This is a genomic window from Streptomyces sp. NPDC101237 (genome assembly GCF_044767465.1).
Classification (GTDB): domain Bacteria; phylum Actinomycetota; class Actinomycetes; order Streptomycetales; family Streptomycetaceae; genus Streptomyces; species Streptomyces gramineus.
In genome coordinates, this window is record NZ_JBIWNY010000009.1 from 111,509 (window position 1) to 166,469 (window position 54,961).

A 54,961-nucleotide genomic window follows, 5' to 3' on the forward strand; every position below is an offset into this window, starting at 1 on the left:
CTTCGACGAGGAGGACCGCTTCCTGCTCGTCGACCCCACCTACAAGGCCGGCTGGGAGTTCCCCGGCGGCGTCGTCGAGCCCGGCGAGGCTCCCGCGCAGGCGGGCGTGCGCGAGGTCGCGGAGGAGACCGGGATACGGCTGGAGACGGTACCGGGACTCCTCGTCGTCGACTGGGAGCGGCCCGTACCGCCCCGCTACGGCGGCCTGCGGCTGCTCTTCGACGGAGGCAGGCTGGACTCCGCCGAGGCCGGGAGGCTGGTGCTGCCGGGGCCCGAACTGCGCGGCTGGCGCTTCGTCACCGAGCAGGAGGCCGCCGAACTCCTGCCCCCGGTCCGCTACGAACGGCTGCGGTGGGCCCTGCGGGCCCGCGAGCGCGGTGCGGCGCTCTACCTGGAAGCCGGCGTCCCGGTGGGCTGACACCCGCCCAGCGGCCCGTGCTCACCTCGCGCGAACCGGCCCGGCCGGCTCGTCGCCGCCCGGCGAGGCAGGAGCCCGCGGACCGGTGCGGCCGGTGCCGCAGCGCACGGGTGCCCGGCCATGGCGCCCGCTCACCGCGCCGATTCCTGGCCGTCCACGCAGGCCCGTAGCGCCCGTGACGCATGCCAGGTCACCGGATCACCGTGGCCGAAGCAGGCGACCTCCGAGTCCAGCCCGGCCAGCCGCCGCAGGGACGCGATCGTCCGAACCCGGTCGAGGTTGAACACCCCGGGCATCACCGCGCCCGTCCCCGGCGCCGCCGCCACCGTGTCCCCGGTGAACAGCACACCGTGCGAGGGCAGATGGAGAGCGATGCTGCCATGGGTGTGCCCGGGGACGTGCACCACGCGGGCGCCCCCGCCGAAGTCCAGCACGTCCCCGTCGGAGAGCTCCGCCACCTCGGCCGGAGCGACCGGCCCGCCGGCGGGCAGCAACGCGGCCGCCGCGGCGTGGACGGGCAGCTCCCAGTCCTCGAACACCGGTGGCGCCCCCGGCAGTTCGCCGCGGATCACCGGAGCGTCCAGGCGGTGGGCCAGCACCTCGGCGCCGCTCAGCGCGGCGAGCTCGGCGGCACCGCCGACATGGTCCTCGTGGAAGTGGGTGAGGACGATCCGCCGTACCGCCGACGGCGACCGGCCCAGTGCCGTGAGCGCGTCGGCGATCGGCCGGCCCGAACCGGGCGGGCCCGTGTCCACCAGCGTGCAGTCTCCGGTGTCCGGGTCGCGCCACAGGTAGGCCTGGCCCACGGGGAAGCGCAACAGGTGCAGGCACGGGAGGAGTTCGACGACGTCCATGTCCCGACGGTAGGCAGCGGCCCCGTCCTGGGGCGAGGGATGTCTGCCGACAGCAGAGAACCGCCTCGGCGCCGCCCCGGAGGGCCCGTGTCAGCCGACGTCGATCACGATCTTGCCCTGGGCGGTGCCGCTCTCCACGGCGGCGTGCGCGTCGGTGACGTCGGCGAGCGTGAAGCGGCGGGGGTCGAGCAGCGGCCGGAGCATCCCGGTGTCGGCGAGCGCCGCGGCCTCGCGCATGATCTCCCCGTGGTGCTCCCGCCCGCGCCCGGTCAGCAGCGGCAGCAGGGTGAAGATCCCGGAGTAGCTCGCCCCGCGGAAGCTGAGCGGCGCGAGACTGTGGGTGCCCCAGCCCAGGGCGCTCACCACGTGCCCCGTACCGGTGCGGACCGCGGTGAAGGACGCGTCGAGCACCGCGCCGCCGACGGTGTCGAAGACGACGTCGAAGCCCTCGCCACCGGTGTGCTCGGCGACGTACTCGTCCACGGTCGTGGTGGTGCGGTCGATGGCCGTGGCGCCCAACCGCCCGAGGACGTCCAGCCGCGAGGTGGACGCGGTGGCGAAGACCTCGGCGCCGCGGGCACGGGCGATCTGCACGGCCACATGACCGATCCCGCCCGCTCCGCCGTGCACGAGGACCCGCTGCCCGGCGCTGACACGCGCCCGGTCGACCAGCCCTTCCCAGGCCGTGATGAAGACCAGGGGCAGGGCGGCGGCCTCGCGCATGCCGAGCGCGGACGGCTTGCGGGCGAGCAGCCGGGCGTCGACCGCCGCGTACTCGGCGAGGGAGCCCGGCAGGTCGCCGACGCCGCCCGTCATGCCGAACACCTCGTCCCCGGGTGCGAGGCCCTCGACGCCGGCGCCGATCTCCGCGACCACTCCGGCCAGGTCCAGGCCGAGGATCGCCGGAAGCGTCCGCCGGGCGTGATCGGCGCGCCCGGCCCGGATCTTGGCGTCCAGCGGGTTCACACCGCTGGCTTTCACCTTGACCAGTACCTGGCCCGGGCCCGCCACGGGCTGGTCGACGTCTCTGAGGACCAGCGGAGAGCCGAACTCCTCCAGGACCGCTGCGCGCATGGCTGCGCCTCTTTCTGCCTGCTGTGGGGAACGGAAGAAGACCGGCGCGGGCCGGTCCGGTGGGAGGCGGTCGCGGTCAGACGTGACCGGCCACGAGCGCGCGCGCCGCCGACTTCGCCGCGCTCACGACGGCGCGGTCCTGGAGGAGGCGGCCGGAGGCCAGAGCGCCGTCCACGAGGAGCCCGATCCCGCGCGCCAGCCCGTCCGGATCACCGGCGCCGGCCTGACGGCAAAGCTCGGTCAGCCACTCCTGGCGGCGCCGGGTGTGCTCGACGGTGACGGCCCGGGCCTCGGAGTCCGGATCGGCCTCGACCGCCGCGCTGACGAACGGGCACCCGAGGAAACCGTGCCGGTCGAAGGCGTCCGTCAACGCGTCGAACAGCCCGACGAGCTGCTCCGCTGGATCGTCACCGACGCGTTCCGCCGCCGCCCGCAACTGCGCCCTCCAGGAGCCGTCGGTACGGCGCAGGTACGCCGTGACCAGCTCTTCCTTGGTGCGGAAGTGCGCGTAGAGCGTCGACTTCGACACGCCCGACGCCACGATGACCTGATCCACGCCCACGCCGCGGAGCCCGTTCGCGTAGAACAGCTCGGCCGCCGCGGTGAGGATCCGCTCCTCGGACTTCGTCTTCCTGAACTGCGTCGCCATCACCTCGCCTCCTTAATCGAACAGACTAGTTCGTTCGATTAAGGTCGGCAAGGCGCGGCCGGAGCACCCCGAACCCGGAGCGACCCGCCGCACGGAACACCCGAAACGGCTGCCGCGAGCCCGCCGGAAACGACGGACGGGCCCCGGCCGGCCGCCGGAGCCCGTCACAGGCCCTGCAAGGAGAATCCGCCCCGCCGGGCGCTTGTACCGCCGGGGCGAGAGGTCAGCCCGCCGCGTAGTTCCGCAGGAACAGCGCCTCCGCCACCGACAGGCGCTCCAGCTCCTGCGGCGACACGCTCTCGTCGACCGCGTGGATCTGCGCCTCCGGCTCGCTCAGCCCGATCAGCAGGATCTCGGCGTCCGGGTAGAGGCTCGCCAGCGTGTTGCACAGCGGGATGGAGCCGCCCTGACCCGCGTACTGCATCGTCTCGCCCGGGTAGGCGGCCGTCATCGCGTCGGCCATCGCCTGGTACGCCGGGCTGCTGGTGTCGGCACGGAACGGCTGCCCCTGACCGACCGACTCGGTCCGCACCCGGGCCCCCCACGGCGTGTGCGCCTCCAGGTGGGCCTGGAGCAGCTTGCTCGCCTCGGCCGCGTCCACGCCCGGCGGCACCCGGAGGCTGACCAGGGCACGGGCGCTCGCCTGCACCGACGGCGTGGCGCCGACCACGGGCGGGCAGTCGATGCCGAGCACCGTGACCGCAGGACGCGCCCAGATGCGGTCGGCGACCGAGCCGCCGCCGATCAGGCCGACGCCGTCCAGCACCTTCGCGTCCGTGCGGAACTGCTCCTCGCCGTACTCCAGCCCCTCCCAGCCCGACGCCGGCGCGAGCCCGTCGACACGCGTCGAACCGTCCTCGTCGCGCAGCGAGTCCAGCACGCGGATCAGCGCCGCCAGCGCGTCCGGGGCGGCACCGCCGAACTGCCCGGAGTGCAGATTGCCCTGGAGCGTGTCGATCTGGACCCGGAGCATGGTCATGCCGCGCAGGGTCGTGGTCACCGTCGGCAGGCCGAGGCGGAAGTTGCCGGCGTCGCCGATGACGATCGTGTCCGCCGTCAGCAGGTCGGGGTGCTGCTCGGCGTACCGCTCCAGACCGCCGGTGCCCATCTCCTCCGAGCCCTCGGCGATCACCTTGACGTGGACCGGGACGCCGCCGTTCGCCTTCAGCGCGCGCAGCGCCAGCAGGTGCATGAGGACACCGCCCTTGCAGTCCGCGGCGCCGCGGCCGTACCAGCGGCCGTCCCGCTCGGTGAGCTCGAACGGCGGGCTGGTCCAGGCGGCCTCGTCCAGCGGCGGCTGCACGTCGTAGTGCGCGTACAGCAGGACGGTCTTGGCACCCTCGGGGCCCGGCAGGTAGCCGTACACCGACTGCGTGCCGTCCGGGGTGTCCAGCACGGCGACGTCCACGAAGTCCTCGGCGCGCAGCGCGTCGGCGACCCAGTTCGCGGCGCCCTCGCTCTCGCTCCTGGGGAACTGGGCGAAGTCCGCCACCGACTTGAAGGCCACCAGCTCGGCGAGCTCCGCCTTGGCCCTGGGCATCAGGGCGGCGACGGTCTCGGCGACCGGATTGGACGACATGGGCACGCTCCTCGTGGGTGCGACGTTGAACTGGGTGAGTGCACCGATCCTCCCACAGCGGCCTGCGGTGATCGCCGCCGTAGGATGCGGGGGGACAGGTGGTAGGTGCCCGGCTGCGGACGGACAGGGTTCGACCCCGACCCACGGGTCGTACGGCATCTATGGCTTGATAGGGCATACGGCACTTACGGCTTCTACGGCTTGATCGGAGCAGCGGACCATCGTGAGCGGTGAGAATTCTTCGGCGGACGACATGCAGCGGGTGTGGGACGTCGTCGTGGTGGGCGCGGGGCCCGCGGGTGCGTCGGCGGCCTACGCGGCGGCGGTCGCTGGACGGCGCGTGCTGCTGCTGGAGAAAGCCGAGCTGCCCCGCTACAAGACGTGCGGCGGCGGCATCATCGGGCCCTCGCGCGACGCGCTCCCGCCCGGCTTCGAGCTTCCCTTCAAGGACCGGGTGCACGCGGTCACCTTCTCCAACAACGGCCGCTTCACCCGCACCCGCCGTTCCAAGCAGATGATGTTCGGGCTGATCAACCGGCCCGAGTTCGACCAGCAGCTGGTCGAGCACGCCCAGAAGGCGGGCGCCGAACTGCGCACCGGGGCCACCGTCACGCGCGTCGAGCAGCACGGCTCGGCCGTCCCGGACCGGCGCACGGTCGCCGTGGTGCTCCAGGGCGGCGAGACCCTGCTGGCCCGTGCCGTGGTCGGCGCCGACGGCAGTGCCAGCCGGATAGGCGCCCACGTCGGGGTCAAGGTCGACCAGGTGGACCTCGGCCTGGAGGCGGAGATCCCGGTACCCGAGACGGTCGCCGAGGACTGGAAGGGCCGGGTGCTCATCGACTGGGGCCCGATGCCCGGCAGTTACGGCTGGGTCTTCCCCAAGGGCGACACGCTGACCGTCGGCGTGATCTCGGCGCGCGGCGAAGGCGCGGCCACCAAGCGGTACCTGGAGGACTTCATCGCCCGGCTCGGCCTCGCCGGCTTCGAACCCAGCATCTCCTCCGGCCACTTGACCCGCTGCCGCGCCGACGACTCGCCGCTGTCGCGGGGCCGGGTGCTCGTGTGCGGTGACGCGGCCGGCCTCCTGGAGCCGTGGACCCGCGAGGGCATCTCCTTCGCGCTGCGCTCGGGACGGCTCGCGGGGGAGTGGGCGGTGCGGATCGCCGAGGCCCACGACGCCGTGGACGCCCGCCGTCAGGCGCTGAACTACGCGTTCGCCGTCAAGGCGGGCCTCGGTGTCGAGATGAGCGTCGGCAAGCGGATGCTCGCGGTGTTCGAGCGCAGGCCCGGCCTGTTCCACGCGGCCCTGACCGGCTTCCGTCCCGCCTGGCGCGCGTTCAAGGAGATCACCCAGGGCCGGACCTCCCTCGGCGAACTCGTCCGTTCCCACCCGCTGGCCCAGCGCGCCCTCACCACCTTCGCCCCGGAGCCCGCGGCCCAGGCGAAGCCTGACGAGGCCGACGCGGACGAGCGGGACGAGCGGGACGAGACGGACTCGCAGGGGTCGGTCACTTCGTGACGGCGATCCGGAAGACCGGGTGGTCGGGGGCGATACGTCGCAGGTCGGCGTCGGGAGAATCGGCGCCGACCCCGTTGAAGAAGACCCCGACCTCGGCCTTCCAGCGCTTCAGGTAGGCCCGCAGCAGCTCGACCTTGTCGTCGTCGGCGACCTCGGTTGCGGTGAAGACGTCCACGTTCTTGCCGAGCCGCAGTTCGCCGCCGCCGGCCGCGCGCATGTTGTGGGTCCACTGGACGTGGCCGCGCGGTGCGAGCAGGTACCGCTCCCCGTTCACCGTCAGCAGGTTCACGGGGGTGGTCCGCCACTCCCCGCTCTTGCGTCCGCGGACGGCGAGGACGCGGGAGCCCCAGATGCTGATGCCGCGTCCGGTGAGCCAGCCCACGGCCTGGTTGAGGATCTTGACGGTGAACCAGCCGGGCTTCTGGACGTATGTCGACATGATGACCCCCACGGTTTGAGAGAGCGGTGCTCTCGGTTGGCTTCAGTGTGGGGGAGATCGGCGCTCTAAAGCAAGAGCGGTGCTCTCTTTTTTGTGCGGTGCACTGGTTTGTGTGCGGTGCGCTTGGGTGGGGGAGGGGTGGCAGTCCGCAGGCGGCGGCCCCGCAACGTGTGCGCCGCTCCGTAACGAGTGCACCGCTCCAGAACGCGTGCACCGCTCCGGAACGTGTGCACTGCTCCGGATGCATGACAGACTGCTCCGCATGACCACCACACAGGGCGCCCGCGCGCGAGCCAGGATGGAAGTCACCGCGGCCATCAAGGACGAGGCGCGCAGACAGCTCGCCGCCGAAGGCGCTCCCAAGCTGTCGCTGCGCGCCGTCGCGCGCGAACTCGGCATGGTCTCCTCGGCGCTCTACCGCTACTTCCCGAGCCGGGACGACCTGCTCACCGCGCTGATCATCGACGCCTACGACTCCCTCGGCGAGGCCGCCGAGACCGCGCACGCCGCCGACGTCGACGCCGGTGCCGCGCCCGCGCAGCGCTGGGTCACCGTGTGCGAGGCGGTGCGCCGCTGGGCGCTGGCGCACCCCCACGAGTACGCGCTGATCTACGGCTCCCCGGTGCCCGGCTACTCGGCCCCGGACACCACCATCCAGCCGGCCGCCCGGGTCGCCCTCGTGCTGATCGGTATCCTGCACGACGCGTTCGGGCGGCGCGGTCTGGCCCGTACCCCCGTGCCGGCCGAACTCGCGCCCGAGGCCCGCCGGATGGCCGACGAGCTGATGCCGGGCCTGCCTCCGGAGGTGGCCGTGGCCATGGCGGCGGCCTGGGCGCAGCTGTTCGGGCTGGTCGGATTCGAACTGTTCGGCCAGTTCAAGGGGGTCGTGGAGGACCGTGACCGGTTCTTCCGGCACGCGGCCGCACAGCTCGCCCACGGAGTGGGTCTGGTCTTCCCGTAGCTGGGAGGTCAGGGCGCCGGGGTGGCCGTCGTGCCCGCGCCGTCCTCCGGGACGAGCACGATCTTGCCCGCGACCGTCCCGGACTCGGCGAGCCGCAGGGCCTCTGCGGCCCGGGTCAGGGGCAGCAGGGCGGCGATGCGGGCGGTGACCTCGCCGCGCCGGAAGGACTCGAACACCTGGGTGAGGTCGGCGTTCAGCCGGGCCCGGAACCGGTCCTTGGCGAGGGCGCTGCCCTCCCAGACGTTGAAGAAGCACGCGTGCCGGCCGTTGGGCAGCGCGTTCCACAGCCACACCCGGCCCAGGATCTTCAGCACCGGCAACTGCTTGGAACCCGAGTCGTCCCGCGTGGTGGCGCTCCCGTAGGCGACGAGGGTGCCGCCCGGGGCGAGCAGGTTCCAGGAGTCGACGACGCTGCGGCCGCCGAGGTGGTCGAAGACGGCGTCGACGCCGCCGGGAGCCAGTTCGCGGACGCGTGCCGGGACGTCCTCGGCCCGGTAGTCGACCGGGGTGACGCCCATCTCGCGCAGCGCGTCGTGGTGACGGGCCGAGGCCGTGCCGATCACGCGCAGGTCCGCGGCGCGCGCGAGCTGGACGAGGACCGTGCCGACCCCGCCGTTGGCGCCGTGCACCAGGATCGTGCCGCCGGGCCGCACCCTGGCCTTGCGGTGCAGCATCTGCCAGGCCGTGATCCCGTTGACGACCAGTGTCTCGGCCTCCGCCGCGCCTATGCCGGCCGGTACCTCCACGGCGTCGGCCGCGTCGAGCACGACGTGACTGGCCCAGCCGCCCACCTTGACCAGGGACGCCACCCGCCTGCCGACGAGTCCGGGCGTGACGCCCTCACCGGCCGTGAGCACCGTGCCGACCAGGTCGTAGCCGGGGACGAAGGGGAACGGCGGCTGGTCGTAGTACCGGCCGCGGCGCATCTGCTGCTCCGCGAAGGAGACGCCGGTCGCCTCCATGCGGACGACGATCTGACCGGCGCCCGGAACGGGGACCTCCCCGTGCCGGATCCGCAGACCCTCGGGTTCCACGACACCCGGCAGGACCACCTCGACCAGCCCGGTGCCGCTGCCGGTGCCCTTGCCCTTGCCGGTGGTGGGGGTGGAGCTCTGGGGTGCGGTGTTTCCTGCGAAATCCATGACGACCTCCATGACGGTCTCCCTGTGGTACAGCTGCGTAGATGCAGTCGCGGACTGGAGAGGTACTCGCTTGCGTTAGAAGCTATAACTAAAATGACGGCCACTAGTGATGGTGTCAAGCCGTAGCTTCGCGCGGCGTCGGAACTTTCCGTTAGATGCCATCTCGGAAGTGATAGGTTGAAACGGACGGAATGGCCCTTACGAGGTACGAGTCAGGCGTCAGCTGCGCAAGCGAAAGGAGCGTGCAGGTCATGGCGGCAGAAGCAGTGACCCCCCGCGAGCGGTACCGGAGCCAGGTGCGGGCCGACATCAAGGCGCGCGCCTGGGGGCAGATCGCCAAGTCCGGCGCGTCGGGCCTGTCCCTGAACGCGATCGCCAAGGAACTGGGCATGAGCGGCCCGGCCCTCTACCGGTACTTCGGCAGCCGGGACGAGCTGATCACCGAGCTGATCAGGGACGCCTACCGAGGCCTGGCCGACACCTTCCGCACCGCTGCCGAGGCACGGGCCGGCGTCGAAGGCCTCGCGCGGGCCCTGCGCCGTTGGGCGCTCGACGATCCCCAGCGGTACTTCCTCGTCTACGGCACCCCGGTGCCCGGATATCACGCGCCCGACGACATCACCGCCATCGCCCAGGAGATCATGGGCGCGCTGCTCGACGTGTGCGCGACGGCCGAGCCCGAGGCGCCTGCCTCCCCTGGCTTCACCGCGCACCTCGCCCAGCACCGCGAATGGGCGGGCGACCACCCCGCCTCGCCCGATGTCCTGCGCCGGGCGCTGGCGTTCTGGACACGGGTGCACGGCGTGCTCTCCCTGGAACTCGCCGGCCAGTTCACGGGCATGGGCTTCGACCCCGAGCGGCTCTTCGACGCCGAGGTCGCGGAACTGGCCTCCGGCCGCTGACCGGCCGCACCGCACGCCCCCGCCAACGCAGCGCACGCCACCGCCAACGCACCCCACGCCACCGCACGGCACCCTTCCGCACGAAACCGGCCCGCTCCACCCCGCCCGGCGGCCTACTCCGCCGGGAGTACGTGTGATCACCCCGCCTGGCCGACGCTCGTGCGGGCCGGTGCCGTCTAGCGTGGCGGACATGGACGAGCAGCGGGAACGGGAGCGCGGCCCCGCGCGGTGGTGGCGGTACGGACCACCATGGCCGCACGGCGACGACGACCGCACGGGCGAGCCGCCGCGCGGCAGGCTGCCGTGGGGCACCACCGTCGCCCTCACCGTGCTGGTGCTGGCGGGCTCGAACTTCGCCGCCCACGCGCAGCCCCACCGCGAGCCGCTCGACGTCTACGGCCGCCTGCTGCTCCTGGCCGCCTGCGCGCTGCTGCTGTGGCGGCACCGGCACCCGGTGCCGGTGGTGTTCGGCACGTCGGCGCTCGCCCTCGGCTACCTCGCGGCCGGCTACCCGTACGGTCCGGTCTTCGCGGCCGTCGCGGTGGCCTGCTTCGGCGCGGTCGTCGCGGGGCGCCGCCGGGCCGCGTGGGCGGCCGTAGGGATGCTGTGGGGCGGCCACCTGCTGATCTCGCTCTGGCTGTACCGCGTGCTGCCTCCGCCGGGCGACTCGGGGGCGAACGCGGGCCAGGAGTTGATCGCCGCCACCTGGGTGTTGATCATCGTCTCGGTGGCGGAGCTGGTCCGGCTGCGCCGTGAGCAGTGGGCGCGGGAGCGGGCCGACCGGGCGCAGGCGGCCAGACGGCGGGCGGACGCCGAGCGGCTGCGGATCGCCCGCGAACTGCACGACGTGCTCGCGCACAGCATCTCCGTGATCAACGTCCAGGCGGGGGTGGGCCTGGCGCTGCTGGACGCGGACCCCGAGCAGGCCCGGACCGCGCTCACCACCATCAAGGCGGCGAGCAAGGAGGCGCTGGGCGAGGTGCGCCAGGTCCTCGACACCCTGCGCGCACCCGGAGACGTGCCCCGCGCGCCCGCCCCCGGCCTCGGGCGGCTGCCCGAACTGGTCGAACAGGCGGCGAGCGCGGGACTGACGGTGGCCGTGGAGGGAGAGCCGCCGTCGCTGCCGCCGGGCGCCGACCTGGCCGCCTTCCGGATCGTGCAGGAGGCGCTGACCAATGTCGTACGGCACTCGGGGTCCCGGCACGCGCGCGTGCGGCTCGAACACGGCGGCGGGGAGCTGCGGTTGCGGATCGACGACGACGGTCCGGCGACCCACGCGGACGCGGGCGGCAGCGGGAACGGGCTGGCCGGGATGCGGGAACGGGCGGCCGCGCTGGGCGGCACGATCGAGGCGGGCCCGCGCGCCGACGGCGGCTTCCGGGTGCTCGCCGTCCTGCCCCTGACCGCAGCGGAACCCCTGGCGGCCCGACCGGGCCGGACCCCGTACGCAACCGGTCCGACCTCGACCGACCGGGAGGAACGATGATCCGGGTACTGCTCGCCGACGACCAGTCGCTGGTGCGGGCCGGCTTCCGGGCGTTGCTCGACGCGCAGCCGGACGTGGAGGTCGCCGGAGAGGCGGCGGACGGCGAGGAGGCGCTGCGCAAGGTGCGCGAACTCCGTCCCGACGTCGTCCTGATGGACATCCGCATGCCGCGGCTCGACGGCCTGGCCGCGACCCGCCGGATCACCGGCGCGCAGGAGCTGAGGGACGTCAGGGTCGTCATGCTGACGACGTTCGAGCTGGACGAGTACGTCTTCGAGGCGATCCGCTCCGGCGCCTCGGGGTTCCTGGTGAAGGACACCGAGCCGGAGGAACTCGTGCGCGCGGTCCGGGCGGTGGTGGGCGGTGACGCGCTGCTGTCGCCGGGGGTGACGCGGCGGCTGATCGCCGAGTTCGCGGCCCGTTCCAAGGAGCCGGCCGCAGCCGACGCCCTCGCCCGGCTCACCGACCGCGAGAGGGAGGTGATGGCCCTGGTCGGCATCGGCCTGTCCAACGAGGAGATCGCCCGGCGCCTGGTGGTCAGCCCGCTTACCGCCAAGACCCACGTGAGTCGCGCCATGGTCAAGCTGGGCGCCCGGGACCGCGCCCAACTGGTCGTGCTGGCCTACGAGTCGGGTTTGGTCAGGCCGGGCTGGCTGGGCTGAGACCTCCGGAAGCGGACCAGTACGGCGACGACCCGGGCGAAGAACACCACCGTGGCCAGTGCCGCGCCCGCCGGTGGCAGCGCACGTTCGAGGAGACCGGGGAGATCGAAGAGCAGGGCCGGCCCGGCCACCGCCCCGAAAACCACGACCGCCGCGAACATCGCGCTGCACAGCGCGTATCCGATCTCGACGGTGATCGCGTCCCGCTCCGCCTGACCGCGCCGTCCGCCGTGGCTCGTCATCTCCGCAGTGTCCCGGAGGTGTGCCCGGCGGAGCAAGCGGCTCCGCCGGGCACACGGGGGAGGCGTCCCCCTGAGCCGCGCGTCAGTCGCGCACGGACACGCGCTCCGCCTCCAGGGAGGTGGACCTGGCGATCACCACGCTCTGTCCGGAGCGCCTGGTGCGCAGCCCGGTCAGCGTGATCAGGAGTCCGGCGAGGGCGACGCCGGCGACCACCATGAAGCCGGGGCGGTAGCTGTCGAGCACGGCCTGCGGAGTCGCGTGCGCCGGGGCGCCCGCGGTGACGACGGCCGTCACGACGGCCAGGAAGATCGCGCCGCCCACCTGCACGGAGGTGTTCAGGAGCCCGGAGACCATGCCCTGCTCGTGGTCGTCGACCCCGTTGGTGGCCTGGATGTTGAGCGAGGGGAAGACCAGCGCGCAGGCCGCGCCGATCAGCAGCATCGACGGCAGGATCACCGCGGCGTAGGACGGGTCGAGGTCGACGCGCAGGAACAGGGCGTAGCCGATGACCATGAACGTGAAGCCCGCCGCGATCAGCCGCGGGGTGCCGAAGCGGTCGACGATCGCGCCGACCTTGGTCGAGGACACGGCCACGAGCGCGCCCGCGGGCAGGAAGGCCAGCGCGGTGTGCAGGGCCGACCAGCCGAGCAGCGACTGCATGTACAGCGTGGTCAGGAACTGGAAACCGACGTAGGAACCGAAGAAGGCGACGGCGCCGAGCTGGGCGCGGACCTGGCTGCCGGAGCGGAGCACGCCGAGCCGGACGAGGGGGCCGGGGGAGCGGCGTTCGACGCGGACGAAGACGGTCAGCAGGACGGCGACCGCGAGGAAGGACAGCAGGGTGCGGGCCGAGGCCCAGCCCACCTGCGGGGCCTCCACGACGGTGAACACCAGCAGCAGCATGGAGGCGGTGCCGAGGATCGCGCCGGGGATGTCGTAGCCGTTGTGGTCGCGTTCGCGTGTGCTGCGCGGCAGCAGCCGCAGGCCGGCGACCAGCGCGATCAGGGCGATGGGAGCGGGCAGCAGCATGGTGAGGCGCCAGCTGGCCTCGGTGAGCAGGCCGGACAGCACCAGGCCCATGGAGAAGCCGGTGGCGGCGCACGTGGTGTAGATGGCGAGGGCGCGGTTGCGCAGCGGGCCCTCGGGGAACGTGGTCGTGATGATCGAGAGGCCGGCCGGGGCGGTGAAGGCCGCGCTGAGCCCCTTGATGAAACGGCTGGCGATCAGCAGCGGCCCCGAGTCGACGAGGCCGCCGAGCAGGGACGCGAGGGCGAAGACGCCGAGGGCCACGAGGAACACCTGACGGCGGCCGAGCAGGTCGGCGGTCCGGCCGCCGAGGAGCAGGAGACCGCCGTAGCCGAGGATGTAGCCGCTGACGATCCACTGCAGCGTGGAGGTCGACAGCTGCAGGTCGGAGCCGATCGAGGGAAGGGCGACGCCGACCATCGAGACGTCCAGGGCGTCCAGGAACATGGCGGCGCAGAGCACCAGCAGGGTGCCCCAGAGGCGGGGAGTCCAGCGTCCCTCGGGGGCAGGAGCGGTGAGCGGAGAGGTCATGCCCACAGACACTACATGCACATGCATCGAATGCAAGAGCATTTAATTACGGTGCAACAATTGCGCTTCTCTGCTACGGTGCCGGAATGTCGGCGAACACGCCCGAGCGGGCACTCGCGGAGCAGTGGCGGGACATCCTCGCCCTGCACGCCCGCACCCAGTGCGAACTCGACCGCGCCCTGCACGGCCACGGCCTGTGCGCCAGCGACTTCGAGGTCCTCGACCTGCTCTCCGACGGCGCGGCGGAGGACGGCGGCTGCAGTTACCGCGTCCAGGAGATCGCCGAGCGGGTGCACCTGAGCCAGAGCGCGCTGTCCCGGCTGGTCGCCCGGCTGGAGAAGGACGGCCTGGTCGAGCGGACCATGTGCCCGGAGGACCGGCGGGGCGTGCGGGTGGCGCTCACCGGGAAGGGGCGCGCGCTGCACGGCGAGGTACTGCCCGTGCAGCGCGCGGTGCTCACCCGGATGCTGGCGGGCTGAGGAGTACGGCGGCGGTCAGATGCCGGACCTGGTCCGCCACAGGTCGGCCAGTTCCTGGTCGCCGGTCACCTTCGGCACCGGAATCCGGTTCCACAGCGCCAGGTACAACTCGTCGGCGGGGCCGGAGAGTTCGGTCATCGCGCCGGGGAGTGCGCCGACCTCCGTGACCGGCGGTTCCGATGACAGCCGTACCGTCCAGGCGTGGTCCCGGTCGGCGGCGCGCACCTGGAGCACCCTCGGGTACTCGGAACGGACCCGGCTGCGGGGGCGGGCGTGGAAGCCGCGCAGCAGTTCGTCGATACCGTCGACCGCGAAGTCCGTGGCGACGGGGGAGACCGGACCGCCCCGGGCGGCCTCGGCGTCGTACCGGTGCACGGTCGTCTCGTGGGCCTGGCGGCGCATCCAGAAGGCGAGGGGCGAGGGGACGGGTGCCGGGTGGAAGGTCCAGCACGTCACGTCCCGCGGCGCATCGGCCAGGGTCTCGACGAGAACGCGGTGGCCGTCCCGGAACCAGGTGGTCAGGTCGGTGCCGTCGAGGTCCGGCGGATCCGGGATCGGCCGGGGTCCGGACTCGGCGTCGGCGACGAAACCGGTGGCCCACCGGTGGATGGTCCCCGTGTGCCGCAGCAGGTCGCGCACCCGCCAGTGGGGGCAGGCCGGCACGTCGGCGTCGAGGCCGGCCGCCTCGGCGGCGGCGGCCAGTGACCGGCCCTCCCGGTCAAGGATCTGAAGATACTCGGCAGTCTCCATGCGGCGAGTCTGCCCGATCCGGCACCCGCCGGTGCGCCGGGCTCCGCCACGGACCGCGCCGTCGGCCTCCGCGCTCCGACGTTCGTGATCAATACACCTAGCGCAGCAGGAATCCCACCGTGTAACCCAGTGCGTTGACCGCCCAGTGCAGGGTCATCGGTGCCAGCAGGGAGCCGCTGCGGTCGCGCAGCCAGCACAGCAGGCAGCCCGCGACGGCGGTGAACAGGACCGCCCCGACGTCCACGAGGACGGTGCCGAGGACCGAGTGCCCGAAGACCGAACCCAGCGTCGGTTTGTCCTCGTCGAGGTTCAGTGACGGCAGGATGTGCCAGAGGCCGAACAGCACGGAGGACAGGACGGCGGCCGTCGTCGCCGTGCGCAGCCGTCGCAGCAGCGCGAACAGCACTCCACGGAAGGCGATCTCCTCCAGCAGTACGGTTCCCACCGGCACCGCGACCAGCGCCTTGAAGGCGACCTGCGGCCCGCTCAGCGCATCGGTCCGCTGGTCCGCGAACAGCCCGCGGGTGACCGGCAGCAGGGCCCCGCACAGATAGACCGCCGCGACGATCCCGGTCAGCGCGACCGCCCAACGCAGCCCGTCCGCGCAGGTGTTCCGGCCGAGTCCCAGCTCGGCCCGGTCGCCTCCGGCCCAGAACAGCAGTGCCACCAGGGCCGCCGAGGCGACGACCGCGGTGAGCAGGGTCCAGGACCTGGCGAAGCGGTTGTCCAGCAGGTTGACCGCCACCAGCACGGCGACCACCAGGACGAGGGCGGCCCGCGTGGGGAGCCGCGGCATCGGCACGGCCGCGTCCGGCGGCGTCAGAACTCGACCGGGTCGCGCAGCGGCGGGCAGGTCATGCAGTGCCCGCCGCCGCGCCCCCGGCCCAGTTCGGCGCCGACGATGGTGATGACCTCGACGCCCGCCTTGCGCAGCAGCGTGCTGGTCCGGGTGTTGCGGTCGTAGGTGACGACCACGCCCGGCTCCAGGGCGACCGCGTTGTTGCCGCTGTCCCACTGCTGGCGCTCCGAGGCGTAGACGTCGCCGCCGGTCTCGACCACGCGCAGCTCCGGCAGACCCGGCGCCTTGGCCACCACGTCGACGAACGTGCCGGTGCCCTCGTCGGTCAGCTCGATGCCGGGCGCCCGGTCGGCGGGCCGCAGCGAGAAGGCGTGCACCCCGTCCACGATGGCCGGACAGAGGGTCACCAGGTCCCGGTCGGCGAAGGTGAACACCGTGTCGAGGCGCATCGCGGACCGCAGCCGGGGCATCCCGGCGACGACCACGTGCCGGGCCGCCCCCCGCCAGCACGTGGTGTCGCGCGTCATCGAACCGACCACCATCGCGGTCAGCGTGGGCAGCGTCAGCTCGGCCGCAGACGGCGAGGAACGCGGACTCTCGGTCGTCTGGGCCTGGGCCATGCCCACCACGATGGGACATCCCGTACCGCCCCGCACCTCGTGCCGTCCGCGGCGAGGGGCCCGGCGGCCCTCCGGATGCGGTCGCGCGCACGGTGGCCGATCGTGGTCCCGAGGTGGCCACGTGGGTGTTGTGGGCAAGGCTATGAATCGTACGAGGGACTGGCCCCGTCGGGTGACGGAGTGGATGCGCCGCCATACGGCGGGCTCCGGCCGGGTGATCCGGCGGCGGCCGTGCTGGTGCGGGGTCGTCGTCGCGGTCCTGTGCTACTGCCTGTCCCTCACGCCCTCCCTGCTGCCGCGCGCCTGGTGGCTCCAGGGGTTCGTCGCCGGTGTCTCGGCGGTCGTCGGCTACGCGGTCGGCGCCGTCCTGGAGACGCTCGCCCGCTTCCTGCTGCGCTGGGCCGGGTTCCGGGTCCGGCCGCGGGTCCGCAGGATCCTCCGGGCGGCCCTCGGGGTGCTCGGGGCGGCCGCGGTGGTCGCCGTGACGGCCTGGAGCGTCCGCTGGGAGGGCGAGGTGCGCCGCGCGGTGAGCCTGCCTCCCCAGGTGGTCTGGTGGCAGTGGGCGCTGGTCCCGTTCGTCGCCGCCCTCGTCGCCGCGCTGCTGCTCCTGACCGGCCGTGCGGTACGGCTCGGCACCCGCCTCGTGGCCCGCCCGCTCGGCGCGCAGATCCCGCGCCCGCTCGCCCGCGCCGTCGGGGTCGCCGTCGCCGCGTTCGTGATCGTCGGCGTCGTCCAGGGCTTCCTGCTGCGCGGGGCGCTGGACGCGATCGAGAGCGCGGCCTCCCTGGCCGACCAGGGCACCGCCGTGGGCGTCCACCAGCCCGGCCTGTCCACCCTGTCCGGGAGCCCGCGGTCCGCCGCGCCCTGGGACACCCTCGGCGCCCGGGGCCGCGACTTCGTCGGTACGGCCACCACCCGCGCCGACATCAGCGCCTTCACCGGCCGCCCGGCCCAGGACCCGGTGCGCGTCTACGTCGGACTGCGCACCGCCGGCACCGTCGGCGAGCGCGCCGATCTCGCCGTACGCGAACTCGAACGCACCGGCGGCTTCTCCCGGAAGGTCCTCGCCGTGATGGGCACCACCGGCACCGGCTGGATCAACGACCAGGGCAGCAAACCCCTGGAGTACATGTGGGGCGGTGACACCGCCGAGGTCGCCCTGCAGTACTCCTACCTGCCCAGCTGGGTCTCCGCGCTCACCGAGGACGAGGCCGCCGCCACCGGACGCGCCCTGTTCACCGCCGTCTACGACAAGTGGCGCACCCTCCCGGCCGATTCCCGGCCCCGGCTGGTCGTCTACGGCGAGAGCCTCGGCTCCTTCTCCATGGAGTCCGCCGTCGACGGCTCCCTGGCCCGGCTCACCTCGGAGACCGGGGGCGCGCTGTTCGTCGGCCCGACCTACGACAACCCGCTGTGGAAGAGGATCACCGCTCAGCGGCAGCCAGGCAGCCCCGAGTGGCGCCCGGTGGTCGGCGACGGCGCGCAGGTGCGCTTCGCGCAGGTACCGGCGGACTACGGCATCCCTCCCGCGCCCTGGGGCGAGCCCCGCGCGGTCTATCTCCAGAACGGCTCCGACCCCGTCGTCTGGTGGTCACCCGCCCTCGCCCTGAACGAGCCGGACTGGCTGGAGCGGCCCCGCGCCCGGGACGTCTCCCCGGCGATGCGCTGGTACCCGCTGCTGACGTTCTGGCAAGTGGCGTGCGACCTGGCCGGCGCGGACAGCGTGCCGGACGGGTACGGCCACCGGTACGGCACGATGCCGACGAGCGCCTGGGCCGAGATCACCCGGCCGCCGGACTGGACGGCGGCCGACACGGCCCGGCTGGCCGCCCTGCTGGAATCGGTGCGCGAACCGGGGCTGCTGGACTGACGGACGCCGTCACCTCCCGTCGCGCCGTGCCTTGGGCCCATCACCCGGTCGTGACGCCTATGACGGTGGCCACGGCGGCCAGGACCGCGACACTCGTCAGGGCCGTCGGCAGCGACGTCCACTCCGCCAGGAAGCCGATCGCCGGCGGGCCAAGCAGCATCCCGCCGTAGCCGAACGTGGACGCCGTGGCCACGCCGGACGGACCCGCCAGGGCGCCCGCCCGGTCCACGGCCACGGGGAAGAGGTTGGCCAGGCCCAGTCCCGTGACGGCGAAGCCGATCAGTGTCGCCCACACCGAGGGCGCGAGTGAGCCGAGAAGCATGCCGATCGCCGCCGTGCCACCGCCGAAGACCACCGTCCGGGACCGGCCGAGCCGTTCCAGCAGCCGTGTCCCGCTCGCCCGGCCCGCCGTCATGGCCAGGGCGAAACACGTGTAACCGGCTGCCGCGACACCCGGCGAGGCGTCCAGGTCCTGGCGCAGGTGCAGCGCGCCCCAGTCGGCCATCGCGCCCTCGCCGTACGCCGTGCACAGCGCGATCAGGCCGAAGACGGCGACCATGCGGCGCGTGCGGGTGTCCAGTCGGCGCGGCGCGGTGTCGGAAGGCTGTTCGGCGGCCGGGACCGGCACCTCGCAGCGCAGCAGGGCACGGCCCGCGACGGCGGTGACCAGCAGGCCGATCAGGGTGAGACCGAGGAGGTGCCGGGTGGGCGAGAGACTTCCGGCGACCAGGCCGCCCAGGCCCGCGCCGGTCATGCCGCCCAGGCTGAAGGCCGCGTGGAAGCTCGGCATGATCGGGCGGCGCAGCGCGGCGATCAGGTCCACCGCCGCGCTGTTGAAGGCCACGTTCAGCCCTCCGTAGGCCGCACCGAAGAGCAGCAGCACCAGGCCCAGGGAGAGTGCGGAGTGGGTCAGCGGCGGCAGGGCCACGCTCAGCGACAGCAGCACGCTGCACACCACGGTGACCGGATGGCTCCCGTAGCGGCGGCAGAGGCGACCGGTGAGCATCATCGTGACGACGGCCCCGGCGGAGACGCCGAGGAGGGCCAGGCCGAGGGTGCCGGCGGAGGCGCCGGTCTGCTGCTTGATGGCGGGGATGCGGACGACCCAGCCCGCGAAGACGAAGCCGTCGAGGGCGAAGAAGGCGGTGAGGGTGATCCGGAGGCGGCGCAGACGGTCGTCGGTGCCCGGCACGTCGTTGTGCGTTCGGGATTTGTTTATTTGCGGCACAAATTCAGGCTAGGCCGGGTACCGCGCCGGGGCAAGGCCGTCGGAGAGCGGGAGACCCGGCTGTGCTCGCCGTCGCCGGACCTGCCGCTCGACCGGCTCGCGGGACGGACGCGCGGACGGTGACGGGCGGACTCGGAGACGGCACCAGCGGTGGGCCGCCGTCGACCGGCCCGCGATCCTGGCTCGCGCCTGCCTCCACGGGGCACCGCCGTCCGTCGCGCATGCCCGTGTGTTCCTGTGCGACTTGTCCGGGAACGTGCTGAACTCCGGTCCGCCCCAGGCCGGTTGGCCCGTCTCCGGTGCGCCGGGCCGTCGGCGCGTACTCCCGCGCACGGCTCGGCGTGCACGTCACCCTTGGCGCAGGTGTCCTGGAAGCTTTCGCCGCACGGGCTCATCTCCGCACCACCGGAGGGGAGTTGGGTCGGGACCGGGATCGCGCCGGGCGTCCCGTCCCGCGGCGGGAGGCCTGGTCCGGCGGCCCCGCGGGGAACCACTCGACATGTCAGACGCGCGTAGAACGTGACGTTCGCCACTCCCGTCCCAGACGTCCGAGACGCACCTTCCGTCCCCCGAACCGCGGAAACCCTGCGGGAATTCACTCACCTCGGGTGCCCGGGTCCACGCGAAGTCCGGCAACAGCTCGGTTAATAACTGCTCGCCGGTTGGTTACCGGAGAGTGAGCGGTCCATGATGGCCCCATGACGTTGGCCTCGCGCGCTCTGGCGCAACTGGCGACCTGGCCCGACCTGACCCAGGCGGTACCGAGCTGCGGCCTGGGGCAGGCAGTGAGTTCGACGCACGGAGAGATCGCGCACTTCCACTCGGAGCGCGACGTGGACCTGCGTCTGACCACCCACGCCATCCGGCACTTCGCCAAGAACCTCAAGAGCACCGGCGCCATCCGCATCGTCCCCGGTTCCCAGTGGGTGACCATCCGGCTCGACGCCGCCAGCGACGTCGATCTGCTGCTGACCCTGGTGAGCGTCGCCCTCCAGGCCCACCAGAGCTGGCCCGACCCCGTCGACCGGCCGCTGTTCGGCTGCAACGACCAGCGGGGCGCGGGCTTCGTCAGCGCGGACACCAGCGGTATGTGACCGGGGGAGCGGGCGCCCGCGGTGTCCGGGTCACACGGTCATGACCCGGACCCCCGCCTCCTCGAACGCGCGCACCGCCTCCGGCTCCGCGGCCGCGTCGGTGACGAGCGTGTCCACCAGCTCCGCCGCGCAGATCCGGGCGAACGCCCGCCCGCCCAGCTTGCTGGAGTCGGCGGCGACGACCACGCGGGCGGCACGCTCGCACAGCAGCCGGTTGATCGCGGCCTCCGCCTCGTCGTGGGCCGCGGCGCCGTGCCCTGCGTCGAAGGCGACCACTCCGAGCACCGCCACGTCCAGGGTGATCTGACCGAGCACGCCGTCGGCGAGCGGCCCGACGAGCTCGTACGACTGCGGGCGGGCCACCCCGCCCGTCACCACGATCTTGAACTGGGGCCGGACGGCCAGCTCGTTGGCGATGTTCAGCGCGTTCGTGACGACGGTCAGCGCGGGTGAACCGGTGGCGAGGTCGGTGCGCACGGCCAGGGCGCGGGCCACCTCCGTGGTGGTCGTCCCGCCGGTCAGCCCCACCGCCTCGCCCGGCGCGACGAGTTCGGCCACCGCCCGCGCGATCCGCTCCTTCTCCGTGGCCCGCCGGGCGGTCTTGTAGCGCAACGGCAGTTCGTAGGACACCCCGTGCATCACCGCTCCGCCCCGGGTGCGCACCAGCATCTGCTGCTCGGCGAGCTGGTCGAGGTCCCGGCGGATCGTCGCCGCGGAGACCGCCAGCTCCGCCGCCGCGTCCTCGACGTCCAGGCGGCCGCGCTCGACGAGCAGTTCAAGCAGTGCCTTCCAGCGGGCGTCGCGCGACATCCGCCCCCTCCGTTCCTCGGCCTTCCGGCGACCCTAACCCACCCCGCCACCGCCCGACTGCTCGGTCATGCTCGAAGACCGGCGCCACCGCGCAGGAACAATCAGCGCGCGCAAGGGGTCGGAGCCGGTGGCGACGAGGACGGCGCACGGCCACCCGGGCGGCCGTGCGGATCACCGGCGTCCGCGGGACTACCCGCGCTTGACCGCCTTGAGGACCACGAACTTCGGGTCGCTCGCCACCAGCAGGCTGTTGCCGAACAGCCTGCGCAGCTTCACGTGGTAGCCGAGGTGCCGGTTGCCCACCACCCACAGCTCGCCGCCCGGCCGCAGCGCCCGCGCCGCCCCGGTGAACATCCGCCACGCCGTCGCGTCGGTGGTCGCCTGGTGGGAGTGGAACGGCGGGTTGTTCAGCACCACGTCCACGCTGCCGGCCGCGACCCCGGCCAGCCCGTCCCCGACCCGGAACTCGGCATGTCCGGGCACTCCGTTGGCCTTGTAGGTGGCCTCCGCCGAGGCCACCGCCTGGAACGACTCGTCCACGAACAGCACCTCGGCCGTGGGATCGGCCAGCGCCACCGCCGTACCGACCACGCCGTTGCCGCACCCGAGGTCCACCACCCGGTTTCCGCCCGACGGCAGATGATCCAGGAAGAACCGGGTGCCGATGTCGAGCCGGTCCGCGCAGAAGACCCCCGCGTGGTTGACGACCGTGTGCCCGGAGACCGCGCCGATCCCGTCCGGCAGTTCGTAGCTGTACGGCCACGGGTTGACCGGCCGCCGCAGCGACGGGTCCGGGGAGCAGTGGATCAGCCGGGCCTTCTGCTCGGCCAGGGAGGTGCGGGTCGGGCCGAGGATCCGCTCGAACAGCCGCAGTGTCGAGGTGTGGATCTCCTTCACCATGCCGGTGCCGATCACCACCGTGTCCGCGTGCACGGCGGGCGCCAGCCTGAGCAACTGGTCCTCCAGCAGCGCCAGGCTCTTCGGCACCCGCACCAGCAGCACGTCCACCCGCTCCGGCGGTGGATCCTGCGTGGTGAGCAGCCGCACCGCACCCGGCTCGACGCCCGCCCGCGCCAGGTTCGCCCGGGTCGCCTCCTGGCTCAGGTACGAGTCGGTGATCTGCGTCGGCCGGTGCCCGGCCAGCGCCGTGACCAGCGCTCCCCAGCGGTCACCGAGGACCACCACCGAGCCCGAGAGCCCGGTCCCCTCCGCGGCCAGGTACCTCAGCAGGTACGCGTCGGAGGCGTCCCAGGCACGCAGCCGGTCGCCCGGATCCTCGGGGAAACGGGACAGCTCGTACTCGCCCCACGCAGTCGTCATACGGTCGCTCATCGTGCGTCCAGGCTAGCGGAGCCCCAGCTCAGGCCCGGTCGGGCAGGATGGGGGCATGGAGGACGAACTGTTCCCGAGGGCGTGCGCCCAGGTCGCGCCGGGCGCCGTGCACGTCCCCGGCTGGCTGAGCGCGCCGCGCCAGCGCGAGCTGCTGGACGCCTGCCGTCGGTGGGCCCGGCCGCCCGCCGGACTGCGCACGGTCCGTACACCGCACGGCGGCACCATGACCGCCCGGCAGGTCTGCCTGGGCTGGCACTGGTACCCGTACGCGTACGCCCGCACCGTCGTCGACGGCGACCAGAGCCCTGTCAAGCCGTTCCCGGCGTGGCTCGGCGAACTCGGCCGGCGCGCGGTGGCCGACACGCTCGGCCCGGAGGCCGCGAGCGGATTGTCGTACGACATCGCGCTGATCAACTTCTACGACGCCGACGCCCGGATGGGCATGCACCGCGACGCCGACGAGCGCTCGGACGCACCGGTGGTGTCACTGAGCCTCGGCGACACCTGCGTGTTCCGCTTCGGGAACACCGAGACCAGGACGAAGCCCTACACGGACGTGGAGCTGCGCTCGGGCGACCTGTTCGTGTTCGGGGGCGCCGGCAGGCTCGCCTACCACGGGGTGCCGCGGGTACGGCCGGGGACGGGACCGGCGGAACTGGGGCTGACCGGCCGCCTGAACATCACGCTGAGAGTCAGCGGATGGTGACCTCGCCCGGCCCGGGCGCTCGGTCGGAGGAGGGGCGCCGGGACGGGTGTGCGGGCGCCGCCGCGGGGGCGCGACCAGCCACGACGGACCGGCGGCGTCGCTGACTAAGGATCATGGCAGACTCCCCTTCATGAGCGGCAAGGCGGCCCCCGGCCCGACGGGGCAAGGGAACTCGAGGACGAGACTGGACCGAGGGCGCGGTGCACTGGGCCCCGCGCTGGAACTCGTGCACACCGGCCGCGCCCCCACCCGCGCCGTGCTCACCGCCGAACTCGGCGTCACCCGGGCCACCGCGGGCGCCGTCGCCGCCGAACTGGAGGCGCTCGGCCTGATCAGGGTCGACGCCCATCCCGGCGCGGCGGCCGGCTCGCAGGGCCGCCCCTCGCACCGCCTGGAGGTCGCCGAGCACGGCCCCGTCGCGCTCGCCGCGCAGGTCCACGCCGACGGCTTCCGCGCCGCGCTGGTCGGGCTCGGCGGCCGGATCGTCGCCACCGCACCCGGCTGCGAGCCCGTCGACGCCGACCCGGCCAAGGTGCTCGGCTCGGTGGTGGAGGCCGGCGCCGGCCTGCTCCGGGCCACCGGCCTGCGCTGTGTCGGCGCCGGTCTCGCCGTGCCGTCCGCGGTCGCGGAACCGGAGGGTCTCGCCCTCAACCCCCTGCATCTGGCCTGGCCCGTGGGCGCGCCGGTGCGGCGGATCTTCGCGGAGTGCGTGCGCGCGGCCGGAATCACCGGCCCGGCCTTCGCCGGCAACGACGTGAACCTGGCCGCGCTCGCCGAACACCGGCACGGCGCGGGCCGGGGCGCCCGCGACCTGCTGTGCGTCGCCACCGGGCACCGTGGTGTCGGCGGCGCGCTCGTCCTCGACGGCCGTCTGCACACGGGAAGTTCCGGACTGGCCCTGGAGGTCGGCCACCTCACCGTCAACCCCGAGGGCCGGCCGTGTCACTGCGGCAGCCGGGGCTGCCTGGACGTCGAGGCCGACCCGCTGGCGCTGCTCATCGAGGCGGGCCGCGATCCCGGCCCGGAGGTGTCGCTGCTCCGGCAGGCCGAGGACCTGGTCCGCGACCACTACGGCGACCCGACCGTGCGCCGGGCCGCCGAGGCCCTGATCGACCGTCTGGGCCTCGGCCTGGCCGGGTTGGTCAACATCCTGAACCCGGACCGCATCATCCTCGGCGGCCTGCACCGCACCCTGCTGGACGCCGACCCCGAGCGGCTGCGCGCCGTCGTCGCCGACCGCAGCCTGTGGGGCCAGAGCGGGGGCGTACCGATCCTGCCGTGCACGCTGAGCCACAACAGCCTGGTGGGCGCCGCCGAGTTGGCGTGGCAGCCGGTCCTTGACGACCCGCTGGGCGCGTTGCGCTGACGGCCTCGGGCATCCATCAGTCGGTGGCGTGGTTCGCGCGGGACGGCCCGTCGAAGGCCGGCCGGCAGCCGGCGGCCTGCCGCTGCACGACAAGGTCAGAGGACCGGTTGAGATGACCGAGGATCACCCGGCCGCCGGGGACGCCCGACCCGCCGCACAGCAGGTCCAGCACGTCCAGCGCGGCGGTACCCATCTCCAGGTGCACGACGCTCGCCCCGCCCGCGCGCCCCCGCCCGCGCGTCGTCCGGCTCCTGGCCGGTAGCCGGGGACTGCGCAGGAAGAGGTGGTCGTGCGCGTCGCACACGCCGAACTCCGCGGGTGTACAGGTCGCCGAGGTCCGTACGGACGGCGCTCACCACTGCCGCCCGCGTCGCAGCCGGTCCCGGCCCGGCGCCGACAGGTGCAGGACCTCGAAGACGTCCCCCTCGTCCTTCGGGGCGGCGTGCGCCCGCAGCGAGAAGTGGACCAGCTCCCAGCGGGCGGTGTCCACGGCCGCCGCGGCCAGCACCACGCCGTCCCCGGCGGCGACTTGCCGCGTCTCGCGCACCGCGTCCGCCATCAGGCCGGACAGCTCGGCCCCCTCCGGTACCGGGTCCCGGCGCCGGACCGCGAACTCCGCACGCGCGCCCGCCGCCCGGCCCTCCTCGAAGGCCAGCCCCGACCACTGCCGGGCCTCGGGCCGCCCGAAGTCGTTCACCAGCCCCTGGAAGGCGCCGCCCCACAGGAAGCGGTTCATACCCTCCATGGTGTTCCACAGGTAGAAGGGCGCGTACTGGTTGACCGGCGATCCGTGCGTGCCGCGCTCGCGCACCAGGTACGTCTTGAACCCGAGCCCGTCCCAGTCGTCGAGCAGATGCCCGACCCGGGCCACCCGGTCCCGGACGATCCCCATGTCGTAGTCCGCGGGCAGGGTCACTTCGTACTGGAGGGCGTGCACGGCGGAAGCCTCTCTCTCGGGCGCCAGGGCGCTCGGGCAGTGGTGGCGGCGGGGCGGGCGCCGGGGTACGTCAGCTCCTCAGCAGCGACAGCAGTCCGCGCACACCCGCGTCGAACGCGGCGGGTGAGCCGCAGGCGCGGGCGAGGACGTACCCTCCCTGCACGGTCGCCAGGACCGTCGCGGCGATCTCCTCACCGTCCACCCACGGCCCGAACTGCCCCTGTTCCTTGCCCTCCTCGACGATCCCGGCGATCAACTTGCGGATCCGGTCGAGGGTCTCGTCGACGGGCGCCCGCAGCGCGTCGCTCGCGACGACGTCCGGGTCCATGGTCAGCCGGCCGACCGGGCAGCCGCGCAGCACGTCGCGCTCGCGCCGCAGGTACGCCTCGATCCGCTCGTACGGTGTTCCCGGGCCGGTGAGCACCGCCTCCGCGCCGGTCAGCAACTCGCCCGCGGTACGCCGGATCGCGGCCAGGGCCAGGTCCTGCTTGCCCGTGAAGTGGTGGTACATGCTGCCCTGTCCCGCCCCGGCGCGTTCCAGGATCGCCTTCGGGCTCGTGCCGACGTAACCGCGCTCCCAGAGCAGCTCGCGGGTGGACTCGATCAGACGTTCCGAGGTGCTCATGAAGACAGTGTACATACCAGTAGGTACAGGGCGGTCGGCCGGTGGAAGCAGTCCGGTTGGCGCTGTGTACTCCCCTGGAGGTACGGCGACCGCCGCCGGGCGCACGACGACCCGGACCCCTCGGGGGAGCCAGTCTCGACATGGCACACCGAGACGTTCTGGCAAAGGAGTTGAGCCGAGATGGAGACCCTCGCGATCGGGGACGGCGGGCCCGGCCCGTGGATCCTGTTCTTCCCGCTGATCTGGGCGGCCGTGGTGATCGGCGCCGTCACCGTCCTGCGCCGCACGGCGTGGCGCGGGCGCGGCGGCCCGTGGCGCCCGGCGGACGCCCGCCGCCCGGCCGGCGACTCACCGCTCGCCGTCCTCGGCCGCCGGTTCGCCTCGGGCGAGATCGACGAGGACGAGTACTGGCGGCGTCTGTCGGTCCTGGAGGAGCACTTCGGCCGCATCGGCACGGGTGGCGCGGCCTGACCGCGACGGCGGTGGTGGTGCGGGACCCGCCCATTGCGCCGCGCGGACGCGGGGCGGTGCCGGCGCGGCCGGGCGTCCTCGCCCCGGGTGCCCGGCCGGCGTGCGGCGGCGTCCGGGAGGGTGTCTCACCGCCCGCTCAACTGGCGACAGCCGAGCGGGCGGGAGCATGTGCGGTGTCAGGTGCACCGGAGGTCGCCGGTACGGCGGCCGGGGGACCCGCGGTCGCGGGCACGGCGCCGCCGCCGGCCAGCTGCGCGGCGGCCGGGGCACCGGCACCGACCTGCGCGGCGGCGGCCGTCGCGTGTCCGCCCGTCGGTGCTCCGGCTCCCGCCGCCACGACACGCTGGGGTGTCGGTTCGGGCGTCAGGCGGTGCGGGCGGGCCGGCTGCGCCGCGGCGTCCGGCGCGGGCAGGGTGAACCACACGACCTTGCCGTCGTCGTGCGGCCGCACTCCCCAGCTCTCGCTGACCGCGGCCACCATCGCCAGGCCCCGTCCGCAGGTGGCCATGGGCGCGACGTCGGTCCCGTCCTCGGCCACCGGGAGCCGCGGATCATGGTCGCGGACGGACACCGTGAGCCGGTCGAGCTGAAGCTCGATCTCCACGGTGCAGTTCTTGTCGGGCTGGGCGTGACGGTGGACGTTGGTCAGCAACTCCGTCACACCGAGCGCGGCCCGGTCGATCAACGGATCAAGGCGCCAGTAGCGCAACTGCGCAGATACGATTCTGCGGACTTGGCCGATCCGCGAGGGAAGGGCCTGGAGCTCCACCGAGCAGTGTCTGCTTGGGTGTTCGATCACGACTGCGACTCCCCGACGTGAGGTCCGGAAGAACACGGAGAACGGATCCAGCAGGGTGCCGCCGTCCATGGGGCCGCCTGCTGTCGTGGCCGGCGGGCTGGTTCGCAGCGTTATCGCCGGTAAACCCAGAGTGACGTGAGACAAGCGTGACCCAGCGCGCACGGTCCCGCAACTCGCCGTGATCAGTGGTCGCGCCCGGCGGCCCGCCGTACCGCCTCGATGAAGCGGCGCGCCGCGGGCGGGCCGGGCTCGCCCGGTGCCGGATCGTGCTCACCCAGAGTGAGCGAGTACCGCTGGCCGTTGAGGTCCGCCAGGGCCCGGTCCTCCGACGCGAACCACGGCTTGGAGGCCCGTACCGCCTGCACGGGCGCGCTGTCGATCTCGCTGCCGTAGCTGGTCAGCAACTGCAGCCTGCCCTCGCTTATCCGGACCTGCCCGGCCCGGGTGAGCGAACGCAGCCGCTTGTCGATCCGCACGCCCTTCGCCGTGAACTCCGGCTCCGCCATCCTGCCCCGCCCCTTTTCGACTGCCTCGGCCACCGGCCCGCGGGCTCGTGGCCCCGACCGGCGCACTCCGGCACGTGTGGTGATCCAGTGTGCGCCCCCGTTCGGGACGTTCGTCCCGTCCGGTGGCAGTCTGCCCGCCCGCGACGAGGAGCACCAGTACGCACGGGGCGCCGGGCGGGGGGCGCTCGGAGCACTCGCGGCAATGCGCCCCCGGCGGGATCGAGCCACTGTTGCGCAGGAGGCCTTTGAGGCGCTCAAAGATGCGTTTATGCAGGTGAGAAGCGCTGCGAAAGGTGCTTATGATCGGTGCGCCGGCCGCGTTCGGAGGCCGTCGGCGCTCAGCCTAAGGAGTCCGCCGTGAGCACCACCCCGCAGATCCGCACCGGCGCCACCCTCGACGTCGACCGCAGCGACAGCGAGTACCGCGACTGGCTCAAAGAGGCGGTCCGGAAAGTCCAGGCGGACGCGAACCGCTCGGCGGACACCCACCTGCTGCGTTTCCCGCTGCCAGAGGCCTGGGGCATCGACCTCTACCTCAAGGACGAGTCGACCCATCCCACAGGAAGCCTCAAGCACCGGCTGGCCCGCTCGCTCTTCCTCTACGGTCTGTGCAACGGCTGGATCCGGCCGGACCGGCCCGTGATCGAGGCGTCCAGCGGCTCGACGGCCGTCTCCGAGGCCTACTTCGCGAAGCTGATCGGCGTTCCCTTCGTCGCCGTCATGCCGCGCACGACCAGCTCCGAGAAGTGCCGGCTCATCGAGTTCCACGGCGGGCGGTGCCACTTCGTGGACGACCCCCGGAAGGTGTACGAGGAGTCCGCGCGCCTGGCGGTGGAGACCGGCGGCCACTACATGGACCAGTTCACCTACGCCGAGCGGGCCACGGACTGGCGCGGCAACAACAACATCGCCGAGTCCATCTTCCGCCAGCTGGAACTGGAACGGTTCCCGGAGCCGGCGTGGATCGTCGCCACGGCGGGCACCGGCGGTACGTCCGCGACCCTCGCGCGCTACGTCCACTACACCCTGCGCGACACCCGCGTCTGTGTCGCCGACCCCGAGAACTCCTGTTTCTTCGAGGGCTGGACCACCGGTGACCCGGACGTCACCCGCGACTGCGGTTCGCGGATCGAGGGCATCGGCCGGCCGCGGATGGAACCGAGCTTCGTGCCCGGGGCCATCGACCGGATGATGAAGGTGCCGGACGCGGCGAGCGTGGCGGCGGTACGGGCGCTGGAGCGGGCGATCGGGCGCAAGGCGGGCGGTTCGACCGGGACCGGCCTGTGGAGTGCGCTGAAGATCGTGTCCGAGATGGTGGCGGCGGGCCGCACGGGCAGTGTGGTCACGCTGCTGTGCGATCCGGGCGACCGGTACCTCGACAAGTACTACTCGGACTCCTGGCTGGAGGAACAGGGTCTGGACATCGTCCCCTACGCGGCGGCCATCGAGTCCCTGCTGGCCACGGGGGTCTGGCCGCGATAGGGCCGGGGGAGCGGGGCGCCCGTCGCCGCTGCGGCCGTCCCCCGCGTTTCCGAAGGGGCGGTGCGGCGCGCGCGGTTCACAGCCCGGCGTCCAGGGTGCGTATCCCCTCGCGGATCGCCCGGCCCATGCCCGGTGCCGCCAGCCGGCACACCGCGCGGAACGGCGCCGTACCGTCCAGGGCGAACGTCATCCGGACCCGGGTGCCGGTGCCGTACGGGACGAGGTGCCACTCCTCCAGCCAGGCCCGCGCGCCCGGCACGTTCGCCGTGTCCACGCGGTAGGCGTACACCTCGGGGGCCGTCGACGCGATCACCGTCTCCGTGAGGCGGACGCCGCCCTGGAGCCGCACCTCGCGGCCGCCTTCCGTGGGGCGGGCCGACCGCACCCCCGTCATCCACCGCGACCAGCCGGCCACGTCCTCCGCGAGCGCCCGGAAGACCGTCTCGGGCGCGGCCTTCGTCCCGCGTCCGAACACGAGCCGTACGGGCGCGGTCTCGACGAAGTCGAGTCCCACCGGGCGCAGTTGGTGAGCCACCGGGCCGACCTCCTCGTGAGACGCTCTCCCGAAAAGGTAGCTGACGGCCCGTCAACTGTCTGTACCCTCAGTCCGTTTCGCCCGCCACCACCAGGCGCCGCAGGTGCTCGGAGATCTCCGCGCGGGCCGCGGCGGGCAGTCCGGCATCCGTGACCAGCGTGTCGACCTGCTCCAGCTTGGCGAACGAACTCAGCCCCACCGTCCCCCACTTGGTGTGGTCCGCGACCACCACGACACGGCGGGCCGACTGCACCAGGCGGCGGTTGGTCTCCGCCTCCGCGAGGTTCGGCGTGGAGAGCCCGGCCTCCGTCGATATGCCGTGCACGCCGAGGAACAGCAGGTCGAAGTGGAGCGCGCCGATCGCCTGGTCGGCCACCGGGCCCACCAGCGAGTCCGACGGCGTGCGGACCCCGCCGGTCAGCACGACGGTGGCCGCGCCCTGCCGCTGCCCGGTGACGCGCTGGGCGGCGTGGAAGACGTCCGCCACCCGCACCGAGTTTGTCACCACGGTCAGGTCCGGGACCTCCAGGAGCTGATGGGCCAGCGCGTACGTCGTCGTCCCCCCGGACAGCGCGATCGCCGTACCCGGCACGACCAGTTCGGCGGCGGCGCGGGCGATGTCCTCCTTGGCGGTCAGCTCCAGACCCGACTTGGCCTCGAACCCGGGTTCGTGGGTGCTCGCCTCGACCACCGGCACCGCACCGCCGTGCACCTTCTCCAGCACGCCCTGCCGGGCCAGCGCGTCCAGGTCCCGGCGTACGGTCATGTCCGACACGCCGAGCTTGCGGGTCAGTTCGTTGACCCGGACACCGCCCCGGCGCCGGACCTCGTCCAGGATCAGGGCGCGGCGCTGCTCCGCGAGGAGGTTCTGGTTCTCGCTCACGTACGCTCCGGTCCTCTCGCCAAAAGCCGTCCGACACGCCCTGCGTACCGGCTCCGACCAGGACATTCCGCTCGGCTGCGGTGCGTGGGCGCCCCATCCTTTCACGGGACCGCACCGGTTGCGCCACTCCCTGTGCCGGCCCGCACCCGTCTTCCGGTCACCGCGTGTTCCCTCAGGTGACACCCGCAACGGGGAGATTCGGTGCCGAGTGGTGTACGTCACACCGGAATCGGAGATCCTGAAACCCGCAGGGAGACACACCATCGGCGCGGCACGGGGGAAGTGCGAGAACAGTGGAACGCGCGCAGGAGCACACCGAAGGACCCGCGCACCGGCCGGGAGCCCCGCACACCGGATCCGTCCCGACACCGGGCGGTCCGCCCGGCCACCACGCGCGACAGCGGGACGCCGTCCACCGGCCCGCCACCGGCGCCGCCGTACCGGAGATCGACCTCGAACTGCTCGTGCACGGTGTCGGCGGCAGCACGCCCGAGAAGATGCTCGGCGATCCGCGCACCGTGCGGATCACCGGCGACGACACGGCGGCCGTCTTCCGGCGCGCCGGGGACGCGGACGCCGAGTCCCGGCCCGGCGACCACCGCGGCCGCCCGGTGCGCGAGGCGTACGTCTGGTGCAACCTCACCTCCGGCAACGCCTCCCGCGCCCTGTGGCTGCTGCTCCTGCCGTTCATGGTCGTCAACCTCGCCCACTGGATGCGCCCCGCCGCCCAGGACCGGCCGCGCACCGTCCGCCTGTACGGCCTGCTCGTCCGGCTCGCCGGGCTCACCATGACGGTGCTGCTGGTGGCCGCCGCCTGCGAGGTCGCCCTCGACCTCGCCGCCTGGCAGTGCGCGGGCACCGCCGCCTGCGCCCGCCGGCACACCTGGCTCGGATTCCTCTCGCCCACGGGCGCCACCGGCGGCTGGTGGAGCGCCCCCGGCCGACGCCTCGGCCTGGCCGCCCTGGTGCCCGCCGCGCTGACCGGCCTGCTCTGGTACCTCTCGCACCGCACCTGGAGCGCCTACGAGTCCACCCGGCCCCTCGCCCACGACGCGGAACCCGGGCACACCTCCCTCGGCAGCCCCGGCTTCTGGTACGGACGCCGCCTGGTGGCCCGGCTGCGCGCCGCCCACACCGCCGCGGGCCTGCTCGTCGTGGCCGCCGCGGTCCTCGCGCCCGCGGCCGCCTTCGACCGCCGGCCCGGCGGACCGGCCCTGCTCGACGCGGCCGGACGGCTGCTGACCTGCGCCCTGGCGGTCCTCGCGGTCGCCGCGGTGTGGGTCGTCTGCCGCCGCGGCCGCAGCGAGCACCTCCTCGACCAGGAACTCGACCGGCACCTGGTACGGCGCCTGCCGCTCGGCGCGCTCGCCCTGCTGGTCCTCGTCGCCCTCTACGCCGGCTGGTCCCGGCCGGGCTGGCGCTCGGTGGGACGGCTCGCCGGCGATCCGGCCTTCGGCAGCCTGGTCCTGGCCCAGGGCGTGCTGGTGATCGCCCTCGGGGCCGTCGCCCACGACCTGCACCGGAGGCTGTCCGATCCACGGGCCGCGATGCGCGGCCTCGGCGGCCCCGCGGTCGCGCTGCTCGCCTGCGCGCTGGGCGGGGTGATGTCGGGCGGGGTCGCCCAGCGGGTCTCCGACTGGCTGGACGGCACCGGCTCCTCCATCGCCGGACCACCGGTACTGCTGACCTGGCAGGCGTCGGTGATCCCGCCCGTCCTCGCGGTGCTGCTCGCCGCGGCCGCCTGGCTCGCCCGGCGTACCTCGCGGCTCGGCCGCGCCGAACGCGCGAGCGTGGCCCTCGACCACGCCGGCGAGCCGCAGGACACGGCCCGCACCCGCCGCATCGCCCGGGTCCGGGCCATGGCGGCTCTCACCGACCGGGCGCCGTTCGTCGTCACCGTCCTGTGCGCCGCCACGCTGGTGCTGGGGGCCGGGGCGCTGGCCGGCGCGTTCGCCACCGGGCAGACCCCGGACGCGGCCGCCGACCGGACCGTCGCCCTGGTGCACGGCGCCGCCCAGGCCTCCCAGGCGCTCGGCTCCTGGCTGGTCGGGCTCGGCTTCATACTGTTCGTCACCTGGGGCAGGCGCGCCTACAAGGACGCCTCCGCCCGGCGGACCATCGGCATCCTCTGGGACGTCGGCACGTTCTGGCCGCGCGCCGCCCATCCCTTCGCCCCGCCCTGCTACGCCGAGCGCGCGGTGCCCGACCTGACCTGGCGCATGGACACCTGGATCCGCCGCACCGGCGGACGGCTGGTCCTCTCCGGCCACTCCCAGGGCAGTGTCCTCGCGGCCGCGGCGGCCTGGCAGCTGACCCCGTCGGTCCGCCGCCGGGTCGCCCTGCTCACCTACGGCTCACCGCTGGAGCGCCTGTACGGCCGCTGGTTCCCGGCCCACTTCGGGCCCGCCGAACTCGCCTCCCTGCACCGCGACGTGGCCTGCTGGCGCAACCTCTACCGCCGTACCGACCCCATCGGCGGCCCGGTGCGGATCGCAGGCGGCGACGGCCCCGCGGTCGACCACCCCCCGCTCAAGGACCCCCTGGCCTACGGACGCAGCCCCGGCCATCCGCTGCCCGCTCCGATCCTCGGCCACTCCGACTACCAGGCGGACCCGGTCTTCGCCGAGGAACGGGAGCGGCTGCTGGCCCGGCTGCGGCCGGAGCTGCCCGGACAGCGGCCGCGACCGGCGCTCTGATCAGGCGAGTTCCGGAAGGTCTTCCGCGTACAGCAGGGTGAGGTCGTCGGTGCTCGGGTCGGCGAGCTGGGCGACCCGGCTCGCGTGCCGCTCCACCATCGCCTCGAACGTCTGGCGCGCGGTACGGCCGTTGCCGAACGCGGCGCCCTTGGGGAGCGCCGTGAAGTACGTCCGCAGCGCCTCGAAGGCACCCGGTGCCAGCCGGTACTCGTGCTCGTCGGCCTGCTGTTCCACGATCCGCAGCAGTTCGTCGGGGCCGTAGTCGCTGAAGGTGATGGTCCGGGAGAACCGGGACGCCACACCGGGGTTGACCGAGAGGAAGCGCTCCATCTCCGCCGTGTAGCCCGCGACGATCACCACGACCGCGTCCCGGTGGTCCTCCATCAGCTTGACCAGGGTGTCGATGGCCTCCTTGCCGAAGTCCCGGCCGGCGTCCTCGGGCGACAGCGCGTACGCCTCGTCGATGAACAGCACACCGCCGTGCGCCCGTTGGAACGCCTCCTGGGTGCGGATCGCCGTGGAGCCGATGTGCTCACCGACCAGGTCGACCCGGGACACCTCGACCAGGTGGCCCTTCTCCAGCACGCCGAGGGAGGCGAGGATCTCACCGTAGAGCCGGGCGACCGTCGTCTTGCCGGTGCCGGGAGAGCCCGTGAAGACCAGGTGCCGTTTGACCGACGCGGCCTTGAGACCGGCCTGTTGGCGGCGCCGGCCGACCTCGATCATGTCGGTCAGCGCACGGACCTCGCGCTTGACGCTCTCCAGGCCGACCAGCGCGTCGAGTTCACCGAGCACGGCCTCGGAGGTGCGGGCCGGCTCCTGGGGTTCGGCGGGAGCGAGGAGCGGCTCCTGTTCGGCGCTGCGCTGGCCGGGGATGGCGCCCAGCAGACCGGGCGACTGGTGGGCGGTCTGCACCACCGGCTCGGGCACGGCGGACGGCCGCAGGCTGCCGCTCTCGTCGCTGGTGCAGTCCTCCACCACCGGGCCGGTGCCGGAGCCCGTGTCCGGGCCCGCGTCGGCGAACTCGTAGCCGCCGCGCGCGCACCGCTCCGTACGGCACTTGCGCAGCGTCGTGCGGCAGCCGTCGATGACGTGGAAGCCGTAGCCGCCGCTGCCGGTGACCCGGCAGTTCTGGAAGGTGCCGCGACCGCCCGCCGACACGTAGAAGCCCGCCTCGGCGGGGGAGTCCACGGTGCAGCGTTCGATCGTGGGGTCGGCGCCCTTGGTGACGATCACGCCCGTCTGGGTGCCGTCCACCGTGCAGTTGTTGAGGGTGCCGCCGCTGCCGTGGTCGCGGAACCAGGCTCCGGTGGCCGCGTCCCGGATCCGGCAGTCGTCCAGCTGCGCGGTGGCCCCGTCGCTCACCGACACCGCCGTGTTGCGCACCTGGGAGAGGTCGCTGTCGACGACGTCGGCGCGGGAGCCGCGGTCCAGCACGAACAGCGCGTCCGGTACGTCGTGCACCCGGCACGAGTCCAGGACGGCGGTGGCGCCGTCGCTCACCCACACCGCCGGGTAGTCGCCGGTGCTGTCGAAGATCTCGCACTGGTTGGCGTCCACGCGGGTGCCCGGGTCCCACACCGACAGGCCGTTGCGGCCGAACTGGCGCACGGTGGTGCGGGTCAGCGTCAGCACCGAGCGCGAGCGCAGGTCGACCGCATTCTCCGGGATGTCGTGGATGCGGCAGTCGGCGAGGGTGAGCACCGCGTCGGTGTCGAGCGTGACCCCGTCGGCGGTGGTGCGGTGCACGTCGCAGTCGGTGAGGTGCGCCGTGGCCCGTGCGGTGACCTGCACACCGGAGCCGCGCACCTCGTAGATCTCGCATCCCACGGCCTCCAGCGCGGAGTTCTCGCCGGTCGCCGTCATGCCGGTGCCCGAGGCGTGGTGGACGCGGCACCGCTCGAGCCGCGGGTGGCCGCCGCCGCGCACCGCCACGCCCGCCTGGCCGGCCGCGACGACCTCGCACTCCTCGAACACGCCACCGCCGCCGTCGAGCACGGCGATGCCGATGCCGGCCGGGTTGTCGACGGTGCAGCGCCGCACGGTCGGCCGCGCGCCGCCACGCACCTCTATCCCGGCCGCGGAGCGGGTGACGATCCGCAGGTCCAGCAGCTCGGGTGCGCCCTCCTCGACGAGCAGCGCGGGGGCGGCCGCGTCCTGGCCCTCGACGTGCAGGTCCTGTACGACCGCCGAGGCCCGCACGGTCAGCGGCACGCCGTCCGCGGGCGCGATGCGCACCGAGCCGGGCGAGCCCTCCGGACCGCGCAGCGTCACCGCGCGCTGGAGGACGAGGTTCTCCCGGTAGGTGCCGGGCGCGACCGTCAGGACGTCGCCGTCCGCGGCGGCCTCCAGGGCGGCGGCGAGCGATGCGTACTCACCCGTGCGGCGCCGCCACCTCGATGTGCCGGTGTGCGTCACCTGGACCGTGCCCTGTGCCATGGCGTTGCTGAGCCCCCACCTCGTCGTACAGATCGCTTGCTCGCCTTCGGGACGGCCACCTGGAGGGTGTCCGGCCCGTGCGGTCCGCTCGCGCGCGGGTCGATGCCGAATGCGCTTCGGCCGGTCCACCGTAGCGTGCGCCGAGGTGGTGCACCGACCAGAGGGAAAAAGGCCCTCAGCTGCCGGTGTCGGCCTTGCCCCAGTCCGGGCCGGCCCGCTCCCAGGCCCGGTCCCAACGCGCGTACCTGCGACGGACCATACGCCAGACGATCACGCGTCGGGCGGTCTCCGTCAGACCCGCGGCGAGCAGGGTGGCGCCGAACCCGGCCAGCACGGCGTGGGCGGTGGCGGTGGTGGAGTCCAGCGGGCGGGCCGCCAGGAGGCCGTGGCCGTCCGTCCAGATGCCGAAGCGGTCGCCCTTGTGCGGGGACTTGAGGATCGTCAGGGCCGTGCCGTGTCGCCGGGTGCCGTCCGGTGCGGTCCAGTCGGCGAGGACGCGGCTGCGGGTGTCGTGGGCACTGGTGGCGTCGGGGTCGGGCTCCACCAGGGAGCCGCCCAGTCTCCGCACGACGGTGGCCGTGACCAGGTGCCGGTCGTGGTGCTGCTGCCGGACGGACCGCTGCAGCGCGTTCTGGGCGGCGGCACCGACGAGCGAGCCGAGCACGGGCGCGGCCACCACGATCAGCAGCAGTGTCACCAGGGCCACCCAGGCCTCGGCCAGGTCGGTCCTCCGGCGCAGCGGATTGTGCCGCCAGCGCCACAGACCGCGGATCGCTCGCACCGTCCACCACCCCCCTTCCGCTCCGTCATGGCCCCCGCCCGGACCGTTCACCCGCGAGCCCGCCCGAAGAGAGCGACATCACCCCCGGCACGGGCTCTCGGGAACTTCCCACGACCCCAACGACCGGACTGCGGGCCGGGGTTCCCGTGGAGGCGGAGATCGTCCGGGCGGAAGCCGAGGGCTGCGGCTCGGGGGAGCGGGGGCCGGATCGGCGTCGTCGGAGGCGGGTGGGGACGGGCCCGCGGTGGAGTGGCCGTCCGGAGGGGTCCGGAGGGGTGGGGGAGCGGAGGGCGCGGGGCCCGGCCGGGGCGGTGGACCGCGGTGCGCGGACCGGGGCGGCCGGGTGGCGTCCGGACGTGCGGATGCCGCCGACCCTCCCGGCTCCCGGTGCCGGGTGGCCGAACCGCTGGTGTCGGCGCGCGGAACCGCCGGTGCCGGTTCGCGGAACGCCCGCGCGCCGGGCGCGCCGGCCCGGACCGTGGACGGCCTCCCCCTCAGGCGCGTCGCACCGCGCACCATGGGCGTCCACCGGACCGTGACCAGGGGCTCCCGAACCGGCCGCGTCGCAGAGGCCCGACGGGCGCGCACCACCGCGAGCCACCACCGGACGGCCGCTCGGCGGCGGATCGCGCGAGGCGCGGGCGGACCCGCCGGGTGACGACCTTTCCCCCGTCGTCGATCAGGGCCCGGCGCCGGTCAACGGCCGGCCTGCGGGGCCGTACGAGGGCCTGCCGGGGCGCGAGGCCCCGGAGCGCCTTGACCGGGCGCACGTGCGCCTGCCGCACCCCGGCGATCCCCGGGACGTCGGCGCCGCGCGGCACCGGCGTCGGGGGACGCCGGTCAGTAGCCGCGGTACTGCTGCTGTTGCTGGTTGTTGTACGGGTCCTGGTACGGAGCCGTGGGCGCGGGGCGCGGAGCGGCCGGGCGCATCGCCTCGTACCCGGTGCCGCCCATCATCGGGCGCGGCGGCTGGGGCTGCTGCTGGCCGGGGTAGCCACGCGGCGCGGTCGCCTGCTGCGGAATGTAGGCGGTGGGGGCCTGCTGCATCGGCACGGGCTGCTGCATCTGCGGGTAGCCGTAGCCGGTGGCGGGCTGGGAGGGGCCCGCGGGGAGGGCGGGCAGTGCCGACGGGAGCGCGGGCAGGTTCAGGCCGCTGGGCGCGTCGTAGGCGGGGGGGACCCGGATCGGGGCGATCTGCGGGGTGCCCCGCTCGGCCACGAGGGAGTCGTAGATCGGGGTGTCCGGGAAGGAGGCGGAGTAGTAGCCGCCGCCATAGGTGGAGCGGGGGGAGGTCATGGCACATAAGTTAAGCCCACGATGTGCTGGTTGGGGAGACCGATAAGAGGGTTGTTTTCCGTGTCGGCAGGGATGCCGGATCCCCAATCCGAGCGAACTCGGCAAAAAAGGACGGCAATCAACGTACTGATCGTGTAAAGGTCGAGTTCCGCGCGGGTTACCGGCAGTTGGACCGCGATCTTCCTATGCTGCTCATGAGGCTTCCGTGTGCCCGGGAATAGGTTGTGCGGGTAGGGATGACCTGGGACCGCCGGGCGCGCCCGGCACGCCGACACGCGATGGGGGCGGACATGACAATGTCGAAAGGATCCAATACACCGGTGCCGGCCACGGCACTGCGTGTCGAATTGGGCTGGCACTCCGGTCCCGGCGTCCCCGACGCGGACGCCTCGGCGCTGCTGCTGGTCGCCGGGAAAGTGCGTTCCGACGGCGACTTCGTCTTCTACAACCAGCCCGCGCACGCCTCCGGCGCGGTCCGCCACGAGGGCAAACGGCACTCCGGCGGTCAGATCACCGACACCCTTGCCGTCGATCTCGCGCGCGTGGAGGCGCCGGTCGAGCGGATCGTCCTGGCGGCCTCCGCCGACGGCGGCAGCTTCGGCCGGGTCCCCGGCCTCTACATCGAGGTCCGCGACGCGGCGGACGGGACGGTGGTCGCCCGCTTCGACAGCACCGGAGCCACCGTCGAGACCGCTTTCGTCCTCGGTGAGCTGTACCGCCGCCAGGGCGGCTGGAAATTCCGGGCCGTGGGACAGGGCTACAGCAGCGGACTCGAAGGCCTCGCCACCGACTTCGGGATCACCGTCGACGAACCGCAGCACGCGGCCCCGCAGCCCCCGGCCCCGCCCGCCCCCACTCCCACGCCGGCCGCGCCGCTCGCCGCCCCGGCGGCCCCGCCGCCCGGCGGCGGGCCCGTCCCCCCGTCCCCGCCGCCGCCCTCAGGCGGCCTGCCCTTCCCGCAGTCCGCGCCGCCCACCTCCGGCGGTCTGCCGGTCCCGCCGCCCCCGCCCGTGCGCCTGTCGAAGGTGACCCTCACCAAGGCCGCGCCCTCCGTCTCCCTGGCCAAGCAGGGCGGCACCTCGGGATCGCTGCGCGTCAATCTCAACTGGCAGGTTCGCAAGGAGTTCCCGGGAAGCCGGGGCGGCCGGCGCGGCGGATCCGACCTCGATCTCGACCTGTGCGCCCTGTACGAGCTCGCCGACGGCCGCAAGGGCGTCGTCCAGGCGCTCGGCAACGCCTTCGGCTCGCTCGGCAGACCGCCGTACATCCATCTCGACGGCGACGACCGCACCGGAGCCGTGGCGAGCGGCGAGAACCTCACCGTCAACCTCGACCACACGCGGGACTTCCGCCGCATCCTGGTCTTCGTCACCATCTACCAGGGCGCCAGCTCCTTCGCCGACCTGCACGCCTCCGTTACCCTCCAGCCCCAGCACGGCGCCCCGATCGACTTCTCCCTCGACGAGTGCACGGTCCCCTCGACGGTGTGCGCGCTCGCGCTGCTCACCAACACCGGCGGCGACCTGGTCGTGCGGCGCGAGGCCCGCTACCTGGTCCCGGACCGCGGGGTGAGCCCGCAGCGGACCGTCGACCGCGCCTACGGCTGGGGCATGAACTGGACGCCCGGCCGCAAGTGATCCCGGCGGAGCGGGTCAGCCCTCGTCGGTCACGGTGTCCGGACGTGCGTAGGTGCGGCCCTTCCAGGCCGCACCGCGCCCCCGGTAGTGCTGCACCGCCGAGTCGACCGTCATCAGGAGGTAGAGGAACGCGGTGAACGGCAGCAGGGGCGCCGGCCACAGCGGCTGACGGTAGTAGCGGAGCATCGGCACGTAGGTCGCGGTCATCACCAGCCAGGCCGCCGCGCCGACGAGCACGGCCGCCGCGCCGCCGCCGGCCACTCCCGCCAGCACCGCCGCCGGGGGCACCAGGTACACCAGCGCGAGACCCACGACCGTACCGAGCAGCAGCAGCGGATTGTGCCGCAGCTGCGCGTACGCGCTCCGGGAGACCATCCGCCACAGGTCGTGCAGCCGGGGATAGGGCCGCACGCTGTCCACCCGGTCCGCGAGCCCCAGCCAGATGTGTCCTCCGGACCCCTTCACGGCCCGCGCGAGCGCCACGTCGTCGATCACGGCGTGCCGGATCGCGTCCGGGACGCGCGCACGCTCCGCCGCGTCGGCGCGCAGCAGCACGCACCCGCCCGCCGCCGCGGCCGTGCGCGAGCCCTTCCTGCCGATCCGGCGGAACGGGTACAGCTGGGCGAAGAAGTAGACGAAGGCGGGGACCACCAGCCGCTCCCACGGGCTCTCCACCCGCAGCCGGGCCATCTGCGAGACCAGGTCGAAGCCGCCGGTGCGGGCGGCCGCCACCAGCAGCCGCAGGCTGTCCGGCTCGTGCGCGATGTCCGCGTCCGTCAGCAGTAGGTATTCGGGGTCACGCGCGCGTGCCAGCGCGATGCCGTGCCGCACCGCCCACAGCTTGCCCGTCCAGCCGGCCGGCGGTTCGCCGGGCGAGGCCACGGTCAGCGGCAGCCCGCCCCCGCGCGCGGCCAGGTCCCGGGCCAGCTCCCCGGTGCCGTCCGTGCTGCCGTCGTCCACCAGGAACACCTCCGCGCGCCCCGGGTAGTCCTGGGCGAGCAGCGACGGCAGACTCAGCGGCAGCACGGCCGCCTCGTCCCGGGCCGGCACGACCACGCACACGTCCGGCCACCGTCCGGGATCGCCCTGGGGCGGCAGCCGTACGTCGGTGCGCCAGAAGAAACCCTGGCAGAGCAGCAGCCACAGCCAGGCGGCGAGGGAAACGGCGGCGGTCCACGCGATGGCGCTCACCCGCGCAGTCTGCCCCATGGGACCTGCCGCCAACGGCCCATCGTCTATCGTGGCCGGGTGAAGATCGCGCTCATCGACTCCGGCATCGGCCTGCTGGCGGCCTCCGCGGCGGTACGACGGCTGCGCCCCGACGCGGATCTCGTCCTCTCCTTCGACCCCGAGGGCATGCCCTGGGGTCCGCGCACGCCCGAGGGCGTCACCGAGCGCGCGCTGGCCGTCGCCGAGGCAGCCGCCGCCCGCCGCCCCGACGCGCTGATCATCGGCTGCAACACCGCGACCGTGCACTCCCTGCCCGCGCTGCGCGCCCGTCTGGAACCCGGCATCCCCGTGATCGGCACCGTCCCGGCGATCAAGCCGGCCGCGGCCGGCGGCGGCCGGGTCGCGATCTGGGCCACCCCCGCGACCACCGGCAGCGCCTACCAGCGGGGCCTCATCACGTCCTTCGCCGACGGCGTGCCGGTCACCGAGGTTCCCTGCTGGGGCCTGGCCGAGGCCGTGGAGCACGCCGACCACGCGGCCGTCGACGCCGCCGTTGCCGCGGCGGCCGCCCTGACGCCCGACGACGTGACCTCCGTGGTCCTCGGCTGCACCCACTACGAACTCCTGGCGGAACGTATCCGCGCCGCCGTGCAGCCCGCCGGCGCCGCACCCGTCTCCCTGCACGGCTCCGCCGGAGCGGTCGCCGCGCAGGCGCTGCGCCGCGTCGGCGCCCGGCCCGCCCCCGACGCACCGGCCACCGGCACGGTCACGGTGCTGCTCAACGGCCGCGAGGGCGGGCTCCCGGAAGCCGCGCTGGGCTACGCCGAGGCCCGCCTGCTGCGGACGGCGAGCCCCGCCGCCTCCCGGTGAACCTCCGGGGGACACGGATACCGCCGATGTGAGCAGTCACCCTCCGCGACGCGGTACCCGCGCAGCGAAACCTGAGTAATCTCATAGACATGAGGGACCACCCCCACGACCGCTCCCCGGACGAGGACGCCCCGCACCCCGAAGTCTGGACGGGGCGCGCCACCAACCGGGTCCAGTGGCTGATGGCCCTGGTCGGCGCCGCCTGCATGGCGCTCGGCGTCGAACTGGCCGTGGACTCGGCCTGGACCTCGGGGATCACGCCGCTGGTGATGTCCGTCGTCGGCTGCATCGCCGCCGGGCTGCTGGTTCTCTTCGGCACCCTCGCCTTCGTGCACGTCGACCTGAAGCTCGACAAGGAGTGGCTGGAGGTCCGGTGCGGCCACATAGGGGTACCGCGCCGGCGCATTCCGCTCGCCCATGTGGTCGGCGCCGACTTCAGCCCGCAGATCACTCCGCGTCACTGGGGCGGCTGGGGCTACCGCTGGCGGCCCGAGAAGGGCACGGCAGTCGTCGTCCGCCGCGGCGAGGGCATCGTGCTGCGGCTGTGGGACGGCCACACGTTCACGATCACCGTGGACAACGCCGAGACGGCGGTCCGGGTCATCAGGGAGCGCCTGCGGACGAGCACGCCCGGCACCGCGCACTGAGGATGCCGGCCGTGCGGCCGTCCGCCAGCAGCACGCCCTCGGGCCGTCCGTCCCGTCCGGCCGCGGTGAGCGGCGCCCGCACGGCGCACGCCGCGAGCAGCACGACGCCCACTACGTCAGAAACGTTTCTTCTGTCGCTGTCCGCGTCCGCTCCCGCAGCGGACGTCATCCCGGTCGACCCCACCGTCGCCCCCCCCGTACCCGGTCCCCCGACCCGCGGCGGGCCCCGCCGCACGCCGCGGGTCGGGGTAACCAGTGATGCCCGCTTTGTGGACGACTTGAGCGGGAACGGTGGGATTCCTGCCCACCGGGACCGCGCTGCCGCCTCTCAGGCAGCCGCCGTACACTCCCGGAGTGACCGCCACCGCAACTTCCGTCGGCCAGTCGGACCAGCTCACACCGCGCCCCGCGCCCCGCGCGCGCGGTCTGCGGCTGCTGCACCGCCTGGTCCCGGCCGCCGCCGCAGCGCTCAGCGGCGTGCTGCTGTACGTCAGCTTCCCGCCGCGCACCCTGTGGTGGCTGGCGCTGCCCGCCTTCGCCGGATTCGGGTGGGTGCTGCGCGGCCGCACCTGGAAGGCGGCGCTCGGCCTCGGCTACCTCTTCGGCCTCGGCTTCCTGCTGCCCCTGCTGGTGTGGACCGGCGTCGAGGTCGGCCCCGGCCCGTGGCTCGCGCTCGTCGCGATCGAAGCGATCTTCGTCGCCCTGGTCGGAGTCGGTGTCGCCGCCGTGTCCAGGCTGCCCGCCTGGCCGGTGTGGGCGGCCGCCGTGTGGATCGCCGGTGAGGCCGTACGCGCGCGCCTGCCTTTCAGCGGCTTCCCCTGGGGCAAGATCGCGTTCGGCCAGGCCGAGGGCGTCTTCCTGCCGCTCGCCGCGGTGGGCGGCACCCCGGTGCTCGGATTCGCGGTCGTCCTGTGCGGATTCGGTCTGTACGAGGCGGTGCGCCTGGCCGTCGAGGGCCGGCGCACCCGGGAGATCCGCCGCGGAGCCGCTGCCGCCGCCCTGCTGAGCCTCGCCGTCCCCGTGGCCGGCGCGCTCGCCGCACGGACACTGGTGAGCGACGAGGCGGAGGACGGCTCCGTCACCGTCGCCGTCATCCAGGGCAACGTGCCGCGCGCCGGACTCGACTTCGCGTCCCAGCGGCAGGCCGTGCTCGACTACCACGTCAAGGAGACCCTCAAGCTCGCCGCCGACGTGAAGGCGGGCAAGGCCGCCAGGCCGGACTTCGTGCTGTGGCCGGAGAACTCCTCCGACGTCGACCCCTTCGCCGACAGCGGCGCGGCCGACGTGATCGACGAGGCCGCCACGGCGATGGGCGTGCCCATCTCGGTCGGCGGCGTCGTCGAACGGGACGGCAGACTCCTGAACGAGCAGATCCTGTGGGACCCGGTCAAGGGTCCGACGGCGACCTACGACAAGCGGCAGATCCAGCCCTTCGGCGAGTACCTCCCGCTGCGTGGACTGGTCGGTGCCGTCAACAAGGACTGGACCAGCATGGTCCGGCAGGACTTCAGCCGAGGCACGAAGCCCGGCGTGTTCGACATCGACGGCACCAAGGTCGGCCTCGCCACCTGCTACGAGGCCGCCTTCGACTGGGACGTGCGGGACACCGTCACGCACGGCGCCGAGATGATCTCCGTGCCGAGCAACAACGCCACGTTCGACCGCAGCGAGATGACCTACCAGCAGCTCGCCATGTCCCGGATCCGCGCGGTCGAGCACAGCCGCACCGTCACCGTCCCGGTGACCAGCGGCGTCAGCGCGGTCATCATGCCGGACGGGAGGATCACCCAGAAGACCGGCATGTTCGTGCCCGCCTACCTGGTCCAGAAGGTGCCGCTGCGCACCTCCGAGACCCCCGCCACCCGGCTGGGCATCCTGCCCGAGATCGCGTTGGTGCTGGTCGCGGCGGGCGGGATCGGCTGGGCGATCGGCTCGGGGCTGCGCTCCCGGCGCGCCGGTGACGCGTAGCCGTACACCCGCTGTACGCCCCGTGGCTCCGGTCCGGGCGGGCGAACCGGGCGGTTAGGGTCGGCGCATGGCCACTCCTGACTTCATCCACGCGATCCGGGCCTCCGCGGGCCACCAGCTGCTGTGGCTGCCCGGGGTCACCGCCATCGTCTTCGACGACGAGGGCAGAGTGCTCCTGGGCCGCCGTACCGACACCCGCAAGTGGTCGGTCATCGGCGGCATCCCGGATCCCGGGGAGCAGCCCGCGGCCTGCGCTGTGCGGGAGGTCTTCGAGGAGACGGCGGTGCGCTGCGTCGCCGAGCGGGTGGTCCTCGTCCAGGCGCTGAGCCCGCTCACCTATCCGAACGGCGACGTCTGTCAGTTCATGGACATCACCTTCCGCTGCCGGGCGGTCGGCGGCGAGGCCCGCGTCAACGACGACGAGTCGCTGGAGGTGGCCTGGTTCGAGGTGGACGCCCTGCCGGAGCTGAACGAGTTCGGCGTGCACCGGATCAAGCAGGCCCTGTCCGACGCGCCCACCTGGTTCGAACCCGCGGCGTTCGGCTGAGGCGTGTGCGCTGCCCCGCGCGGTGCCGGGGGAGGACCGCCTAGGGTCGGATCATGACCGCGTCCAGCATCCCTCCCGGGCCCCGCGCGTCCGTCCTCGACCTGCGCGGCCGCACCGCTCTCGTGACCGGCGCCGCCGGCGGCATCGGCCGCGCCTGCGTGCTGCGCCTCGCCGCCGCCGGTGCCCGGGTGAGAGCCGTGGACCGGGACGCGGCCGGCCTTGCCGCCCTGACCGAGGCGGCCGGACCGGTAGCGGGGCCGGCGGGTGGTGACGTCGAGCCGGTGGTCCTCGACCTCACCGATCTCGACGCGGCCGAACGCGCCGCGGTCGGCACGGACGTCCTCGTCAACAACGCCGGCATCCAACGGGTCTGCCCCATCGAGGAGTTTCCGCCGGACGTCTTCCACACGGTGCTCACGGTGATGCTGGAGGCCCCGTTCCGGCTCATCCGGGGAGCCCTCCCGCACATGTACGAGCGGGGCTGGGGACGCATCGTCAACATGTCCTCCGCCCACGGGCTGCGCGCCTCCGCCTTCAAGTCCGCCTATGTGGCCGCCAAACACGGTCTGGAGGGACTCTCCAAGACGGCCGCCCTGGAAGGCGCACCCCATGGCGTCACCTCCAACTGCGTGAACCCGGGGTACGTACGGACACCGCTGGTCGAGAAGCAGGTCGCCGACCAGGCCCGGACGCACGGCATTCCGGAGGAGCGCGTGCTGTCCGAGGTGCTCCTGTCCGACACTGCCGTGAAACGGCTCCTCGAACCGGAGGAGGTCGCCGAGGCCGTGGCCTACCTCTGCGGCCCGCAGGCGTCCTTCGTGACGGGCACCTCACTGGTGCTCGACGGCGGCTGGACCGCTCACTGAAGCTCAGGCCCACGACGTCCGCACCGAAACCGACCGCCGGCCGCCCGCGGGGCGTGATCGCCGGCCCCCTGACCCGGGACGGGAGGACGTGGGCACCGATCTGCCGCCCCGTGCCCGCGTCCCACGTCCCACGTCCACACGGTTCGGTCGCCGCCGCCGACGACGACGACGGGGCGGCCGTCGATCATGCCCGTCGCCCCGGTGTGGCCGGTCCCAGGAGTCGTCATCGGCGGCGCACGCACCGACCAGTTCTCCCCGCGCCAGGTCCCACAGCCGCACGGTCAGGTCGAAGCCGCCGGTGACCGCGACGGGACGCCCCTCCAGCACCGCCGTCGGCGGCGTCTGCACGGCGCCCGTGTGAGCGGACAGGGCCTTGCCCAGCCGGCCGCCCGTGGCGAGAGCCCACACGTGCAGTGTGCCGTCCCGGCAACCGGCGACCGGCGACCGCCAGACCACGGGCCTGCGCGACCACGGTCGCCAACGCGCTCACCCCGGCCGGTACCGGCAAGGCGAATCGCAGCCGGGAGTCCGTACCGCCGCTTGGGAGTTCACGGGACGATGCACCGTCGGCCTCCGCGGTGCGGTCACCCGCACCGCGTCGGACGAGCGCCCGTGGGCGGACGGTGCCGTGCAGGGAGGGGAAGCGATGACTGGTGTCGAGGTGAACGACAGAACGCTGTGGAGGGTGCCGGGCGGGGGCGTGCTCCACCGCACGCCCGCGACGGCCGACGGCGCCGTCTACGTCCTGGACGGCCTCTTCGGTCTGTCGGCGGTCGACGCGGAGAGCGGACAGCGCCGCTGGACACTGCGGGCCGACGCCGGGATCGGAACGTCTCCGGTGGCCGACGGCGGTGCCGTGTACTTCGCCGACGCCGTCGGCTGCCTGACGGCGGTGGACGCTGCGACCGGCGAGGTGCGCTGGAAGTGGAGAGCGGGCCGGGCGAAGATGTCACAGCCGTCGGCGGCCGGCCACGTCGTGTACTCCGTCGCGCACGACGGCAGGTTGTGGGCGGTGGACGGACTCACCGGCCAACCGGTGTGGAACGCCGGGGTGGCGGACCGTCGCACGTCCGACAGCCCGTCGCCGGCGGTGTCCCAGGGGATCCTGTACACGGCCGCGGGAGGGCGTCTGCTGGCCCTGGACACCGCCACCGGAAGCGTGCGTTGGGACGTACGCCCCTCGGGAGGCGTTCGCCGGACGCCGACGGTGACCGGCGGGGGCGTGTACGTGGGCAACGACGAAGGTCTGGTCGCCCTCGACGCCGCGACGGGCCGAACACGCTGGCGGCTGGGGACCGGAGGAGCGGTGTGGGCGAGCCCCGCCGTGGCCGAGGGCGTCGCCGTGACCGGTGTCCACGGCTGGTTCCTGATCGCGGTGGACACCGCGACCGGCCGCGAGACGTGGCGGCTGAAGACCCGCGGGGAGATCCACGAGACGCCGGCGATCGCCGACGGCACGGTGTACGCGGGCAGCCACGACGGGCGCCTGTGGGCGGTGGACGCGGCCACCGGCGAGACCCTCTGGAAGGTCAGGACCACCGAGCCGGTGCACTCGACTCCACTGGTGCGCGGCGGCACGGTGTACGTCGACAGCCTCGACGAACACCTCTACGCCGTACGGGCCCATCGGCGGGGCGAGGCACCCGCCGAGGACCACCGCCCCGAGGCCGCCCGTCCGGCAACCACGAACGCCCCCGGGACATCGCGCCCCGCTCCGGCCGGCGGCACCGTGCTCTGGCGGGTACGGGCCCCTCGCGCAGGAGCCTTCACGGTGGCGGTCGCCGACGGCGTCGTGTACCAGCCCGCCCACCGTGACCTGCTGGCACTTGACGCCGCCACCGGCCAGGAACGCTGGCGAGTGACGTCCGCCTTCCCGTTCCACTCGTCACCGGTGGTCGTCGACGCCACCGCGTACATCCGCAACGGCAAACACCTCTGGGCCGTGGACACCGGCACCGGCCGACCGCGGTGGAAGCGGACGACCGATCACCTGGGCGACAGCCGGGCGGCGGTGGCCGACGGCACGGTGTACCTGGCCGTGGGCGACGGCGTCTGGGCCGTGGACGCGGAAACGGGCCGCAGGCGGTGGAAGCAGCGGCTCAGGCCCCGATTCCCCCGCTCTTACGAGGAGTTCACCTCTCCCGCGGTGGCCGACGGCCGGGTCTACGTCACCCACCCCCGTGACTCCCTGTGGGCGTTGGACGCCGACACGGGAAGCCGGCTCTGGCAGGTGAAGACCTACGCCTCACCGCACACCGCACCGGTGGTGGCCGACGGCACCGTCTACGCCGGCCGACACCACGGCATGGTCGCGCTCGACGCCGTCAGCGGCCGGCAGCGGTGGGAGCGCGCCTTCGGAGATCCGACATGGTCCACACCCGCGCTCGCCGACGGGACCGTCTACATGGGCAGCAACGGCTGGTACCTGTGGGCGGTGGACGCGGCCACCGGGGAGGAACGCTGGAAGCAGGAGACCGGAGCCGCCCATCGGTCGTCGGCGGCGGTGGCGGACGGGACGGTGTACATCGGCAGCGAGGACCAGTCGCTCTGGGCGGTCGACGCGGCGACCGGTGAGGAACGCTGGCGGCTGCCGACCGGCGGGGAGGTGCACGCGACGCCCGTGGTGGCGGACGGGACCGTGTACGTCGGCAGCCAGGACGGATTCCTGTACGCGATCCACACCTGACCGGCGTCCCCTTGCCCCACGGGAGACGCTCACGGTGACCGGTACCGGTTCCCCCGCGCCACGGAGTGAGCCGGTCCGGTGTCGCCGCCCCGGTGCGGTGCGGCGGCAGTAGCATCTGTGTCCGCACTCATATCTCCACGGACAAGGCGGAACCGCCCGATGGCTGACGAGGCCTACCTCTTCCTGCTCCCCGACCGTCACCCGAGCCTCGGCGCCGCCATGGCGGCCGTCGCACCGCTGGAATGCGACCAGACCCCGGCCGTGCGGGGCTGGATCGCCGCCCACGGAGTGGCGCCCTCCTCCGAGCAGTTGAGGATCCTTCCCGCCGGATCCGAGGTACTCATCCCGGAGGAGGCCGAGCGGCTGCCGATCCCGCTGACCGCTGAGGAGGAGGTCCGGGTCCAGCAGGAGTGCGCGCCCCAGACGGTCACCGACATGGAGCGCGAACTGCTGGACTTCCGGGACACCACCCAGGGCTGGGAGACCCTGGTGCACCGGGCGCTGACCGCGGGCATCCCGGCCCCGCGCATCGCCCGGCTGACCGGACTCGACCCTCAGGAGATCGGCCGCCTGACCGGCGTGTGACGCCGGACCGCCCTCAGCGGGAGACGGAGTCCGGTTCGGGGCTCGGGCCGGTGAGTTCCGGCTCCAGCCCCTCACCGACCGGCGCGGGCCGCCGGCCCGCGTCGGCCCGCCACGCCTCGAAGGCGCGGGCGGTCAGGACCACGACGGCGAGCCCGAGCAGCCATCCGCCGAGCACGTCGCTGAACCAGTGCACGCCGAGCGCGACCCGGGTGAAGCCGACCCCGAGCACCGACAGGACCGCCACGGCCCAGCACGCGACACGAGCCCGGCGCGGCACCATGGGCAGCAGAACCAGCAGGTACACCGCGAACGAGGTGGTGGCGGTCATCGCGTGCCCGGACGGGAAGGAGTAGCCCGGCGCGTGCGCCACGGGATCCTCCAGCGCCGGCCGCGCCCGTTCGACCAGCGTCTTGACCCCGAGCCCGATCAGACCGCCGGCCACCGCGGTCACCGCCGCCCACGCGGCCAGCCGCCGGGCACCGCGCCACAGCAGCCAGCCGGTCAGCAGCGCCACGCCCACGCGAAGGGTGAACGGGTCCCAGACGTCGTCGGAGAGCACCCGCAGCGTGTGCGTCCAGGCCGGGTGGTCCAGCGCGACCCCGTGCAGCGCGTCGGCCGCGTCACGGTCGAGATCGCGCAGCGGCCGCCACCGGCCCTCCACGAGGACCAGCACCAGGGCGAACGGCACCGAGGCGGCCGCGGCGACGGCGACCGCCGCCAGCAGCCGGACACCCAACCGGCGGTCGGCGCCGCTCCGGCGGCCGGAGGAACGCGGTGTCTCGGGTTGTGTCGGCATCAGACTCCCGGGTCGGGTTGGATCGGTTCGGGCCTGCGCCCCCGCACCGCCTCCAACTGCGCGGCGAAGGAGAGCCCGAGGAACAGGGCGATCGAGGTCAGGTAGGCCCACAGCAGCAGGGACATGAAGGCGCTGAGGGGGCCGTAGACCGTGTCGAAGGAGCCGCTCACGTCGAGGTACAGGGTGAGCAGCCAGGTCAGGGTCATCCAGAGCACCAGGTAGAGGGCCGCGCCGAACGCCAGCCAGGTGTAGCCCGGTTGCCTGCGGCGCGGAGAGCGCCGGAAGATGGCGCTGGCGGAGATCAGGGCGAGCAGCAGCCCGAACGGCCAGCGCACCACGTTCCACGTCGTCTGCGCGGTCGAGCCGAACCCGTAGACCGAACCGGCGGCCGAGGCCAGGTCGTCGCCGGCCACCATGGCGACGAAGCCCAGGCCGAGCGGGAAGCCCGCGCACAGCGCCATGACCAGCCCGCGCGTGTACTTGAGGTGGAAGGGCCGGTCGCGTTCGTTGCCGTAGATGCGGTTGGCGCCGCGCTCGATCTGGCACATCGCCGTGGTGACGTTGACGATGGAGAAGATCGCGCCGAGCCAGAGGGCGAGTTGGCCGTCGTCACCCGCCCTGCGCCTGCTGCGGTCGAGCGCGTCGTCGACCACCTGCGCACTGGGTCCCTCGGCGATCCGGTGGATCGTCATCTCGGCCATCCGGCCGATGTCCTCGGTGTGCAGGCTGGTGGAGAGACCGACGAAGGCCAGCGCCAGCGGGATCACCGCCAGCACCGTCTGGAGGGCGAGCGCGCGGGAGTGGCTGAACCCGTCGGCGTAGCGGAAGCGGAGGAACGCGTCGCGCAGCAGCGGCCAGCCGCCGTAGCGGCGCAGGGTCACCCACGCCTCGTCGGCGGAGAGTTCGTCCCCGCTCATGTCCCGGGTCTCCGGGACCTTGGTGGCGCTGCCCACGTCAGCCCTCCAGGCCGGGGACCAGCACGGTCAGCGCGCCCGGTACGACCTCGACGGACAGCCGGCGGCCGGAGCCGACCGGATCCCCGTCGATCTCGCGGGGCTGCGGGGACTCGAAGGTGAACTCGGCCCGCCGGAAGGTGTGGAACTCCGGCTGCCCGCCGCTCTCCCGGCCGTTCTGCCCGCGGTGCGGCAGCAGCGCGCCCACGGTGCGCAGCCAGCCGCCGGGGCCGCGCGGGTCGAGGATCAGCAGGTCCAGCAGCCCGTCGTCCGGGCGGGCGTCGGGTATCAGGCGCAGGCCGCCCTGGAGGGCGCCGGTGTTGCCGACGAGCACCATGCGGGCGGTGCCGCGCAGGGGTTCGGCTCCGTCCAGCCGGACGCTCAGCCGCATCCGTGGGCCGCGCATCGCCTTCGGGGCGGCCAGGACGTAGGCGGGCCAGCCCAGTACGGCCTTGGCGCGGTCGTGTTCCTGCGCGTACTGCATCAGCGCGGCGTCCAGACCGACGCCCGACATGACCGCGAAGTGGGTGGCGGGCAGGCCGTCGCCCTCGACGCGGGCGAGGTCGATGGCGCGGGTCGTGCCGCCGAGGGCGGCGTCCAGCGCCTCGGCCGGAGCCAGCGGGAGGCCGAGGTTGCGGGCGAGGAGGTTGCCGGTGCCGCACGGCACGACGGCCAGCGGGACCCCGCTGCCCGCCAGCCGGTCGGCGGCCGTGCGCACGGTGCCGTCACCGCCGCAGACCACGACCAGGTCCGCCCCGTCGCCGAGAGCGCGGGCGGTCTGGCCGCCGCCGGGATCGGCGGCCGTCGTCTCCAGGAACACCGGTTCCCGGTGACCGTGCCGGGCGAGGAGCTCGCGCAACGCCTCGCGCGTGCCCTCGTCGACCGCGAGGGGATGGACGACCACGGCGACCCGGCCGGGCCGGCGTCCCGCGCGGGCGGTGCCGGGCCGGGTGACGGGCGCCGACACGCGGCCGTCGCGGAGCAGGGCCTGGCCCACCACCAGCAGGGCCAGCCCGCCGTTGATCATGCCGCCCAGCACGTCGGTCGGATGGTGCATGCCCCGGTACAGGCGGCACACCCCGACCACGAGCGGCAGCAGGAGCAGCACCGCGGCCACCACGCGCCGCCACGGCCCTCGCAGGCGGGTCAGCGCGAGCACGGCGAGACCGCCGTAGAGGGCGGTGGCCGCACCGGTGTGCCCCGAGGTGTAGCTGGAGGTCGGCAAGGAGCCGTCGAGCCGGTGCACATCGGGTCGCTGCCGCTCCACCGCGATGGTCACGACCAGGAAGACCAGCGACTGCAGCGCGACCGCGAGCGCGAGGAACGAGGCCTGCCGCCACAGCGGCAGACGGGGCACCAGGATCAGCGCCAGGCACACAGCCAGTGTCCCCAGGACGACGGTGAGCGTGTTGCCCATCTCCGACCCGATCGAGGAGAGCGTGGTCAGGGTGGACGTACGCAGCCGCTCCAGGCCCCGGTTGACACCGTCCTCCGCCGTGAGCGGCCAGACATGCCGGGCGGGGCCGGTGATCAGCAGGCCGAGCCCGATCATCAGGGCGGCCTGGCAGGCGGCCCCCGCACCGATGGACGCGGCGGCCCGCCCCAGTCCGCGAGGCGTCCGGCGGCCCCGCCCGGTGGCGGTCGCCCCGGCGGTGGCGGGGCGGGGGCTGTCCTCGGGCAGGCCCACAGATCTCTCCGGTACGGCGGTCGGCATCGCTACTCCCTGGGTCGGTGATCGGCAGGTGGGGCCGCACCGCACGGATCCGCCCCCACCGCACTGGTGCCCCGGCAGACGCGGAGCAGGCGGGGCGAATGATCGGACGGCCCGCTCGGGACCGCCTCTTCGCCGCCCGCGGAGGGCATCGGCCAGGAGTTCCGCCCTCGAAGGACCCTGGACGAAAGCCCTCCGGGCCGGGGCGGGTTGTGCGGCGGGTCGCGTCCGGAGAGGTGCGGACAGCACGGATCCCGGGCGTCCACCGACGCCCGGGATCCGAAGTGGTGCGGCCTACTTGGGCTTGATCGCGTCCTTGGCCTTCTCCTTGGCCGCGCGCAGGTCGCCCTTGGACTCCTCGGCCTTGCCCTCGGCCTTCAGGCGCTCGTTGCCGACCGCGTCACCGGCAAGCTTCTTGACCTTGCCCTCGGCCTGCTCGCCCTTGGCCTGAGCCTTCTCGTCCGCAGCCACAGCCACTCACTCCTGTCCTCGCTCGGAATTCACGTACGCCCTCCGAGTGACCCCCGGCGGCATTTCCAAACCTGCCGGGTCGCCACCCGGGCGGTGGCAGCCGTCGGAGTGACGAAAAAGAGATGAGATCCGCAGGAGTGGAGATCGATCCGCGGGACACACGGTGGCTCGGAGGTTGATAACAATGGTTCCTGTTCTGCTTGTTCTTCTGCTTGCCCTGATCCTCTTCGGTGCCGGTTTCGCACTCAAGGCCCTGTGGTGGATCGCGGTCATCGTGCTGATCGTCTGGGTCCTGGGGTTCGTGATCCGTCCCACCAGCGGCGGCAGGCGCGGCCGCTGGTACCGCTGGTAGGCAGCCGCGACCAGTGCACTCACCAGGGGTGGGTCCAGGCGCCGAGGCGCATGGACCCACCCCTGAGGGCATCTCCGCGCGGCTGCCGTGCCGCCGGGAACCCCGCTCTCCGGCGCGCCGTCTCCGGTCGTCCCCTTTCCAAGGACGCGAAGGTGTGGCCTTCACCTTTCGAGACGCGATATCGGGGCTTCAAATTGCCGGGTGCCATGACGTTCTGAGGGAGTGTCATCGCATCCGCCGTACCGGGCACCAGCACAAGAACCGTAAGGCGAAGGAGTTCTGAGATGACCACCGCACCCGTCGCCCACCTGGACGACCAGCTCGACGCCGACTTCTACCTGTACGAGTCGCTGCTGCCCGACGAGGAACGCAAGATACTCCTCAAGGCCCGTACCTTCCTGCGCGACGAGGTCGGGCCCCTGGTCAACGACGCCTGGAGCAAGGCCGAACTGCCCCGCGAACTGATCGACAGGTTCCGCGCCAGCGGACTGTCCGCGCTCGCCTACGAGGACTACGGCGAGCACCGGCCGGCCGTCAGCCACCTGCTCAGCGGGATGCTCGCCCTGGAAATGGGCCGCGTCGACGCCTCGTGCGCCACGTTCTTCGGGGTCCACAACGGCCTTGGCTTCTCCTCCGTCTACCACGGCGGCGACCAGGAGCAGCGCGACAGGTTCCTGCCCGCCATGGCCACGATGGACAAGATCAGCGCGTTCGCCCTGACCGAACCCGACGGCGGATCCGACGTCTCCGGCGGCATGCGCACCACCGCCCGGCGCGAGGGCGACACCTGGATCCTCGACGGGGCCAAGAAGTGGATCGGCAACGCCACCTTCGCCGACTACGTGGTGGTCTTCGCGCGGGACGTGGACGACGACGAGGTGAAGGCGTTCGTCGTCGAGAAGGGCACCCCCGGCTTTGAACCGGTGAAGATCGAAGGCAAGATCGCGCTGCGGATCGTGCAGAACGCCGAGATCACGCTGACCGGCGTCCGCGTGCCGGAGGCGAACCGGCTGCAGCACATGAAGGGGTTCCCGGACGTCGCCGAGATCCTGCGCCAGACCCGCAGCGGAGTGGCCTGGCAGGCGCTGGGCGTCATGATCGGGGCCTACGAACTCGCCCTGGACTACGCCAAGGAGCGTGTCGCCTTCGGCCGGCCGATCGCCACGTTCCAGCTGGTCCAGGACCTCCTGGTCAAGAGCGTCGGCAACATCACCGCCTGCTGGGGCATGCTGGTGCAGCTCGCCCGCCTGCAGGACCAGGGCATCTTCCGTGACGAACAGTCCGCGCTCGCCAAGGAGTACGTGGCCGCCCGCATGCGCGAGGTGGTCGGCTGGGCCCGCGAGATCTTCGGCGGCAACGGCATCCTCGTCGACTACGACGTCGCCCGGTTCTTCTCCGACGCGGAGGCCTTGTACTCCTACGAGGGCACCCACCAGATGCAGACACTCATCGTCGGCAAGTCCATCACCGGCCACAGCGCCTTCGTGGGGTGACCGCCGCGACCACCGGATCCGGCGGCCCGGCGGAATGCCCCGCCATTCGGTGCGGATTCGAGGGTTTGCCTGTCACGCCTTGGTGAAATCCAATGGTCCGCGATACGGGAACGGTCGGGCCTTCCTTGACGGCCCTCGACGCGGGCTGCCACCATCGACGGCATGACGATGCGACTGGACCTCACGCGGCGACGCCACGTCGACCTCGCGCGCGTATCCA

The 54,961-nt window shown here is 73.4% G+C and carries 53 protein-coding genes and 2 pseudogenes (2 of these 55 cut by a window edge); 25 read left to right on the forward strand and 30 right to left on the reverse strand.

What is annotated here, in order from left to right:
• On the forward strand, positions 1–418 hold the final stretch of the coding sequence (locus ACIRQ9_RS16350) for an NUDIX domain-containing protein (protein WP_404172759.1). 623 nt of this gene lie to the left of the window's left edge; the window shows 418 of its 1,041 coding nt (coding positions 624–1,041); the start codon falls outside the window, past its left edge; it ends in the stop codon at positions 416–418.
• A 131-nt stretch (positions 419–549) separates the two neighbouring features.
• On the opposite strand, the gene ACIRQ9_RS16355 is transcribed toward ACIRQ9_RS16350, so the two are convergent.
• From ACIRQ9_RS16355 to ACIRQ9_RS16370, 4 genes are all read right to left on the reverse strand, one after another.
• On the reverse strand, positions 550–1,272 hold the full coding sequence (locus ACIRQ9_RS16355; RefSeq protein ID WP_404172762.1) for an MBL fold metallo-hydrolase: 723 nt from the start codon (positions 1,270–1,272) through the stop codon (positions 550–552).
• A gap of 90 nt (positions 1,273–1,362) precedes the next feature.
• The gene (locus ACIRQ9_RS16360; protein ID WP_404172765.1) at positions 1,363–2,346 is read right to left on the reverse strand and encodes a zinc-dependent alcohol dehydrogenase family protein; all 984 of its coding nucleotides are present in this window, start codon (positions 2,344–2,346) and stop codon (positions 1,363–1,365) included.
• A 76-nt stretch (positions 2,347–2,422) separates the two neighbouring features.
• Positions 2,423–2,995, reverse strand: coding sequence for a TetR/AcrR family transcriptional regulator (locus ACIRQ9_RS16365; RefSeq protein ID WP_404172768.1), 573 nt, complete (start codon positions 2,993–2,995; stop codon positions 2,423–2,425).
• A 223-nt stretch (positions 2,996–3,218) separates the two neighbouring features.
• Complete coding sequence (locus tag ACIRQ9_RS16370) at positions 3,219–4,574, reverse strand: dipeptidase (protein WP_404172771.1); 1,356 nt, start codon at positions 4,572–4,574, stop codon at positions 3,219–3,221.
• Positions 4,575–4,797: 223 nt separating this feature from the next.
• On the opposite strand from ACIRQ9_RS16370, the gene ACIRQ9_RS16375 reads away from it, so the two are divergent.
• On the forward strand, positions 4,798–6,093 hold the full coding sequence (locus tag ACIRQ9_RS16375; RefSeq protein ID WP_404172774.1) for a geranylgeranyl reductase family protein: 1,296 nt from the start codon (positions 4,798–4,800) through the stop codon (positions 6,091–6,093).
• Here ACIRQ9_RS16375 and ACIRQ9_RS16380 read toward each other — a convergent pair.
• Positions 6,083–6,532, reverse strand: a complete 450-nt coding sequence (locus ACIRQ9_RS16380) for a nitroreductase family deazaflavin-dependent oxidoreductase (protein ID WP_404172776.1) — start codon at positions 6,530–6,532, stop codon at positions 6,083–6,085. The genes ACIRQ9_RS16375 and ACIRQ9_RS16380 overlap by 11 nt on opposite strands.
• A 262-nt stretch (positions 6,533–6,794) precedes the next feature.
• Here ACIRQ9_RS16380 and ACIRQ9_RS16385 point away from each other — a divergent pair, with 262 nt between their 5' ends.
• Positions 6,795–7,493: a TetR/AcrR family transcriptional regulator gene (locus ACIRQ9_RS16385; protein WP_404172779.1), complete on the forward strand. Its 699-nt coding sequence runs from the start codon at positions 6,795–6,797 to the stop codon at positions 7,491–7,493.
• Positions 7,494–7,501: 8 nt separating this feature from the next.
• Here the strand turns inward: ACIRQ9_RS16385 and ACIRQ9_RS16390 are convergent, their stop codons facing one another.
• On the reverse strand, positions 7,502–8,635 hold the full coding sequence (locus ACIRQ9_RS16390; protein ID WP_404172782.1) for a medium chain dehydrogenase/reductase family protein: 1,134 nt from the start codon (positions 8,633–8,635) through the stop codon (positions 7,502–7,504).
• Positions 8,636–8,886: 251 nt separating this feature from the next.
• Between ACIRQ9_RS16390 and ACIRQ9_RS16395 the strand changes: the two genes are divergently transcribed.
• The 3 genes from ACIRQ9_RS16395 (at position 8,887) to ACIRQ9_RS16405 (ending at position 11,685) form a co-directional block, all read left to right on the forward strand.
• Positions 8,887–9,537, forward strand: a complete 651-nt coding sequence (locus tag ACIRQ9_RS16395; RefSeq protein ID WP_404172785.1) for a TetR/AcrR family transcriptional regulator — start codon at positions 8,887–8,889, stop codon at positions 9,535–9,537.
• A gap of 190 nt (positions 9,538–9,727) precedes the next feature.
• Entirely contained in the window at positions 9,728–11,023 is a 1,296-nt protein-coding gene (locus ACIRQ9_RS16400; protein WP_404172788.1) for a sensor histidine kinase, read from the forward strand.
• Entirely contained in the window at positions 11,020–11,685 is a 666-nt protein-coding gene (locus tag ACIRQ9_RS16405; RefSeq protein ID WP_404172790.1) for a response regulator, read from the forward strand. The genes ACIRQ9_RS16400 and ACIRQ9_RS16405 overlap by 4 nt, the downstream gene beginning before the upstream one ends.
• Here the strand turns inward: ACIRQ9_RS16405 and ACIRQ9_RS16410 are convergent.
• Both ACIRQ9_RS16410 and ACIRQ9_RS16415 read right to left on the reverse strand, forming a co-directional pair.
• Positions 11,646–11,927, reverse strand: coding sequence for a DUF6332 family protein (locus tag ACIRQ9_RS16410; protein WP_404172793.1), 282 nt, complete (start codon positions 11,925–11,927; stop codon positions 11,646–11,648). The two genes, ACIRQ9_RS16405 and ACIRQ9_RS16410, sit on opposite strands and share 40 nt — an antisense overlap.
• 82 nt (positions 11,928–12,009) lie before the next feature.
• Complete coding sequence (locus ACIRQ9_RS16415) at positions 12,010–13,485, reverse strand: MFS transporter (protein WP_404172796.1); 1,476 nt, start codon at positions 13,483–13,485, stop codon at positions 12,010–12,012.
• An 86-nt stretch (positions 13,486–13,571) separates the two neighbouring features.
• Between ACIRQ9_RS16415 and ACIRQ9_RS16420 the strand changes: the two genes are divergently transcribed.
• Positions 13,572–13,964, forward strand: coding sequence for a MarR family winged helix-turn-helix transcriptional regulator (locus tag ACIRQ9_RS16420; RefSeq protein ID WP_404172799.1), 393 nt, complete (start codon positions 13,572–13,574; stop codon positions 13,962–13,964).
• A gap of 15 nt (positions 13,965–13,979) precedes the next feature.
• On the opposite strand, the gene ACIRQ9_RS16425 is transcribed toward ACIRQ9_RS16420, so the two are convergent.
• From ACIRQ9_RS16425 to ACIRQ9_RS16435, 3 genes and pseudogenes are all read right to left on the reverse strand, one after another.
• Entirely contained in the window at positions 13,980–14,714 is a 735-nt protein-coding gene (locus tag ACIRQ9_RS16425; protein ID WP_404172802.1) for a maleylpyruvate isomerase family mycothiol-dependent enzyme, read from the reverse strand.
• A gap of 97 nt (positions 14,715–14,811) precedes the next feature.
• Positions 14,812–15,510 carry a CPBP family intramembrane glutamic endopeptidase gene (locus tag ACIRQ9_RS16430; protein WP_404173200.1) on the reverse strand — a complete coding sequence of 233 codons (699 nt, stop codon included), beginning with the start codon at positions 15,508–15,510 and terminating at the stop codon, positions 14,812–14,814.
• A gap of 23 nt (positions 15,511–15,533) precedes the next feature.
• Positions 15,534–16,016, reverse strand: a pseudogene (locus ACIRQ9_RS16435) (arginine deiminase family protein); the annotation flags it as partial.
• Between the two features lie 301 nt (positions 16,017–16,317).
• Between ACIRQ9_RS16435 and ACIRQ9_RS16440 the strand changes: the two are divergent.
• The gene (locus tag ACIRQ9_RS16440; RefSeq protein WP_404172805.1) at positions 16,318–18,003 is read left to right on the forward strand and encodes an alpha/beta hydrolase; all 1,686 of its coding nucleotides are present in this window, start codon (positions 16,318–16,320) and stop codon (positions 18,001–18,003) included.
• A gap of 40 nt (positions 18,004–18,043) precedes the next feature.
• On the opposite strand, the gene ACIRQ9_RS16445 is transcribed toward ACIRQ9_RS16440, so the two are convergent.
• Positions 18,044–19,195 (reverse strand): MFS transporter, encoded by a 1,152-nt coding sequence (locus ACIRQ9_RS16445; protein ID WP_404172808.1) that lies wholly within the window; start codon positions 19,193–19,195, stop codon positions 18,044–18,046.
• A 734-nt stretch (positions 19,196–19,929) separates the two neighbouring features.
• Between ACIRQ9_RS16445 and ACIRQ9_RS16450 the strand changes: the two genes are divergently transcribed.
• Positions 19,930–20,325: a luciferase family protein gene (locus ACIRQ9_RS16450; protein ID WP_404172811.1), complete on the forward strand. Its 396-nt coding sequence runs from the start codon at positions 19,930–19,932 to the stop codon at positions 20,323–20,325.
• A 30-nt stretch (positions 20,326–20,355) separates the two neighbouring features.
• Here the strand turns inward: ACIRQ9_RS16450 and ACIRQ9_RS16455 are convergent, their stop codons facing one another.
• Positions 20,356–21,135, reverse strand: a complete 780-nt coding sequence (locus ACIRQ9_RS16455) for a DeoR/GlpR family DNA-binding transcription regulator (RefSeq protein WP_404172814.1) — start codon at positions 21,133–21,135, stop codon at positions 20,356–20,358.
• 189 nt (positions 21,136–21,324) lie between these two features.
• Positions 21,325–22,455: a methyltransferase gene (locus ACIRQ9_RS16460; protein WP_404172817.1), complete on the reverse strand. Its 1,131-nt coding sequence runs from the start codon at positions 22,453–22,455 to the stop codon at positions 21,325–21,327.
• Positions 22,456–22,522: 67 nt separating this feature from the next.
• Here ACIRQ9_RS16460 and ACIRQ9_RS16465 point away from each other — a divergent pair, with 67 nt between their 5' ends.
• Both ACIRQ9_RS16465 and ACIRQ9_RS16470 read left to right on the forward strand, forming a co-directional pair.
• Entirely contained in the window at positions 22,523–23,173 is a 651-nt protein-coding gene (locus ACIRQ9_RS16465) for an alpha-ketoglutarate-dependent dioxygenase AlkB family protein (protein ID WP_404172820.1), read from the forward strand.
• Between the two features lie 130 nt (positions 23,174–23,303).
• Positions 23,304–24,539, forward strand: a complete 1,236-nt coding sequence (locus tag ACIRQ9_RS16470; protein ID WP_404172823.1) for an ROK family protein — start codon at positions 23,304–23,306, stop codon at positions 24,537–24,539.
• 19 nt (positions 24,540–24,558) lie between these two features.
• Here ACIRQ9_RS16470 and ACIRQ9_RS16475 read toward each other — a convergent pair.
• From ACIRQ9_RS16475 to ACIRQ9_RS16485, 3 genes and pseudogenes are all read right to left on the reverse strand, one after another.
• Positions 24,559–24,759 (reverse strand): annotated as a pseudogene (locus ACIRQ9_RS16475) (phosphotriesterase); the annotation flags it as partial.
• A gap of 132 nt (positions 24,760–24,891) precedes the next feature.
• A complete protein-coding gene (locus tag ACIRQ9_RS16480; protein WP_404172825.1) occupies positions 24,892–25,476 on the reverse strand; it encodes a DUF4865 family protein in 585 nt (194 codons plus the stop codon).
• A 70-nt stretch (positions 25,477–25,546) separates the two neighbouring features.
• Positions 25,547–26,116 carry a TetR/AcrR family transcriptional regulator gene (locus ACIRQ9_RS16485; RefSeq protein ID WP_404172828.1) on the reverse strand — a complete coding sequence of 190 codons (570 nt, stop codon included), beginning with the start codon at positions 26,114–26,116 and terminating at the stop codon, positions 25,547–25,549.
• A gap of 165 nt (positions 26,117–26,281) precedes the next feature.
• On the opposite strand from ACIRQ9_RS16485, the gene ACIRQ9_RS16490 reads away from it, so the two are divergent.
• Positions 26,282–26,572 carry an SHOCT domain-containing protein gene (locus tag ACIRQ9_RS16490; protein ID WP_404172831.1) on the forward strand — a complete coding sequence of 97 codons (291 nt, stop codon included), beginning with the start codon at positions 26,282–26,284 and terminating at the stop codon, positions 26,570–26,572.
• Between the two features lie 136 nt (positions 26,573–26,708).
• Here ACIRQ9_RS16490 and ACIRQ9_RS16495 read toward each other — a convergent pair whose 3' ends face one another.
• Both ACIRQ9_RS16495 and ACIRQ9_RS16500 read right to left on the reverse strand, forming a co-directional pair.
• Entirely contained in the window at positions 26,709–27,371 is a 663-nt protein-coding gene (locus ACIRQ9_RS16495; protein ID WP_404173203.1) for an ATP-binding protein, read from the reverse strand.
• Between the two features lie 182 nt (positions 27,372–27,553).
• Positions 27,554–27,877, reverse strand: coding sequence for a hypothetical protein (locus ACIRQ9_RS16500; RefSeq protein WP_351322601.1), 324 nt, complete (start codon positions 27,875–27,877; stop codon positions 27,554–27,556).
• A 357-nt stretch (positions 27,878–28,234) separates the two neighbouring features.
• On the opposite strand from ACIRQ9_RS16500, the gene ACIRQ9_RS16505 reads away from it, so the two are divergent.
• Positions 28,235–29,359 carry a PLP-dependent cysteine synthase family protein gene (locus ACIRQ9_RS16505; protein ID WP_404172834.1) on the forward strand — a complete coding sequence of 375 codons (1,125 nt, stop codon included), beginning with the start codon at positions 28,235–28,237 and terminating at the stop codon, positions 29,357–29,359.
• 76 nt (positions 29,360–29,435) lie between these two features.
• Here the strand turns inward: ACIRQ9_RS16505 and ACIRQ9_RS16510 are convergent, their stop codons facing one another.
• On the reverse strand, positions 29,436–29,894 hold the full coding sequence (locus tag ACIRQ9_RS16510; RefSeq protein WP_404172837.1) for an SRPBCC family protein: 459 nt from the start codon (positions 29,892–29,894) through the stop codon (positions 29,436–29,438).
• Positions 29,895–29,961: 67 nt separating this feature from the next.
• Positions 29,962–30,777: a DeoR/GlpR family DNA-binding transcription regulator gene (locus tag ACIRQ9_RS16515; protein WP_404172840.1), complete on the reverse strand. Its 816-nt coding sequence runs from the start codon at positions 30,775–30,777 to the stop codon at positions 29,962–29,964.
• 293 nt (positions 30,778–31,070) lie between these two features.
• Here ACIRQ9_RS16515 and ACIRQ9_RS16520 point away from each other — a divergent pair, with 293 nt between their 5' ends.
• The gene (locus tag ACIRQ9_RS16520) at positions 31,071–33,473 is read left to right on the forward strand and encodes a hypothetical protein (RefSeq protein ID WP_404172842.1); all 2,403 of its coding nucleotides are present in this window, start codon (positions 31,071–31,073) and stop codon (positions 33,471–33,473) included.
• On the opposite strand, the gene ACIRQ9_RS16525 is transcribed toward ACIRQ9_RS16520, so the two are convergent.
• The 4 genes from ACIRQ9_RS16525 to ACIRQ9_RS16540 all read right to left on the reverse strand — a co-directional run bounded on the left by ACIRQ9_RS16525 (position 33,474) and on the right by ACIRQ9_RS16540 (position 37,989).
• Positions 33,474–35,912, reverse strand: coding sequence for a right-handed parallel beta-helix repeat-containing protein (locus ACIRQ9_RS16525; RefSeq protein WP_404172845.1), 2,439 nt, complete (start codon positions 35,910–35,912; stop codon positions 33,474–33,476).
• A 175-nt stretch (positions 35,913–36,087) separates the two neighbouring features.
• Positions 36,088–36,693 carry a hypothetical protein gene (locus tag ACIRQ9_RS16530; RefSeq protein WP_404172848.1) on the reverse strand — a complete coding sequence of 202 codons (606 nt, stop codon included), beginning with the start codon at positions 36,691–36,693 and terminating at the stop codon, positions 36,088–36,090.
• Positions 36,694–37,187: 494 nt separating this feature from the next.
• Positions 37,188–37,514: an MOSC N-terminal beta barrel domain-containing protein gene (locus ACIRQ9_RS16535; protein ID WP_404172851.1), complete on the reverse strand. Its 327-nt coding sequence runs from the start codon at positions 37,512–37,514 to the stop codon at positions 37,188–37,190.
• A gap of 19 nt (positions 37,515–37,533) precedes the next feature.
• Complete coding sequence (locus ACIRQ9_RS16540) at positions 37,534–37,989, reverse strand: DUF6643 family protein (RefSeq protein WP_351932517.1); 456 nt, start codon at positions 37,987–37,989, stop codon at positions 37,534–37,536.
• A gap of 296 nt (positions 37,990–38,285) precedes the next feature.
• Between ACIRQ9_RS16540 and ACIRQ9_RS16545 the strand changes: the two genes are divergently transcribed.
• On the forward strand, positions 38,286–39,626 hold the full coding sequence (locus ACIRQ9_RS16545; RefSeq protein ID WP_404173206.1) for a TerD family protein: 1,341 nt from the start codon (positions 38,286–38,288) through the stop codon (positions 39,624–39,626).
• Between the two features lie 15 nt (positions 39,627–39,641).
• Here the strand turns inward: ACIRQ9_RS16545 and ACIRQ9_RS16550 are convergent, their stop codons facing one another.
• Positions 39,642–40,835, reverse strand: coding sequence for a glycosyltransferase (locus tag ACIRQ9_RS16550; protein WP_404172854.1), 1,194 nt, complete (start codon positions 40,833–40,835; stop codon positions 39,642–39,644).
• A gap of 39 nt (positions 40,836–40,874) precedes the next feature.
• On the opposite strand from ACIRQ9_RS16550, the gene ACIRQ9_RS16555 reads away from it, so the two are divergent.
• The 7 genes from ACIRQ9_RS16555 to ACIRQ9_RS16585 all read left to right on the forward strand — a co-directional run bounded on the left by ACIRQ9_RS16555 (position 40,875) and on the right by ACIRQ9_RS16585 (position 48,965).
• Complete coding sequence (locus ACIRQ9_RS16555) at positions 40,875–41,666, forward strand: glutamate racemase (RefSeq protein WP_404172857.1); 792 nt, start codon at positions 40,875–40,877, stop codon at positions 41,664–41,666.
• Between the two features lie 89 nt (positions 41,667–41,755).
• Positions 41,756–42,313 (forward strand): hypothetical protein, encoded by a 558-nt coding sequence (locus ACIRQ9_RS16560; RefSeq protein ID WP_404172859.1) that lies wholly within the window; start codon positions 41,756–41,758, stop codon positions 42,311–42,313.
• Positions 42,314–42,667: 354 nt separating this feature from the next.
• A complete protein-coding gene (lnt, locus tag ACIRQ9_RS16565; protein WP_404172862.1) occupies positions 42,668–44,281 on the forward strand; it encodes an apolipoprotein N-acyltransferase in 1,614 nt (537 codons plus the stop codon).
• 67 nt (positions 44,282–44,348) lie between these two features.
• The gene (locus ACIRQ9_RS16570) at positions 44,349–44,828 is read left to right on the forward strand and encodes an NUDIX hydrolase (protein ID WP_404172865.1); all 480 of its coding nucleotides are present in this window, start codon (positions 44,349–44,351) and stop codon (positions 44,826–44,828) included.
• A 53-nt stretch (positions 44,829–44,881) separates the two neighbouring features.
• Complete coding sequence (locus ACIRQ9_RS16575; protein WP_404172868.1) at positions 44,882–45,694, forward strand: 3-hydroxybutyrate dehydrogenase; 813 nt, start codon at positions 44,882–44,884, stop codon at positions 45,692–45,694.
• A 646-nt stretch (positions 45,695–46,340) separates the two neighbouring features.
• Positions 46,341–48,380 carry a PQQ-binding-like beta-propeller repeat protein gene (locus ACIRQ9_RS16580; RefSeq protein WP_404172870.1) on the forward strand — a complete coding sequence of 680 codons (2,040 nt, stop codon included), beginning with the start codon at positions 46,341–46,343 and terminating at the stop codon, positions 48,378–48,380.
• A 159-nt stretch (positions 48,381–48,539) separates the two neighbouring features.
• Positions 48,540–48,965, forward strand: a complete 426-nt coding sequence (locus tag ACIRQ9_RS16585; protein ID WP_404172873.1) for a DUF6003 family protein — start codon at positions 48,540–48,542, stop codon at positions 48,963–48,965.
• A gap of 13 nt (positions 48,966–48,978) precedes the next feature.
• On the opposite strand, the gene ACIRQ9_RS16590 is transcribed toward ACIRQ9_RS16585, so the two are convergent.
• The 4 genes from ACIRQ9_RS16590 to ACIRQ9_RS16605 form a co-directional block, all read right to left on the reverse strand.
• Positions 48,979–49,761 carry a phosphatase PAP2 family protein gene (locus ACIRQ9_RS16590; RefSeq protein WP_404172876.1) on the reverse strand — a complete coding sequence of 261 codons (783 nt, stop codon included), beginning with the start codon at positions 49,759–49,761 and terminating at the stop codon, positions 48,979–48,981.
• A complete protein-coding gene (locus tag ACIRQ9_RS16595) occupies positions 49,761–50,714 on the reverse strand; it encodes a YihY/virulence factor BrkB family protein (RefSeq protein ID WP_404172879.1) in 954 nt (317 codons plus the stop codon). Before ACIRQ9_RS16595 ends, ACIRQ9_RS16590 begins: the two co-directional genes overlap by 1 nt.
• Before the next feature lies 1 nt (position 50,715).
• Positions 50,716–52,428 carry a diacylglycerol kinase family protein gene (locus ACIRQ9_RS16600; protein ID WP_404172881.1) on the reverse strand — a complete coding sequence of 571 codons (1,713 nt, stop codon included), beginning with the start codon at positions 52,426–52,428 and terminating at the stop codon, positions 50,716–50,718.
• A 291-nt stretch (positions 52,429–52,719) separates the two neighbouring features.
• Positions 52,720–52,896: a CsbD family protein gene (locus tag ACIRQ9_RS16605; RefSeq protein ID WP_404173208.1), complete on the reverse strand. Its 177-nt coding sequence runs from the start codon at positions 52,894–52,896 to the stop codon at positions 52,720–52,722.
• 184 nt (positions 52,897–53,080) lie between these two features.
• Here ACIRQ9_RS16605 and ACIRQ9_RS16610 point away from each other — a divergent pair, with 184 nt between their 5' ends.
• The 3 genes from ACIRQ9_RS16610 to ACIRQ9_RS16620 all read left to right on the forward strand — a co-directional run.
• Positions 53,081–53,248 (forward strand): hydrophobic protein, encoded by a 168-nt coding sequence (locus ACIRQ9_RS16610; RefSeq protein ID WP_392074954.1) that lies wholly within the window; start codon positions 53,081–53,083, stop codon positions 53,246–53,248.
• A gap of 284 nt (positions 53,249–53,532) precedes the next feature.
• Positions 53,533–54,741, forward strand: coding sequence for an acyl-CoA dehydrogenase family protein (locus tag ACIRQ9_RS16615; RefSeq protein ID WP_404172884.1), 1,209 nt, complete (start codon positions 53,533–53,535; stop codon positions 54,739–54,741).
• Between the two features lie 168 nt (positions 54,742–54,909).
• On the forward strand, positions 54,910–54,961 hold the 5' portion of the coding sequence (locus tag ACIRQ9_RS16620; protein WP_404173211.1) for a putative leader peptide. The gene runs 26 nt beyond the window's last position; 52 of the gene's 78 nt are visible here — the first part of the coding sequence; the start codon lies at positions 54,910–54,912; its stop codon lies off the right edge, out of view.

Bases quoted from the DNA above. Each gene is read 5' to 3' on its own strand.
- ACIRQ9_RS16460 (WP_404172817.1), bottom strand. From the start codon at position 22,455: ATGACGACTGCGTGGGGCGAGTACGAGCTGTCCCGTTTCCCCGAGGAT.
- ACIRQ9_RS16490 (WP_404172831.1), top strand. From the start codon at position 26,282: ATGGAGACCCTCGCGATCGGGGACGGCGGGCCCGGCCCGTGGATCCTG.
- ACIRQ9_RS16410 (WP_404172793.1), bottom strand. From the start codon at position 11,927: ATGACGAGCCACGGCGGACGGCGCGGTCAGGCGGAGCGGGACGCGATC.
- ACIRQ9_RS16545 (WP_404173206.1), top strand. From the start codon at position 38,286: ATGTCGAAAGGATCCAATACACCGGTGCCGGCCACGGCACTGCGTGTC.
- ACIRQ9_RS16425 (WP_404172802.1), bottom strand. From the start codon at position 14,714: ATGGAGACTGCCGAGTATCTTCAGATCCTTGACCGGGAGGGCCGGTCA.
- ACIRQ9_RS16455 (WP_404172814.1), bottom strand. From the start codon at position 21,135: ATGTCGCGCGACGCCCGCTGGAAGGCACTGCTTGAACTGCTCGTCGAG.
- ACIRQ9_RS16405 (WP_404172790.1), top strand. From the start codon at position 11,020: ATGATCCGGGTACTGCTCGCCGACGACCAGTCGCTGGTGCGGGCCGGC.
- ACIRQ9_RS16485 (WP_404172828.1), bottom strand. From the start codon at position 26,116: ATGTACACTGTCTTCATGAGCACCTCGGAACGTCTGATCGAGTCCACC.
- ACIRQ9_RS16465 (WP_404172820.1), top strand. From the start codon at position 22,523: ATGGAGGACGAACTGTTCCCGAGGGCGTGCGCCCAGGTCGCGCCGGGC.
- ACIRQ9_RS16400 (WP_404172788.1), top strand. From the start codon at position 9,728: ATGGACGAGCAGCGGGAACGGGAGCGCGGCCCCGCGCGGTGGTGGCGG.
- ACIRQ9_RS16615 (WP_404172884.1), top strand. From the start codon at position 53,533: ATGACCACCGCACCCGTCGCCCACCTGGACGACCAGCTCGACGCCGAC.
- ACIRQ9_RS16500 (WP_351322601.1), bottom strand. From the start codon at position 27,877: ATGGCGGAGCCGGAGTTCACGGCGAAGGGCGTGCGGATCGACAAGCGG.
- ACIRQ9_RS16525 (WP_404172845.1), bottom strand. From the start codon at position 35,912: ATGGCACAGGGCACGGTCCAGGTGACGCACACCGGCACATCGAGGTGG.
- ACIRQ9_RS16430 (WP_404173200.1), bottom strand. From the start codon at position 15,510: ATGCCGCGGCTCCCCACGCGGGCCGCCCTCGTCCTGGTGGTCGCCGTG.
- ACIRQ9_RS16365 (WP_404172768.1), bottom strand. From the start codon at position 2,995: ATGGCGACGCAGTTCAGGAAGACGAAGTCCGAGGAGCGGATCCTCACC.
- ACIRQ9_RS16610 (WP_392074954.1), top strand. From the start codon at position 53,081: ATGGTTCCTGTTCTGCTTGTTCTTCTGCTTGCCCTGATCCTCTTCGGT.
- ACIRQ9_RS16570 (WP_404172865.1), top strand. From the start codon at position 44,349: ATGGCCACTCCTGACTTCATCCACGCGATCCGGGCCTCCGCGGGCCAC.
- ACIRQ9_RS16440 (WP_404172805.1), top strand. From the start codon at position 16,318: ATGCGCCGCCATACGGCGGGCTCCGGCCGGGTGATCCGGCGGCGGCCG.
- ACIRQ9_RS16580 (WP_404172870.1), top strand. From the start codon at position 46,341: ATGACTGGTGTCGAGGTGAACGACAGAACGCTGTGGAGGGTGCCGGGC.
- ACIRQ9_RS16450 (WP_404172811.1), top strand. From the start codon at position 19,930: ATGACGTTGGCCTCGCGCGCTCTGGCGCAACTGGCGACCTGGCCCGAC.
- ACIRQ9_RS16395 (WP_404172785.1), top strand. From the start codon at position 8,887: ATGGCGGCAGAAGCAGTGACCCCCCGCGAGCGGTACCGGAGCCAGGTG.
- ACIRQ9_RS16415 (WP_404172796.1), bottom strand. From the start codon at position 13,485: ATGACCTCTCCGCTCACCGCTCCTGCCCCCGAGGGACGCTGGACTCCC.
- ACIRQ9_RS16560 (WP_404172859.1), top strand. From the start codon at position 41,756: ATGAGGGACCACCCCCACGACCGCTCCCCGGACGAGGACGCCCCGCAC.
- ACIRQ9_RS16370 (WP_404172771.1), bottom strand. From the start codon at position 4,574: ATGTCGTCCAATCCGGTCGCCGAGACCGTCGCCGCCCTGATGCCCAGG.
- ACIRQ9_RS16575 (WP_404172868.1), top strand. From the start codon at position 44,882: ATGACCGCGTCCAGCATCCCTCCCGGGCCCCGCGCGTCCGTCCTCGAC.
- ACIRQ9_RS16420 (WP_404172799.1), top strand. From the start codon at position 13,572: ATGTCGGCGAACACGCCCGAGCGGGCACTCGCGGAGCAGTGGCGGGAC.
- ACIRQ9_RS16360 (WP_404172765.1), bottom strand. From the start codon at position 2,346: ATGCGCGCAGCGGTCCTGGAGGAGTTCGGCTCTCCGCTGGTCCTCAGA.
- ACIRQ9_RS16355 (WP_404172762.1), bottom strand. From the start codon at position 1,272: ATGGACGTCGTCGAACTCCTCCCGTGCCTGCACCTGTTGCGCTTCCCC.
- ACIRQ9_RS16380 (WP_404172776.1), bottom strand. From the start codon at position 6,532: ATGTCGACATACGTCCAGAAGCCCGGCTGGTTCACCGTCAAGATCCTC.
- ACIRQ9_RS16550 (WP_404172854.1), bottom strand. From the start codon at position 40,835: ATGGGGCAGACTGCGCGGGTGAGCGCCATCGCGTGGACCGCCGCCGTT.
- ACIRQ9_RS16385 (WP_404172779.1), top strand. From the start codon at position 6,795: ATGACCACCACACAGGGCGCCCGCGCGCGAGCCAGGATGGAAGTCACC.
- ACIRQ9_RS16600 (WP_404172881.1), bottom strand. From the start codon at position 52,428: ATGCCGACCGCCGTACCGGAGAGATCTGTGGGCCTGCCCGAGGACAGC.
- ACIRQ9_RS16590 (WP_404172876.1), bottom strand. From the start codon at position 49,761: ATGCCGACACAACCCGAGACACCGCGTTCCTCCGGCCGCCGGAGCGGC.
- ACIRQ9_RS16540 (WP_351932517.1), bottom strand. From the start codon at position 37,989: ATGACCTCCCCCCGCTCCACCTATGGCGGCGGCTACTACTCCGCCTCC.
- ACIRQ9_RS16585 (WP_404172873.1), top strand. From the start codon at position 48,540: ATGGCTGACGAGGCCTACCTCTTCCTGCTCCCCGACCGTCACCCGAGC.
- ACIRQ9_RS16390 (WP_404172782.1), bottom strand. From the start codon at position 8,635: ATGGATTTCGCAGGAAACACCGCACCCCAGAGCTCCACCCCCACCACC.
- ACIRQ9_RS16470 (WP_404172823.1), top strand. From the start codon at position 23,304: ATGAGCGGCAAGGCGGCCCCCGGCCCGACGGGGCAAGGGAACTCGAGG.